At 36.3% G+C, this 53,166-nt stretch carries 51 protein-coding genes and 1 tRNA gene (1 of these 52 cut by a window edge); 21 read left to right on the forward strand and 31 right to left on the reverse strand.

The features are described 5' to 3' along the window. Positions 1-190, forward strand: partial view of a MarR family winged helix-turn-helix transcriptional regulator gene (locus NK356_RS06865; protein WP_034692251.1) — the end only. Its footprint begins 251 nt before the window's first position; the window shows 190 of its 441 coding nt (coding positions 252-441); the start codon falls outside the window, past its left edge; its stop codon occupies positions 188-190. Positions 191-196: 6 nt separating this feature from the next. After that, positions 197-2,614, forward strand: coding sequence for a TonB-dependent receptor (locus NK356_RS06870; protein WP_253316564.1), 2,418 nt, complete (start codon positions 197-199; stop codon positions 2,612-2,614). Positions 2,615-2,930: 316 nt separating this feature from the next. Here the strand turns inward: NK356_RS06870 and NK356_RS06875 are convergent, their stop codons facing one another. After that, a complete protein-coding gene (locus NK356_RS06875) occupies positions 2,931-5,204 on the reverse strand; it encodes a polyribonucleotide nucleotidyltransferase (RefSeq protein WP_034692249.1) in 2,274 nt (757 codons plus the stop codon). A gap of 440 nt (positions 5,205-5,644) precedes the next feature. Here NK356_RS06875 and NK356_RS06880 point away from each other — a divergent pair, with 440 nt between their 5' ends. Continuing rightward, the gene (locus NK356_RS06880) at positions 5,645-7,066 is read left to right on the forward strand and encodes a sugar MFS transporter (RefSeq protein WP_034692248.1); all 1,422 of its coding nucleotides are present in this window, start codon (positions 5,645-5,647) and stop codon (positions 7,064-7,066) included. Positions 7,067-7,190: 124 nt separating this feature from the next. Further along, positions 7,191-7,550: a DUF4260 domain-containing protein gene (locus NK356_RS06885; RefSeq protein ID WP_253316565.1), complete on the forward strand. Its 360-nt coding sequence runs from the start codon at positions 7,191-7,193 to the stop codon at positions 7,548-7,550. A 386-nt stretch (positions 7,551-7,936) separates the two neighbouring features. On the opposite strand, the gene rpsO is transcribed toward NK356_RS06885, so the two are convergent. Next, positions 7,937-8,206, reverse strand: a complete 270-nt coding sequence (rpsO, locus tag NK356_RS06890; protein WP_034692246.1) for a 30S ribosomal protein S15 — start codon at positions 8,204-8,206, stop codon at positions 7,937-7,939. Between the two features lie 173 nt (positions 8,207-8,379). On the opposite strand from rpsO, the gene NK356_RS06895 reads away from it, so the two are divergent. The 8 genes from NK356_RS06895 to NK356_RS06930 all read left to right on the forward strand — a co-directional run bounded on the left by NK356_RS06895 (position 8,380) and on the right by NK356_RS06930 (position 13,064). Continuing rightward, positions 8,380-8,928, forward strand: coding sequence for a pyruvate decarboxylase (locus tag NK356_RS06895; RefSeq protein WP_253316566.1), 549 nt, complete (start codon positions 8,380-8,382; stop codon positions 8,926-8,928). 233 nt (positions 8,929-9,161) lie between these two features. Next, entirely contained in the window at positions 9,162-9,317 is a 156-nt protein-coding gene (locus tag NK356_RS06900) for a hypothetical protein (protein ID WP_156106372.1), read from the forward strand. A gap of 161 nt (positions 9,318-9,478) precedes the next feature. Beyond that, a complete protein-coding gene (locus NK356_RS06905) occupies positions 9,479-9,619 on the forward strand; it encodes a hypothetical protein (protein WP_156106371.1) in 141 nt (46 codons plus the stop codon). A gap of 33 nt (positions 9,620-9,652) precedes the next feature. Then, positions 9,653-9,799, forward strand: a complete 147-nt coding sequence (locus NK356_RS06910) for a hypothetical protein (protein WP_156106370.1) — start codon at positions 9,653-9,655, stop codon at positions 9,797-9,799. A 152-nt stretch (positions 9,800-9,951) separates the two neighbouring features. Continuing rightward, the gene (locus tag NK356_RS06915) at positions 9,952-10,101 is read left to right on the forward strand and encodes a hypothetical protein (RefSeq protein ID WP_156106369.1); all 150 of its coding nucleotides are present in this window, start codon (positions 9,952-9,954) and stop codon (positions 10,099-10,101) included. 346 nt (positions 10,102-10,447) lie between these two features. Further along, a complete protein-coding gene (mgtE, locus tag NK356_RS06920; protein WP_034692244.1) occupies positions 10,448-11,770 on the forward strand; it encodes a magnesium transporter in 1,323 nt (440 codons plus the stop codon). Positions 11,771-11,796: 26 nt separating this feature from the next. Next, positions 11,797-12,537 (forward strand): ABC transporter substrate-binding protein, encoded by a 741-nt coding sequence (locus NK356_RS06925; protein WP_034692243.1) that lies wholly within the window; start codon positions 11,797-11,799, stop codon positions 12,535-12,537. Positions 12,538-12,596: 59 nt separating this feature from the next. Then, positions 12,597-13,064, forward strand: coding sequence for a cupin domain-containing protein (locus NK356_RS06930; RefSeq protein ID WP_051934202.1), 468 nt, complete (start codon positions 12,597-12,599; stop codon positions 13,062-13,064). A 53-nt stretch (positions 13,065-13,117) separates the two neighbouring features. Here NK356_RS06930 and NK356_RS06935 read toward each other — a convergent pair whose 3' ends face one another. Together NK356_RS06935 and NK356_RS06940 are read right to left on the reverse strand one after the other, a co-directional pair. Continuing rightward, positions 13,118-13,567 carry a GAF domain-containing protein gene (locus tag NK356_RS06935; RefSeq protein WP_034692242.1) on the reverse strand — a complete coding sequence of 150 codons (450 nt, stop codon included), beginning with the start codon at positions 13,565-13,567 and terminating at the stop codon, positions 13,118-13,120. A gap of 12 nt (positions 13,568-13,579) precedes the next feature. Further along, a complete protein-coding gene (locus NK356_RS06940) occupies positions 13,580-15,007 on the reverse strand; it encodes a hypothetical protein (RefSeq protein WP_034692241.1) in 1,428 nt (475 codons plus the stop codon). Positions 15,008-15,061: 54 nt separating this feature from the next. Between NK356_RS06940 and NK356_RS06945 the strand changes: the two genes are divergently transcribed. After that, positions 15,062-15,829 carry an MBL fold metallo-hydrolase gene (locus NK356_RS06945; RefSeq protein WP_034692370.1) on the forward strand — a complete coding sequence of 256 codons (768 nt, stop codon included), beginning with the start codon at positions 15,062-15,064 and terminating at the stop codon, positions 15,827-15,829. A 93-nt stretch (positions 15,830-15,922) separates the two neighbouring features. Further along, a tRNA-Leu gene (locus NK356_RS06950) sits at positions 15,923-16,002 on the forward strand. Positions 16,003-16,038: 36 nt separating this feature from the next. Here NK356_RS06950 and NK356_RS06955 read toward each other — a convergent pair. Continuing rightward, positions 16,039-17,754 (reverse strand): S41 family peptidase, encoded by a 1,716-nt coding sequence (locus NK356_RS06955; RefSeq protein WP_253316567.1) that lies wholly within the window; start codon positions 17,752-17,754, stop codon positions 16,039-16,041. 241 nt (positions 17,755-17,995) lie between these two features. On the opposite strand from NK356_RS06955, the gene NK356_RS24245 reads away from it, so the two are divergent. Continuing rightward, positions 17,996-18,337 (forward strand): acyltransferase family protein, encoded by a 342-nt coding sequence (locus NK356_RS24245; protein ID WP_367399298.1) that lies wholly within the window; start codon positions 17,996-17,998, stop codon positions 18,335-18,337. A gap of 143 nt (positions 18,338-18,480) precedes the next feature. Here NK356_RS24245 and NK356_RS06960 read toward each other — a convergent pair whose 3' ends face one another. The 5 genes from NK356_RS06960 to NK356_RS06980 all read right to left on the reverse strand — a co-directional run bounded on the left by NK356_RS06960 (position 18,481) and on the right by NK356_RS06980 (position 23,841). After that, positions 18,481-19,176, reverse strand: a complete 696-nt coding sequence (locus NK356_RS06960) for a VIT family protein (protein WP_034692141.1) — start codon at positions 19,174-19,176, stop codon at positions 18,481-18,483. Positions 19,177-19,256: 80 nt separating this feature from the next. After that, complete coding sequence (locus NK356_RS06965) at positions 19,257-20,177, reverse strand: carbohydrate kinase (RefSeq protein ID WP_034692140.1); 921 nt, start codon at positions 20,175-20,177, stop codon at positions 19,257-19,259. A gap of 61 nt (positions 20,178-20,238) precedes the next feature. After that, a complete protein-coding gene (locus NK356_RS06970) occupies positions 20,239-20,964 on the reverse strand; it encodes a hypothetical protein (protein WP_034692139.1) in 726 nt (241 codons plus the stop codon). An 86-nt stretch (positions 20,965-21,050) separates the two neighbouring features. Beyond that, entirely contained in the window at positions 21,051-22,397 is a 1,347-nt protein-coding gene (locus NK356_RS06975) for an MFS transporter (RefSeq protein WP_034692138.1), read from the reverse strand. A gap of 7 nt (positions 22,398-22,404) precedes the next feature. Then, positions 22,405-23,841, reverse strand: coding sequence for a mannitol dehydrogenase family protein (locus NK356_RS06980; protein ID WP_253316568.1), 1,437 nt, complete (start codon positions 23,839-23,841; stop codon positions 22,405-22,407). Between the two features lie 163 nt (positions 23,842-24,004). Here NK356_RS06980 and NK356_RS06985 point away from each other — a divergent pair, with 163 nt between their 5' ends. Continuing rightward, entirely contained in the window at positions 24,005-25,009 is a 1,005-nt protein-coding gene (locus NK356_RS06985; RefSeq protein WP_034692137.1) for a LacI family DNA-binding transcriptional regulator, read from the forward strand. 144 nt (positions 25,010-25,153) lie between these two features. Next, the gene (gene lgt / locus NK356_RS06990) at positions 25,154-25,990 is read left to right on the forward strand and encodes a prolipoprotein diacylglyceryl transferase (protein ID WP_253316569.1); all 837 of its coding nucleotides are present in this window, start codon (positions 25,154-25,156) and stop codon (positions 25,988-25,990) included. Between the two features lie 79 nt (positions 25,991-26,069). Here lgt and NK356_RS06995 read toward each other — a convergent pair whose 3' ends face one another. Then, positions 26,070-26,825 carry an SDR family oxidoreductase gene (locus tag NK356_RS06995; protein WP_076597636.1) on the reverse strand — a complete coding sequence of 252 codons (756 nt, stop codon included), beginning with the start codon at positions 26,823-26,825 and terminating at the stop codon, positions 26,070-26,072. A 687-nt stretch (positions 26,826-27,512) separates the two neighbouring features. Here NK356_RS06995 and NK356_RS07000 point away from each other — a divergent pair. Next, positions 27,513-27,935, forward strand: coding sequence for a cold shock domain-containing protein (locus NK356_RS07000; protein ID WP_034692134.1), 423 nt, complete (start codon positions 27,513-27,515; stop codon positions 27,933-27,935). 249 nt (positions 27,936-28,184) lie between these two features. On the opposite strand, the gene NK356_RS07005 is transcribed toward NK356_RS07000, so the two are convergent. From NK356_RS07005 to queG, 8 genes are all read right to left on the reverse strand, one after another. Then, positions 28,185-29,636 (reverse strand): TolC family protein, encoded by a 1,452-nt coding sequence (locus NK356_RS07005; RefSeq protein ID WP_253316570.1) that lies wholly within the window; start codon positions 29,634-29,636, stop codon positions 28,185-28,187. Beyond that, a complete protein-coding gene (locus NK356_RS07010) occupies positions 29,617-32,739 on the reverse strand; it encodes an efflux RND transporter permease subunit (RefSeq protein ID WP_253316571.1) in 3,123 nt (1,040 codons plus the stop codon). Before NK356_RS07010 ends, NK356_RS07005 begins: the two co-directional genes overlap by 20 nt. A 28-nt stretch (positions 32,740-32,767) precedes the next feature. Further along, positions 32,768-33,856, reverse strand: coding sequence for an efflux RND transporter periplasmic adaptor subunit (locus NK356_RS07015; RefSeq protein WP_253316572.1), 1,089 nt, complete (start codon positions 33,854-33,856; stop codon positions 32,768-32,770). A gap of 60 nt (positions 33,857-33,916) precedes the next feature. Next, positions 33,917-34,249: a hypothetical protein gene (locus NK356_RS07020; protein WP_253316573.1), complete on the reverse strand. Its 333-nt coding sequence runs from the start codon at positions 34,247-34,249 to the stop codon at positions 33,917-33,919. A 305-nt stretch (positions 34,250-34,554) separates the two neighbouring features. Further along, complete coding sequence (locus NK356_RS07025; protein ID WP_253316574.1) at positions 34,555-35,007, reverse strand: SRPBCC family protein; 453 nt, start codon at positions 35,005-35,007, stop codon at positions 34,555-34,557. Positions 35,008-35,058: 51 nt separating this feature from the next. After that, positions 35,059-35,706, reverse strand: coding sequence for a murein L,D-transpeptidase catalytic domain-containing protein (locus NK356_RS07030; protein ID WP_253316575.1), 648 nt, complete (start codon positions 35,704-35,706; stop codon positions 35,059-35,061). 3 nt (positions 35,707-35,709) lie between these two features. After that, positions 35,710-36,393, reverse strand: a complete 684-nt coding sequence (locus NK356_RS07035) for a TIGR02117 family protein (protein WP_051934192.1) — start codon at positions 36,391-36,393, stop codon at positions 35,710-35,712. Between the two features lie 360 nt (positions 36,394-36,753). Then, the gene (gene queG / locus NK356_RS07040; protein ID WP_034692126.1) at positions 36,754-37,692 is read right to left on the reverse strand and encodes a tRNA epoxyqueuosine(34) reductase QueG; all 939 of its coding nucleotides are present in this window, start codon (positions 37,690-37,692) and stop codon (positions 36,754-36,756) included. Between the two features lie 164 nt (positions 37,693-37,856). On the opposite strand from queG, the gene NK356_RS07045 reads away from it, so the two are divergent. Together NK356_RS07045 and NK356_RS07050 are read left to right on the forward strand one after the other, a co-directional pair. Then, positions 37,857-38,156, forward strand: coding sequence for a rhodanese-like domain-containing protein (locus tag NK356_RS07045; protein ID WP_034692125.1), 300 nt, complete (start codon positions 37,857-37,859; stop codon positions 38,154-38,156). A gap of 28 nt (positions 38,157-38,184) precedes the next feature. Then, the gene (locus tag NK356_RS07050; protein ID WP_081906369.1) at positions 38,185-38,802 is read left to right on the forward strand and encodes a hypothetical protein; all 618 of its coding nucleotides are present in this window, start codon (positions 38,185-38,187) and stop codon (positions 38,800-38,802) included. Positions 38,803-38,888: 86 nt separating this feature from the next. On the opposite strand, the gene NK356_RS07055 is transcribed toward NK356_RS07050, so the two are convergent. The 12 genes from NK356_RS07055 to NK356_RS07110 all read right to left on the reverse strand — a co-directional run bounded on the left by NK356_RS07055 (position 38,889) and on the right by NK356_RS07110 (position 51,669). Continuing rightward, positions 38,889-39,659, reverse strand: coding sequence for an alpha/beta fold hydrolase (locus NK356_RS07055; RefSeq protein WP_034692123.1), 771 nt, complete (start codon positions 39,657-39,659; stop codon positions 38,889-38,891). 15 nt (positions 39,660-39,674) lie between these two features. Then, positions 39,675-40,664: a nitronate monooxygenase family protein gene (locus NK356_RS07060; RefSeq protein WP_253316576.1), complete on the reverse strand. Its 990-nt coding sequence runs from the start codon at positions 40,662-40,664 to the stop codon at positions 39,675-39,677. Between the two features lie 72 nt (positions 40,665-40,736). After that, positions 40,737-41,234: a hypothetical protein gene (locus NK356_RS07065; protein WP_253316577.1), complete on the reverse strand. Its 498-nt coding sequence runs from the start codon at positions 41,232-41,234 to the stop codon at positions 40,737-40,739. 62 nt (positions 41,235-41,296) lie between these two features. Next, the gene (locus tag NK356_RS07070) at positions 41,297-42,664 is read right to left on the reverse strand and encodes a peptidylprolyl isomerase (RefSeq protein ID WP_034692121.1); all 1,368 of its coding nucleotides are present in this window, start codon (positions 42,662-42,664) and stop codon (positions 41,297-41,299) included. An 86-nt stretch (positions 42,665-42,750) separates the two neighbouring features. Beyond that, positions 42,751-43,674, reverse strand: coding sequence for a PfkB family carbohydrate kinase (locus NK356_RS07075; RefSeq protein ID WP_034692120.1), 924 nt, complete (start codon positions 43,672-43,674; stop codon positions 42,751-42,753). Positions 43,675-43,701: 27 nt separating this feature from the next. Beyond that, on the reverse strand, positions 43,702-44,259 hold the full coding sequence (gene gldD / locus NK356_RS07080) for a gliding motility lipoprotein GldD (RefSeq protein ID WP_034692119.1): 558 nt from the start codon (positions 44,257-44,259) through the stop codon (positions 43,702-43,704). Between the two features lie 44 nt (positions 44,260-44,303). Further along, positions 44,304-45,338 (reverse strand): A/G-specific adenine glycosylase, encoded by a 1,035-nt coding sequence (gene mutY, locus NK356_RS07085; protein ID WP_253316578.1) that lies wholly within the window; start codon positions 45,336-45,338, stop codon positions 44,304-44,306. Positions 45,339-45,550: 212 nt separating this feature from the next. Next, the gene (locus tag NK356_RS07090; protein WP_034692116.1) at positions 45,551-46,549 is read right to left on the reverse strand and encodes a hypothetical protein; all 999 of its coding nucleotides are present in this window, start codon (positions 46,547-46,549) and stop codon (positions 45,551-45,553) included. After that, the gene (locus NK356_RS07095; RefSeq protein ID WP_253316579.1) at positions 46,536-49,100 is read right to left on the reverse strand and encodes a M23 family metallopeptidase; all 2,565 of its coding nucleotides are present in this window, start codon (positions 49,098-49,100) and stop codon (positions 46,536-46,538) included. Before NK356_RS07095 ends, NK356_RS07090 begins: the two co-directional genes overlap by 14 nt. A 203-nt stretch (positions 49,101-49,303) precedes the next feature. Continuing rightward, entirely contained in the window at positions 49,304-49,762 is a 459-nt protein-coding gene (locus NK356_RS07100; RefSeq protein ID WP_253316580.1) for a hypothetical protein, read from the reverse strand. Positions 49,763-49,840: 78 nt separating this feature from the next. Then, positions 49,841-51,202: a DUF5458 family protein gene (locus NK356_RS07105; RefSeq protein ID WP_034692114.1), complete on the reverse strand. Its 1,362-nt coding sequence runs from the start codon at positions 51,200-51,202 to the stop codon at positions 49,841-49,843. A 20-nt stretch (positions 51,203-51,222) separates the two neighbouring features. Beyond that, on the reverse strand, positions 51,223-51,669 hold the full coding sequence (locus NK356_RS07110; RefSeq protein ID WP_034692320.1) for a type VI secretion system contractile sheath small subunit: 447 nt from the start codon (positions 51,667-51,669) through the stop codon (positions 51,223-51,225). A 354-nt stretch (positions 51,670-52,023) separates the two neighbouring features. Here NK356_RS07110 and NK356_RS07115 point away from each other — a divergent pair, with 354 nt between their 5' ends. Then, positions 52,024-53,070 carry a hypothetical protein gene (locus NK356_RS07115; RefSeq protein WP_253316581.1) on the forward strand — a complete coding sequence of 349 codons (1,047 nt, stop codon included), beginning with the start codon at positions 52,024-52,026 and terminating at the stop codon, positions 53,068-53,070. The last annotated feature ends 96 nt before the right edge of the window (positions 53,071-53,166 follow it).

Consider the following 53,166-nt stretch of genomic DNA (forward strand, 5'->3'; position numbering starts at 1 on the left):
TCATCCTGAAGACCGAAGAAAAACCCAGCTGGAAGTGACAGATTCCGGGGTAAAAGTGATTAAAGAGGTTCAGAATATCGTAGAAAAGAACCGAAAAACAGCTTTAAAAGGCATCAGCAACAATGAACTGGAAGTGATGTATTCTGCTTTACTGAAAATTTCAGAAAACTGTCTCAACCCTAAAAAGTAAAACGCTATGACCAGAATATTCTCACTTATTATTGTCTGTATGCTGATGCTATTCAGCAGCAGGGTTTCCGCCCAGCAGACAATGCAAAGTTTGACTTTGTCAGGAAATATAAAATCCGACAAAGCAGAGCAAATGGAGATCAATCTCTTTGATGCCGATCAGAAATTGATCAAAACAGAAATTGCTGATAACAACGGTAAGTTCAATTTTAATGATTTAAAAGAAGGAACTTATCAGGTAAAAATTAATAAAAATGGTACTGAGGTTTATCACTCAGAAAATATTTCATTAACCGAAAATAAGACTCTCAATCCCATTGACCTCAATGTAAAATCCATTGAAGGAGTCACTATTACGAAAACCAAACCTCTCATTGAAAGGCAGGATGGAAAAATGATTATGAACGTTGAAAACAGTATTGCCAGCACCGGAAATTCTGCTTTTGAAGTGTTGGAAAAAGCTCCGGGAGTGAACATTGATAACAATGATAATATCAGTCTTCGTGGAAAAGGAAATCTTCTGATCCAAATCGATGGTAAAAATACACCGATGACGGGAGCTGACCTTGCCAATTACCTGAAGGGCATCCCCTCTTCTACCATTGAAAAGATCGAATTCATCACCAATCCATCTTCAAAATATGATGCGGCAGGCTCTGCAATTATTAATATTAAACTTAAAAAAGAGCAGCGAAGAGGAACCAATGGAAGTATTTCCAGCTCTTTAGGATCGGGGAAATATGTGAAAAACAACAATAGTTTCAGCATCAATCACAGGAATAAAAACATCAATATTTTCGGAAATTACAGCTTTGCCTACAGGGAAGCTTATAATGGATTGGTTCTTGACAGAAATTTTTATGAGGCCAATACCTTCAAAAAGGCTTATATACAGGACAATTATCTGAAATTCAAATTCAACAGCCATGTGGCCAAAGCCGGAATGGATTATTATCTGAACGACAAAAATGTACTAGGATTTTCTGTGGGTCTGGTTTCCAATAAATTCAATGTGAACGGCGATAATTCCAACGTAACACTGGGCAGCAACTATCTTCCGGAAAGTACATTCACAACGGTCAACAGATCGAATGACCGCTGGACCAATGTTTCATTCAATCTTAATCATAAATATATAATAGATTCCCTAGGTTCTGATATTTCTACCGATTTTGATTACATCAACTATGCTAATTCTTCTTTGCAGAGCTTCGATACAAGAACGCATGAAATTGCCAGCAACACAGATAATCTCGACATTATTAAAGGTGATATGGATGGAAAACTTAATATCTATTCATTAAAATCTGATCTTACAAAAAACTTCAGCAACGACTGGAAGCTGGAAAGCGGAGTAAAAACCAGTTTTGTAAAGACAGACAACGATCTGAAGTTCTTCAATGCCAGTTCTGGTGTTCCTGTTCCGGATCTTGGGAAAACCAATCATTTTATTTATGAAGAAAACATCAATGCAGTGTATGGAAATGTTTCCAAAAAATGGGAGAAGTTTAAAGTTACAGGTGGTTTAAGACTTGAGAATACCAATGTAAAAGGAACTCAGATTACCACTAACCAGATCAACAAGAGAAATTATACCCAGCTGTTTCCAAGTGCTGTTTTGAGTTATGATCTGACAGAGAAAAGTAACCTTGAAATTAATTTCAGCAGAAGAATTACAAGACCAAGCTACAACCAGCTCAATCCTTTTAAATTCTATCTTGATCCTACCACTCTGAAAGCAGGAAATCCTGATCTGAACCCGCAAATCACGATGAATTATGAATTAACGTATAGTCTGAGCAATAAATATTTCGCCACATTAAGCTACAGCAGGAATTCTGATAATATCACAGACATCTTAAAACCTGTAACAGAAAACGGACAGATCGTAACTGTACAGACCATTGAAAACCTGAATTCTGCTTCTTATTTTGGATTAAACCTGATTGCTCCTGTGAAAGTGACCAAATGGTGGGATATGAATAACAGCGCCAATTTCTACTATAGTTCATACACAGGAAATGTGTCCGGAACACAGATTAATAACCAGGGAAATTTCACATTCAGCATCAACAGTATCAATTCTTTTAAACTTGGAAATGGCTTCACTGCTGAGCTTACCGGAAATTACAAGGCCAGAGAAGTCTATGCTTATCTGAATATGAGCCCGAACTGGTACCTGAATATCGGAGCACAGAAGAAGTTTAAAAACAACAGTGTTCTGAAACTTTCCTTCACAGATGTTTTCTTTACCAGCAATATTAAAGGACAGACGGTTTATAATGATTATTTAGAGAACTTCGCTGTAAAAAGAGATACCCGTGTGGCAACCATCTCCTATACTTACAATTTTGGTTCTTCCAAAAACGGACAGCCTAGAAAAACAGGAGGTGCTGAGGATCTGAAACAGAGAGTGGGAAGTTAATTGTAAGAAGTTGGAAAACGCGAAGACGCCAAGAAGGAGAAATAAAATACTGTCTTTAAGACGCAAAGATTTTATCTTCGATAAAATTGAGCACCAAATAGCTGTACCTGTATTTTAGTCTCTCACGATTGGGCAGGCAAAGCAAATGCAAAAAATAAAACAATATGCTTGCTGAAAATCTTCGATTTTCTTGCGCCCTAATCAATATAAAATTAAAATTACTTTGCGCCTTTGCGTTTTCCAACTTATAACTTATGGTATACAAAGCAAAAATCCCTCAAATTGAGGGATTTTTTATGTTTAAGAATAAATCTTATTAAGCTTCGTTAGATGGAGTTTGGTTTTCCACTGGTTTTTCGCTTTGTGGCTTTTCACCTTGTGGTTTCTGTCCTTCAGGTCTTCTTTGTCCCTCTGGTCTTCCTTGTCCTTCTGGTCTTCTCTGCCCTTCTGGTCTACCTTGTCCTTCCGGTCTTGGAGGTCTTGGTAAAAGAACTTTACGGGAAAGTTTCATTTTCTTACGGTCATCGTAACCCATGAACTTCACTTCTACTTCATCACCTTCTGCATAAGGAACTTTGTCTAGACGAGCCCACTCAATTTCAGAAATGTGAAGAAGTCCTTCTGTTCCTTTAGCAATCGCTACGAATGCACCAAAGTCCATTACTTTCACCACTTTACCTTTGTAAACTTCACCTATAACCGGTACGAAAGTAATTTCATTGATTCTTGCAATAGCAGCATTGATCTTCTCTCTGTCTGTACCAGAAATTTCGATACGTCCGATTTCTCCCATCTCTTCGATAGCAATAACCGTATCAGTATCTTTCTGTAACTGCTGAATAATTTTTCCACCAGGTCCGATTACCGCACCAATGAAGTCTTTTGGAATCTCCATTACTACCATTTTCGGAGCGTGAGGCTTCACGTCTGCTCTTGGCTGAGAAATCGTTTCCGTGATTTTGTTCAGGATGTGTAATCTTCCGTCTTTAGCCTGCATCAAAGCTTTCTCCATGATATCCATAGAAAGTCCCTGGATTTTGATATCCATCTGACAAGCTGTGATACCGTCTGCAGTACCTGTTACTTTAAAGTCCATATCTCCAAGGTGATCTTCATCTCCTAAGATATCAGAAAGTACAGTAAATTTACCTGATTTTGTATCAGTGATCAGACCCATTGCAATCCCTGAAACAGGTTTTGTGATCTGAACCCCTGCATCCATCAATGCTAATGTACCTGCACAAACTGTTGCCATTGAAGAAGAACCATTAGATTCTAAGATATCGGAAACAATTCTGATTGTATATGGGTTTTCTGCTGGAATTACTGCTGTTAAAGCTCTTTGAGCTAAGTTTCCGTGTCCTACTTCTCTTCTTGAAGTACCTCTTAAAGGTCTTGCTTCACCAGTAGAGAATGGAGGGAAGTTATAGTGTAAGAAGAATCTTTCGTCGTGCTGCGTGATTACGCTGTCGATCATGTTTGCATCTTTTACAGAACCTAAAGTTACCGCTGTTAAAGACTGAGTTTCCCCTCTTGTGAAAACTGCAGAACCGTGAGCTCCCGGAAGATAATCAATTTCTGACCAGATTGGACGGATCGTTTGAGGATCACGACCATCAAGACGGATATTGTCTTCAAGGATCATCTGACGCATTGCTTCTTTCTCTACGTCATGGTAATATACTTTAACGAAAGGAGTTACTCTTGCCAATTCCTCTTCATTTTCAGCATATTGTGCTAAGAAATCTGCAAGAACTGCTTTGAATTTTTCTCCTCTTTCTTCTTTGTTAGATGGAGTTTTTGCTACTTCATATACTTTATCATAGCACTCTTTCCATACTTTTTCACGAATTTCTTCATCGTGATCTTCGTGGCTGTATTCTCTTTTAGGGAAAGATTTTCCTACTTTTTCAGCTAATCTCTCCTGAGCTTCGATCTGTTTTTTGATCTCAGCGTGAGCGAAGTTGATTGCTTCAAGCATTTCCTGCTCAGAAATCTCTTTCATTTCTCCTTCTACCATTACGATGGAGTCTTTAGTAGCTCCCACCATAATGTCGATATCTGATTTTAATAAATTCTCATAACTTGGGTTAACAGCCAATTGTCCGTCAATTCTTACGACTCTTGCTTCAGACATTGGTCCGTTGAAAGGAATATCTGTAATTGCAATAGCTGCAGAAGCTGCCAAACCTGCCAATGCTTCAGGCATTACTTCTTTATCGTAAGAAATTAATGAGATCATCACCTGTACTTCCGCGTGGAAATCTTCAGGGAAAAGAGGACGTAATACTCTGTCCACTAATCTCATTGTAAGCACTTCATCATCAGATGGTTTTGCTTCTCTACGGAAGAAATTTCCAGGAATTCTTCCACCTGCGTAGAATTTTTCTCTGTAATCTACCGTTAATGGTAAAAAGTCTACACCAGGATTGGCTTCTTTATTGGCTACAACAGTTGCTAAAAGCATTGTTCCGCCACATTTCACCACTACAGATCCGTCAGCCTGCTTAGCCAGCTTTCCCGTTTCGATAGTGATTTCCCTGCCGTCTGCAAGGATAATCGTTTCTGTAAACGCTTGAGGTATACTCATAAATTTGCTTCTTTATACTCCGTATTGAGTATGATTAATATTTAAACTCTTTAAATTTTCGTTTGCAAAGGTACTATATAATAATGATATATTAAATTTTTCGATTGCTTAAATAGACGCTTAAAATACAAAAAATTGGCTATCAATTGATGAAAGTTTGAAAATTTATACTAGTAATCTGAACTTATTCATCATTTATTAAAATAAAAAAGCATTTTTTTAAGGATAATGTATTGAAAAATCCTGTCGTTTTTGTATTATTGTCTCAAAAAATGAAAATAATACTTTGAAACGGAAAAAAGTATCTGTTTCATTTTAAAAATGATTAAAATTATTGCAAACCAATAGGCTGATCCCTATATTTGCCCTACTTCACCAATTACAATGCTGTAGGCTAAAAAAAGTTAAGGAACTATCCTTATCCAGATAAATAAATGTTTATGATTAATAAAGAAGTACAATCTCAAAGCAGGAATTATACGGTTCCGTTGATTACCATCACCCTGCTATTTTTTATGTGGGGATTCATCACCTGTATGAATGATATCCTGATCCCGTATCTGAAACAACTTTTCAATCTTACCTTTTTCGAATCCATGCTGGTACAGTTCTGTTTTTTCGGAGCTTACTTTATCGGATCACTGATTTATTTTATGATTTCCATTACGAAAGGAGATCCTATCAATAAGTTAGGCTATAAGAAGGGAATCCTGTTCGGAATTTTTCTGGCAGCATTCGGCTGCGTTCTGTTTTATCCGGCAGCTACGTTTTCATATTATCCGCTGTTTCTGGGAGCTTTGTTTATTTTAGGACTCGGCTTTACAGTACTGCAGATTACAGCCAACGCGTATGTTTCATTGCTGGGAAGTGAAGAATCTGCATCCAGCCGACTGAATATGACTCAGGCATTCAATGCCTTCGGAACCACCATTGCTCCGGTATTGGGAGGTCATCTTATTTTTGAATTTTTCTCATCTCCGGACGGATCATTCAGTGCGGTAGCAACGAGAATTCCTTACCTTATTTTTGCAGGTATCCTTTTACTGGTTGCTTTATTGATTTCCAGAGTTAAACTTCCTTCATTCCAGATGGGAGAAGAAGAGATTGTAAAAGGTTGGGGAGCACTTGAATTCAGCCACCTGAAATTCGGAGTATTCGCCATGTTCTGTTATGTAGGCGGAGAAGTTGCCGTAGGAAGTTTTATCATCAGTTTCCTTGAACAGCCACAGATTATGGGCTTTAATGAGATTATCAGTAAAAATTACCTTTCCTTATATTGGGGCGGAGCGATGATTGGCCGTTTTCTGGGAGCCATTTCTTTAAATCAATCAATAAGCCAAAGCAAAAAGGCTCTATATATGCTGGGAGCGGCGGCAGCTGTTTTCCTTGTGATTTTCAGTATTGTTAATCTGACTTTCAGTCAGATCAGCTTTTTCCTTGTATTTATCGTTCTTAATTTTATTGCCTTTTTCGTGGGTAAAGCAGCTCCGGCAAGAACATTATCTATTTTTGCAGCGATTAATGTTATTCTATTGATTTCTGCAATGGTAAATCATGGTGAGCTGGCGATGTACAGTATTTTAGGAATTGGAATTTTCAACTCTATCATGTTCTCTAATATTTATACACTGGCTATTTCAGGACTGGGTAAATATACAAGCCAGGGATCATCCTTAGTGGTAATGGCTATTCTGGGAGGAGCTATTGTTCCGATATTCCAGGGATATCTTGCAGATCAGTTTGGAGTACAGCATTCATTTATTATTCCTGTATTCTGCTATCTGGTTATTCTGATATTCGGAGCTTACTGTACCAAATATTTAGGTCATGTAGAAACCACAGAAGCCAAATCAGGTCATTAAAATCAAATTCAATCAAAATGTATAAGGCGGAATATCTCAAAGGTATTCCGCTTTCCTTTTCCAACCTAAAAATGTAACTTTTCATCAGAAAAAGGAACTTATCTTACAGACTAACTCAATTATTATGAAAATACAGTTAAAGCTTGAATATGCCGCATTTCTACTGTTAGGTATATATGCTTTTGCACAAACAGGATATTCCTGGTGGTGGTTTGCCGGATTATTTCTTGCACCCGATATTTCCATGTTGGGATATATAGTTAATACAAAAGTTGGGGCTTTTTGTTATAATCTCTTCCACCATTTCGGAGTAGCTGTCATTGTTTATTTTGCCGGAACAGCCTTGTCTCTACCCTATTTGCAGATGATTGGGACTATTTTGTTTTCTCACTCTGCGTTTGACAGAATTCTGGGGTACGGTTTGAAGTATCCGGATAGTTTTCAGAATACGCATTTGGGGAAGATTGGGAAGAAGGCTGAATAATGATGTTGTAAACCACCCCGTCAAAAATTCTTTGAATTTTTGACACCCCTCCGAGAGAGGGGAATTATCGCTCCTTCGGTTGTGATATTAGTCAGGATTGGAGCTGTTGTGATGCTTTTCTTGTTGGTTTAATATGGCTGGATTCCTACGGAATGGCAAACTGTATGGATAAACCATCATTCCAATTATGTCATTCCGTAGGAATCTAAATACTCTTCTATTATCACATGAAAATCAAAGACTTTAAGAAACTTAAGTGTTCTTCTCAACAATCTAGTATTTTCTAAAAAAATTTTGTGGCTTTTGTGGTTAAAAATCACTTGTTATGTAAAAACAAAAAAGCAACTTCTTTCGAAGTTGCTTTTTATTTTGAAAATCTTTATAGATTATTTTCTTAAACCTAGTTCAGCAATAATTGCTCTATATCTTGCGATATCTTTGTTTTTAAGGTAATCTAATAAACTTTTTCTCTTACCTACCAATTTCACTAGAGATCTCTCTGTGTTGAAATCGTGACGGTTAGCCTTTAGGTGTTGAGATAAGTGGTTGATTCTGAAAGTGAAAAGAGCGATTTGTCCTTCAGCACTTCCTGTGTCTTGTGCAGATTTTCCGTGTTTTGCGAAAATTTCCTGCTTTTTGTCTGTTGTTAAGTACATTCCAATATTGTTTAATGATTATTATGTAACGGGTGCAAAATTACGACTATTTTTTGATTCTGCAAACATTATTGATTTCATATATCAATTTTGATAGAAAAAAATGTTAAAAATTTCTTAATGATTTGTATGCAATCCAACGAAAAGGCAGTAATTTTGCATTCGAATTACAAATGAAAAAAATTATATTCTTTACAGCGGTTACTACTTTTTTATTCATCGGACTTACTTCGGTAAATGCCCAGAAAAGTGCTGATGATAAAATAAAAAAAGTTCTTTACTTCAATCCTGAGGTAGAGCCTGATATCGATGAAATAAAAGATCCTACCAACAATGCTTTCTTTGATGCTGTTACCGATAATTTCAGTAACAGAAAAAATAAAATGCTCCGGGCCGAAGTTCAGGTTCCCTTTGATAGTATCGACAAACAAACGATTGCAGATTACTGTCTCAACAATGATGCAGATTTTGCCATTGTTTCCAAAGTGAGATATTTCAAAGTGGGATTTGGAAAGTATGTTTTCTCCAATCAGGTAGTTGTGAGTATGAAACTCTTTGGTGCTGACGGAACTCTTGTCACAGAAACCGATCATGATACTTACCGGAAAAATATGCGTCTGCTGGGTTCTACAACCAACTCTGTTAAAATAGGAACCGAAGGAGCGATAAAAGGAATCATTAAGAAGCTGAGAAAGCTGAAAACAACGGAAGCAGAGCTTTAAGATTTAAAGTTCAAGGTTTAAGGTTGGAATATTCAGCCACTTATCGTTAATGGTCAATTTTGCTTCGCAAGTAAATGGTGAATTTTTTTCATGCGGATCAATCCATATATCAGACTCATTCATAATTCATAATTCATAATTCTTTTATAGACACTATCCTGTAGTGTATCTCTATCCTTATCAATAAGTTGAAATCTTTCATTAGTTTAGTTTTATCTTAAATCTAAATTATTATGAAAAAATTAAATCTTAAAAAACTGAGCAGAGAAAGCCAGAAAGAAATTCTGGGAAGTATCATCCGTCTTCAAAAATGTCAATATCATTTCGAATGTCCTGGTGGATCATGCTGTCACAGAGTATGTGTTGCTTACGCATGTCCTGAATTATAAATATTTTCATGTTAAATAAAGCACTTGTTCACCCTTCCGAACAGGTGCTTTTTTATTTAAAATACACTATAAACAACTGATTAACAATTAAATATTTTCACCAAATGATGATTTATTAAATATTTTTTACTATTTTAGACCAACATTAAAACCAAAATCTCATGAAAAATCTAAAGAAACTCAGCAGAGAAAAAGCAAAACAGATTAATGGAGGATCTATGGAAAGATGCAGCGAAACTAATCCGTGTACCGTTGGATGGTGCTGTTTTGGAATCTGCTCCCCTTTTATCTGCCTTGAATAAAAGATAAAACTAAACCGTATAAAATCAAAATTTATGAAAAATCTAAAAAAACTAAGCAGACAAGTACAAAAGGAAATTAAAGGCAGTGGACCTTTCAAAAGATGTACAGAACATTACGAATGTCCGGGCGGATCATGTTGTCACAACATTTGTGTTGTCAATCCATGTCCTCTGGAATAATATATGATCATTACAGACACCTGCATTAGTAGGTGTTTTTTATTTAAAACATGAATAAAACATTGATTACTAGTAAAATATTTTCACTCACAAATGAATAATATAGAAATATTTACTATTTTAGTCTGACATTAAATCTAAACTATAACGCTATGAAAAATCTAAAAAAACTCAGCAGAGAAGCTGCCAAGCAAATTAATGGCGGTATCGGACCGTTCAGATGCAGCATCACAAGACCTTGCTCTGTGGGATATTGCTGTAATGGAGAATGCCTTGACCATGACTGCATGATAGAGCCTTAATTTAAATACAATCATATAGCATGAAGAATTTAAATCTTAAGAAGCTCAACAGGCTTGAACAAAAAAACATTAAAGGAAGTGGGATAAAAAAATGCGGTGACCACTCAGATTGTGGCCCGTACCAATGCTGTACAAACGCTGTCTGTACATACATTCCCACTTCAGAATGCGAACCAATATAAAGAATATTGGAATTTAAAATTTAATTTTTATACATCCGTTTCGGCGGGTGTTTTTTTTACCCTTATACTGAAGCACTAAACTTTAATTAATCCTTAATTTTGCCACTTTATTGCTCAGTCTTAAAAATTTGAATTATTTTTGCATATCCAAAAAATTTCACGTTTTGAATTCTAGAGACGAACTTATCTTCAACCCTGCCGATATTGCCGAAACTCTCAGCGAACTTCCTGCTGATGAGAGGCTGCTCGCGTTTCTGAAGGTTCCGAAAGAATACAAAGCAGAAGTTTTCTCACACCTTGATCCTGATTTTCAGGAAGATACCATCAGAAGTATCGGAAGCGATGAAGTTTCCGAAATTCTGAATGCCATGACTCCGGATGACAGAACTGCTCTTTTCGAGGATTTTCCGGATGAGCTGATCAAGTATTCCATCAATCACCTTAATCCGCAGGAAAGAAGAATTGCTTTAAAACTTCTTGGATACAACTCAGATTCTATTGCCCGTCTGATGACGCCTTATTATATCCAGATCCGTAAGGAATGGACGGTAAAAAGATGTCTTCAACAGATCAAAAAGGTAGGAAAAAGAGTGGAAACCATGAATTACCTGTATGTGGTGGATGAAAGAAACCGCCTGATTGATGACCTTGCCATCGGAACTTTATTATTAGAAGAAGAAGATACGCTGGTTTCTGATATTACAGATAATCATTTCGTAGCGATTACTACCACTACTTCCAAAGAGGATGCGGTAACGTATTTTGAGAAGTATGACCGTGGCGCTCTTCCTATTATTACGGAAGCAGGTGTTCTGGTAGGAATCGTGACTATTGATGATATTCTCGATCAGATTGAACAACAGAACACGGAAGATATCCAGAAGTTCGGGGGATTGGAAGCATTGGATCTTCCCTACATCCAAACTTCATGGACCGAAATGATCAAAAAAAGGGCGACCTGGCTGATCATTCTATTTGTTTCGGAAATGCTGACTGCTTCTGCGATGGGATATTTTGATAAAGAAATTGAAAAAGCAGTTGTTTTGGCCTTATTTGTTCCATTGATTATTTCCAGTGGAGGAAATTCCGGATCACAGGCAGCAACTTTGATTATCCGTGCGATGGCTCTTCAGGAAATCAGTCTGAAAGATTGGTGGTATGTCATGAAAAAAGAAATTATTTCCGGATTATGTCTTGGAGCAATTTTAGGAGTTATCGGATTTATCAGAATTATGCTTTGGCAGCAGATAGGCCTGTTTGATTACGGCCAATATTGGGTATACGTAGGATTAAGTGTTTCTGTTTCCCTGATTGCCATTGTGTTATGGGGAACATTATCAGGTTCTATGATTCCGTTTGTTTTAAAGAAATTAAACCTTGACCCTGCCACTTCTTCGGCTCCGTTTGTAGCAACATTAGTGGATGTGACCGGACTTATTATCTATTTTACCGTAGCCGGACTTTTCTTAACCGGAAAACTTTTGTAATTTTAGGCATCATCTAACATGCCAATATGAAAATCGTTTCACTTGTACCTTCTATTACTGAGGCTTTATTTGACCTTGGACTGACCGAAAATGAAGTGGTAGGAAGAACAAAATTCTGTATTCATCCTCAGGACAAAATAAAAAATGTAGCCATAATCGGAGGAACTAAGAATATCAATATTGAGAAGATTAAAGCATTACAACCGGATCTTATTCTTGCCAATAAGGAAGAAAATGTAAAAGAACAGGTAGAAGCTTTGATGAATGACTTTAAAGTAACAGTAACCAATATTGATACGATTGAGGATAATTATTATCTGCTTAAAAATCTCGGAAAACTTTTCGGAAAGGAAGACAGAGCACAGCTTTTCAATCTTAAAATTTATGATGTTCTGGATCAGGCAAAACTGGAAGCACCGGTAAAAGCCGCTTATCTTATCTGGAAAAATCCTTATATGACCATTGGTTCAGACACTTTCATTCACAGGATTATGTCAGAAATTGGTTTTGAAAATATTTTCAAGGACAAAACCCGCTATCCTCAGATCACCACTGAAGATCTGGCTGATGCCGATGTCATTATGCTTTCCTCTGAACCTTTTCCGTTTAAAGAAAAACATATTGAAGAGCTACAAGTTTTTTATCCTGATAAAAAGATAATAATCGTAGATGGTGAAGCCTTTTCCTGGTATGGAACCCATATTGCAAAATGCGAGAATTATTTTAAAGAACTTCTCACAGAAATTCAACAGATGCAGCAAAGCTAATTTTTCACGATCAACTTTAAACCCAAAACTTTAAACTTTAAACTTTAAATATTTAATCCATGTCTGGTACAGTTATATTATCTGAAGGAGCAGAATTCGATCATGTCATACAGGAAGTTTCAAAATATATCCACCTGTATGTAATGGCGTTTGAAAAAGAAGAAAGAACCATCACCCGTGTAGATAAACGCGAAAATATGTATGGAGGAAACGGAACAGTCTATATGATACAGATGTTTGATCAGGAAGAACTGGCCAATAACCGCCTTGCCGCCTACATGGTTTTACTGAATAAAGGAGATGAATCCGGATTCCACACACACAATCTAAGAAATGAAGAGGAATTGTACGTTGTAGTGCACGGAACAGGAGAATATAGAGAAAGAACCGGAACAGAAGGGGGAATACGCAAGAAAACGCTTCAAAAAGGTGATATCACAGCCATCAGCTCCATAGGATATCATTCTATTGAAAATACAGGAGAAGAACCTTTAATCATGTTTGTAATTACCACCAATAATCCATAAAAAAACTCCAGCTGAAATAGCTGGAGTTTTTATTTTTTTATAGTAAGTTTCGATTACAAAATCTTAGAAACTTCGTTACAAAGCCATTCTAGCAATTCACGGTCTTCTTTTGTGAAAGGATCGATGGTGTGAGAATCAATATCGATCTGACCGATGTTCTTTCCGTCTTTAAAAATCGGAACTACAATTTCTGCTTTTGTATCAATGGAACAGCTTAAATAATTGCTTTCTTCATGTACGTCAGGAACTACAAATGTTTCATTGGAAACCGCAACCTGACCGCAAATCCCTTTACCGTAAGGAATAATGGTGTGATCTGTCGGCGCTCCTACGTAAGGTCCTAAAATCAACTCATCTTTGTCTCCATTTTTGAAATAGAAACCTGTCCAGTTGAAATAAGGAATCTCCTGATCCAACAAATGACAAACTTTTTCAAGTTTTTCTTCTGTATTATGTTTAGGACTTTCAAGAATTGAGGAAAGTCTTTTCTTTAATTCTGACATTGTATTTATATTTTAAGAGAATTGTTTTAGGGAAAGTTCTTCTTTATATCCGAACATTCCACGCTCTTTAATCATTTCTGCTACGCCTTCCGGAACCTGAGTTTCCCAGCCTTTCACACAACATGCAATTTTTCTCAATATTTCTCTGGAATAGATTTCCAAAAATTCCGGATTATAATTGGTAATATCTACAATACGATTGTTGTGTTTGAAATATTTGTATAATTCTTTCAGGTTTTCCTCTACTTTAAGGTTGGAAGAATCCAACAGCTGATGAGTTTCCGGATCTTTATAAGGATACAGATATACTCTCATTCCATTTCTGAAAAACTTACCGAAGGCTTCAAGAATTCCTCCTGAAAGATTTTTATAATATTTCTCATCGAATACCATCAACATATTATTTACTCCCATTGCTACTCCGATGTCTCCACTTGTGTAAGATGCGAAATAATCAATCAGTCTGTAATATTCAGAGAAGTTTGAAATAATAACGGTATACCCCAGTTTTCCAAGAATGTCTACTCTATCCAGGAAATCTCTTTCATCAATGTCTCCGTCTGCTCTCAGATTGGAAATAGTGATTTCGATAAGAACCTCTGTTTCTTCATGAGTACACGTAGCGTCTTTGAAGAACATATCCATACCGTTTTTAAGCATGTCAATGTTTACCTTCGTTACCGGTCTGAAACTTCCTCTTACCGCGAAAATATTTTTCTTGTACAAAACATCTGCCGGAAGCATATTGTTTCCTTGAGAGTTGAAAATCACAGCATCGGTCATTCCATTCTTTACCAATTGAAGAGACATCAGTCTGTTATCAACATAGGCAAAAGCGGGTCCGCTGAAGTCGATCATATCAATTTCCAGATTATCTTTTGCAATATCATCGTAAAGAGATTCTACTAAAGTTCTTGGATTATCAAAATAATGAAAGGCTCCGAAAATAAGGTTCACCCCCAGATTCCCTAAGGTTTCCTGCTGAAGTGTAGCATCATTTTCTTTGAATTTTACGTGGATAACGATCTCATTATAATCTTCATTTTCTTTGGTTTGAAAACGAATTCCTACCCAGCCGTGGCCTTTTACAGTTTTGTCAAAATTGATAGTAGTTACCGTATTGGCGTAAGAAAAGAATTTTCTATCCGGATTATTATCTCTTGAAATTCTCTCTTCAATCAAAGCTACTTCATATCGAAGCATTTTGCGAAGCCTGTTTTGGGTAACGTACCTGTTTTTTACTTCCTTTCCGTAGATGGCATCACTAAAATCTTTGTCATAAGCAGACATTGCTTTAGCAATCGTACCGGAAGCTCCCCCTGCTCTAAAAAAGTGGCGAACAGTCTCCTGCCCGGCTCCAATTTCTGCGAAAGTACCATAAATAGTAGGATCTAGATTAATTGTTAATGCTTTTTGTTTAGGAGTTAGTTTCTGATACATTAGGACATGAAATTTTTTGTAAATTTACCAAAATTAAACCAACCTCAAAACAAAATGAAGTTGAAATTTTTAGGAACTGGTACTTCTCAAGGTGTACCCGTTATAGGCTGTACATGTGAAGTGTGTACTTCAGAAAATCCCAAAGACAAACGTTTACGTTCTTCCGTGATGATCACTACGGAGGAAAATAAAAAAATACTGATCGACTGCGGTCCGGATTTCAGACAGCAAATGCTTACCAATCATGAACATAACGTAGACATTGCGCTGATTACCCATGAACATAATGACCACGTAATCGGATTGGACGATATGCGGCCCTTGATTTTTAAAAGTGGAAAAGATGTTCCGTTGTACTGCTATTCAAGAGTGGCTCATGAAATAAAAAACAGATTTCCTTACGCTTTTGCAGATGTAAGATATCCCGGTGCACCCGCTTTTGAACTTCACGAAATTGAAAATAAACCTTTTCAGGTACTGGATACGGAAATCACTCCTGTGGAAGTGATTCACTATAAAATTACCGTTTTCGGATATAAGTTTAAAAAACTGGCTTACATTACAGATGCAGGATTTATTTCTGAAACGGAGAAGGAAAAATTGAAGGATCTGGACATTCTGATCTTAAACTGTATCAGAAAATTTGATCCCCATCCAGCCCATTTTATCCTTCCCGATGTCATTAAGTTGTTTGAAGAGCTAAAACCTAAGCAATTATTTTTAACACACATCAGCCATCATTTAGGACTGCATGACATTGAAGATAAGGAGCTTCCATCCGGAATACACCTTGCCTACGATGGTTTGGAACTTAATTTTTAAAAAAAATTATTCAAAAAGCTTTTGAACATTGAAAAAAGTTCCTATATTTGCACACCAATTTGAAACAAACATCACGTTTGAAATCAACATCAAGCCCAGGTGGCGGAATTGGTAGACGCGCTGGTCTCAAACACCAGTTCTTAGGAGTACCGGTTCGATCCCGGTCCTGGGTACAAAAAACCTCTGAAAATTTCAGAGGTTTTTATTTTTTACAGATTCTTCAAAATTCTTTCAAGCTCCAGGTCTCGTTTCTGAATAATATCATCATCAGAATATTCAATAAATTCATTGACTTTCACTCCTACTTTTTGGGTTTGAGAACCATCAAAATAAAAAATACCATTCCCTGTGAATTCAAGATTGTAACCACCGGGAAGTGTTATGGTTCTGATATCACCATCTGCACCAGCTGTTCTCTGCCCAATAGTTCTGGCATTAGGAAAGATATTCTGAAGATTCATTGTATTCCATTCGCTCATGCTTAAAGTTTCAGGATTAACAATCATGAAAACTTTTCCTTTATAAGGATGAACGGTTTTATTTTTAATATCCGGATAATAAGTTCCAAATCCATCATAGCTGATAGGAATATATGTTCCGACATTTTTGGGATTGGGTTTATAGTATTTTCCAAAACGGTTTTCCACGGGAGAAAAATATTTATAAACATAATGAAATACAAAACCACCCCAGTCCGGATATCCTCTCATATCAAATATAATAGCTTTTTTCGAGGAAGCATCCCTAAAAATAGAATCCATATGCTCATCCAGCTTATCATCAGAGATATTATTCGTAAAAGCAAAAACATCATTGATTTTAAAATAGACAATATCTTGATGATCTATCGTATACTGCTGTTTCTGACGGATCTTATTTTGAATATATTTCGAAACAATAGCCCGCTGTCCTTCATTGGTGAAATTAACAAACTCTGTGTCTGCCATATGGGTTTTATTATCCCTGGATTGTATTTTTAAGCTTTTGCGAGCCAGATTATCAGGCCAGATCAGATTCTTCTGAAAGTCCGATATCAGATACAAAAACGTTTCAGGATTGGAAGTAGAAAGCAACTCTTTTTTTTCTTTAATAATCTCACGAACACTTTTACCATTCACCTCTGTTATTTGATCACCAACATGAATATTCGCTTTGGAACAGATTTCGGGTAAAAGAAGTTCGGTAATCAATAGATGATCTTTCACGATCATATAATCAAAAGGCGGAAAATAGAATCTGTGGAAAATCTCATTTTTGAAATTCAATTGATCATAAAACCTGAAAGAATGGGTATCTTCCATCTTAGAAACTACTTTGTTAAGAATAACCTCAAAATCTTTTCTGGAAGAACTGCGAATGACCTGATCTACTAAATCTGAAAAATAAACCTCAGCATTTTTATCCATCAGATATTTGTGAGGATAAAGATAATCGATAGCACCCTGTAATTTGGCCAATGCCAGCAGACGATATGCTAAAGGCAGGTTTTCCTCTTTTTTAAACTCGTTGGTTTTAGAATCAAATGTTTTGTCTTTCTTTTCAGTTTCAGTAACAAATCTATGATTGTAAATATCATTTAACAGTATCTTGTTTTCTGAACTTATCTTTTTATTGTTCTGATACCATCTGAAATCTTGATTTACAGACAATACTTCTTTTGGAGTGTCGATCACCGGAGCACCAGTAAATTTATGATTCAGATTTTTTAAAAGAAGGGTAATAATTGTGTTTTCACTGGTATTTGCATTTACTTTTCCTATTGTTTCCAAAAAAAGACTGTCTGCATCTTTCCTACCATCAGCAAGATCAGGATGGTAATATTTTATGAAATTCCAGGTTTTCATAAAATACATGTAATGGTCTTTTTGAGCATAAGTAGTAGCATGAAAAGCTATCACAAAAAATACAATAAAGATATTCTTCATTTACTTGAATTTGTGATGTAAAATACACTTTTAAAGTTTATAAATAAAATATAACTATTTCTCTTGTCATTCTATTTCGGAATACCACAGTCTTTATACGATATCGCTACAAAATAAGTAGGCCTTCTATTTTCAAAGTATATAATAGGTCACTATCAGGATTAATCAATTATTTTCAAAATAAAAAATCCTCTGAAAATCAATTGATTTCCAGAGGACTCTAAATATAAGCATTATCATCATGGGAAGTTTATTGGTTTTCGCATTGTTAAATATTAATGGTTTTTTAATGGTATTAATAACAGGGATAACTTTTTCGTTTTTGTTATATGCGCTAGTCACTTATAAAAAATCAACAGGAAAATCAATCGCTATTCTTGAAAACAAACCATTAGAATTTTTAGGGAAAATATCTTACAGTCTATATCTTATACACGGGCCGTTCCTTGCAATCATAAACCTTTATTTATTAAAAAACTTTGAGCTTACAAATGATACCCGGCAATGGATTATCTTTATTTTTATCTTTATTTTTATCATCCCTGTAACGACTATTTTTTATAATTTGGTTGAAAAGAGATAAAAGTTTTCATTACCCATCATACAAAACTCTATCATCCCATATATAAAAGAACACCTGAAAAAGCAGGTGTTCTTGTGTATTTTAATGATCAATTTTAATTAATTCAATTTTTAAGATCTTTGAAGTTTCGGATACCACAATCTTTATGCGACATTAACCCCAAAAATATGGCCTACTAATGCAGTAATTCCCATTGCCACAGTTCCCCAGAAGCAGATTCTCAATACAGCTATTTTAATGCTGGAACCACCGGCCCGGGCAGAAACCGCCCCTAAGAGCATCAAAAATATAATTGAAAATCCATATTGGAAATACACCATTTCCTTAAGAGGAGCCAAAAGAGACACCGTAAATGGTAATAGGGCACCCACCGCAAATGAGCCGAATGAAGCTATTGCCGCCTGCAGAGGTTTCGCCTGTGTTATTTCATTGATTCCCAACTCATCACGGGCATGTGCTCCCAATGCATCGTGTTCTGTAAGTTCAATAGCTACCTGCATGGCTGTTTCTTTGGTACAGCCTCTTTTTTCATACACTTTGGCCAGTTCCCTGAGTTCTATTTCGGGCATTTGTTCCAGTTCACGTTGTTCACGGATCAAATCTGCTTTTTCTGTATCCTCCTGAGAGCTTACGGAAACGTACTCACCGGCAGCCATAGACATTGCCCCGGCAATCATACCTGCCAATGCAGCAAGAATAATGATATGTCGCTCCGGCTCTGCAGCTGCAACTCCTATAACAATACTTGTGGTGGATAATAACCCGTCATTAGCGCCTAATACAGCTGCACGAAGCCAGCCTACTCTGTTTACATAATGTTTCTCCAGCTGATGATGCATAACTTTTGTTTTGGTGGTAGGCTAAAGTTACCCAATATTTCATCAAGAATCAATTTAAATTAACATGAGATTCTACCATCTTAGCTTACAACTGATACTGGATGTTCGTTCTTAAATCTGATAAAATCCTCTAATGAATATTCCGGGCATGCTCCTTCCTGTGAGGTGATGAATGCTCCGAGAGACACAGCCTGAGTCATAATTTCATGAACAGTACTTCCTTTTTCCAATCTTTTGGAAAGAAATCCTGCCAGAAAAGAATCTCCGCTCCCTACGGTATCTTTTACAGTAACCGGTATGGTAGGATACAGATAAAAATGATCTTCTGAGGCATACAGAGCTCCTTTGCTTCCTTTGGAAATAATAATTTCTTTAAGATCAAACTGATCCTGCAAATATTTTATCCCATCTTCTTCAGTGGTATATTCTTTTCCTAAAAAATCAAGCATCATTCGCATTTCTGCTTTATTGAATTTAGCGAGATGTGTTTTATGAAGCAGGTCTTTTATCATTCCAACCTCATAATAAGGTTCTCTGAGATTGATATCAAAGACATTATAATGGCTGAGTTCAAGCAACTGGAAGAGCGTATTTCTGGATTTCCCATTTCGGGCTGCCAGCGTTCCGAACACCAACGCATCTGTTGTATTAAGGATTTCCTTATTTTCCGGAGTGGTTTCAATATAATCCCATGCTACCCCTTCCACAATATCATAATGAGCATCATTATTTTCATCTACTGTAGCAATAACCGTACTTGTTGGATACTCTGTATTGATCTGAACATGATCTGCGGGAATATTCCAGTTTTTCATTTTATCCAAAAGATCACGCCCAAGCTGATCATCACCAATACTGCTTATCATATTGACTTCTACGCCCATTTTGGAAAGATGGTAGGCTACATTAAAAGGAGCACCTCCTACTCTTTTCTGCTCTCCCGGAAAAATATCCCAGAGCACCTCTCCAAAACATACTGCTTTATTTTTTTTGTATTCCATTATATAAAAGTAATTAAATGTATTGAGTTTATAAAAAATTTACTCTTTGAAGCTCTTTGCTTCAGAATGAATAAACCTGCACAGAAAACTGAAGAAATGCATTATTATTGACCGGATTCCACATTCCCCAAATTCCCACAGGAATTGTATAGCCTTCAATGGTAAAGCTTTTCGAAACGATAAGGCTTACCTCATTGAAACCAGTATCTTTAGCAAAGAAATTATTCTTTTCTCCATGACTGTCTAAGGCAAAAGCATAGCCCACTCTCCCTCTTATTTCAAGGTTGTCTTTTTTGTATACAGGATATTCTCCCGAAACAAATGAAGAATATTTATTTCCTGTATTTTCACTGTTTCGGTCTCTTCCGAAAACTACAGTATTCCAGCTGATTACTAAAGGAAATTGATCACTTATGGTATAATAAGATCTGAAATCCCAAAAACGACCAGTTTCCTGAGCGGAATAATTAAAAAATTCTTTATTGTTATAGTTTGCTCCAGGAGAAAAGTTATAGATATCCCATAACTCCAGCGTAAGATGCTTATTCTTATATCCTATATAGTTGTTGAATTCTTTATAGGAACCATCAACATTTCCGCCTGCCCAGAATCCTGCATAAAAATTCTTATAGTCAAGATGTAAATCTCCGGTATAAATAAGCCCTGCAGAGACTTCAATTCCGCGCCATAAATGGCTGTTGCGAAGCTGCAGCGCTGAATGCACTTCCTGCGCGCCCATACAATGTCCTATAATCAGGAAACAAGGTAATAAATAGTTTTTTAGCATGATTCAAGTGTTTTTTAAGGCAGTAAGTATCCTGTATCCAGTAATAGTCTACAGGATATTTACATGAATTGAAAGAAACTATATAATTAGTGAATAAAGTCTTTTTCTCTTATACGCGATCCGAACAGCGCATAGGTAAGCATAAGCAGTTCACAGATTACGGTAAGCCACCAAGTCCATCTCCATGAGCCTAAAATATCTGCTAAACCTCCCTGAATAAGCGTAAAGACGGCTCCACCAAATACGGCAGAAATAAAAATACCGGATGCTTTTGAGGTATATTTATTCAAACCTTTAATAGAAAGTGTATAAATACAGCTCCACATGGATGAATGCAGAAGACCGATTGCTACAAGAAACCAAAGATTCTGAGTGATCATGGATATTAAAGCAAGTATTGCTGCAAGTACTGTGGTTGTTATCAATTGCGTTCTTGCGGAAATCTTACTGAAAAAGCTGGACACTGCTCTTCCTACCAGAAAACCTCCCCAATACAATGTGGACAATAATGCATGAATTCCTAAGTCCATTCCTCCGACAATGATATCTGTTTTTCCGAAAAAGGTAATAGGATGCCCTGAATCCATGAGCTCAAAAGCATACAGATTAATATTCGCACCAATGGCCACTTCGGTTCCTACATAAAAAAAGATGGCTAAAACTCCTAATACAAAATGCCTGAATGTCCAAATGCTTCTCTCCAGTTTTTCTTCTCCAACCACTCTTGTATGAGCAAGGTCAGGAAGATGAAGTCTTTTTGTAATGATCATGACGGTAAGAATACAGACAATCAAGATAGAAAGTGGAAACAAAAGCTGTCTGATCTCTATATTTTCAATGGAAATCCCACTGAACATGACTACAGTAACAAAAAAAGGTGCAGAAGTAGTTCCGATAGAGTTAATGGCTGTCAGAATATTCAGACGCTGTACGGGCTGAGTTCCTTTCAGTTCATAGGATGCAGCATAAGGATTTACAACCACCTGAATAATTGCTGCTGCTGTCCCCATTAAATAGGAACCCATGACAAAGACGATAAATCCATAAGGAATAACAGCATCTTTTATATTAAATTTCAAATCAGGATAATGATCACCAACCCATGATGAGCACAGATACATAAAAAGACCTGAAATCATAAAGAAAAGCCCGCGCAGAATTGTATTCTTATATCCGAAGGCGTTCACCCATTTGCTACCCAGTGTTCCGTTCAGAAGATATCCTAAAAAGAAGAAAAAGGAAATCAGGGTAGTAAATGTATTTTTAAGACTGCCTGCATGACTCAAAAAAGTAAATTTCAAGGGTGCTTGCAGCTGTTCATTCACTGTGGTCAGAAAACCTACAATAAAATAGATAAACGTAATGATGGCAAACGGCAGTATAGCATTGTTTGCTTTATTGTCTGAAGAGGTTATCCCTGGATTTATCTGCATGGCTGAGTTATTTTATGATGGATTGTAAAACCGAAGCGGTTCCTGAGCTTTTTATATCTTCTACAAAACGGTTGTATTGTTTGATGAAAGATTCAGAAGTTTTTAGCTGAATACCTTTAAAAGCTGACAACTCCAGGAAGTCCTGTGGATTTTCACTGGCAACAAGCTTCTGATCATTTTCTGTAATCCAGGGTTCTGCTGTCTCGAATATATTACCCTGATCATCTTTTTTATATGTAAGATAATGTCTGTAGGAAGCAATAAGAAAAGCCGGTCTGGTAAGGTCTTTCCCTCCTTTGATCATTTTATCAAGGTTTGGAATGATATACACCGGGAATTTTGAAATCCCATCGAAACACAGACGGCTCACCTGATCACTTACACTGTAATTGGCAAATCTTTCAATCAATGTCTGTTTATATTTTTCCAGATCTGTATTTTCAGGGGCAGGAACAAAAGGTGTAATGTCTGTATCCATAAAATCTTTGATGAATTTCACAAGATTTTCATCTTCCATAGCCTGATCTACTTTACGGTAACCCATTAAGAAAGCCGGATAAGATAAAAGGGTGTGGGAAGCATTCAATAAGCTTAATTTCATATTTTCAAATGCAGTTACATCATTGGTAAACTGTACACCTACTCTTTCCCATGCCGGTCTTCCTGCTATAAAGTTGTCTTCTATCACCCATTGTGTAAAGTCTTCACAATATACAGGAGCACGATCATCCGTTCCATTCAACTTATTTAATCTTTCCACGTCTTCCGGAGTTGTGGCCGGAGTAATACGATCTACCATGCTGTTTGGGAAGGTTACGTTTTCCTTTACCCAAGCTGCCAGCTCTGTATCCTGAGCTTCTATAAATGAGATGAAAGCTCTTTTTGTCGTATTTCCGTTATGCTGAAGGTTATCACATGAAAGTATTGTAACGGGTCCTGCATTTTGAATCTTTCTCTGGCGCAGTCCTTCTGCCACAAAGCCGAAAACAGTATTAGGACTGGAAGGATTTTTCAGGTCATGCTGTATTTTTTCATCTTCCAATATAAATTCTCCCGTTTCTTTATCAAGATTATAACCTCCTTCTGTAATGGTTAAAGTGATGATCTTAACAGTGCTGTCTGCAATTTTTTTCACCACAGCCTCAGGATCTTCTATTCCCCAGATCAACTCTCTCAAAGAGCCTATTTTATACACCTCATCATTCCCGTTTCTTCCACAAACGGTAAGAGAATAGTGAAGATTCTGAGCTCTTAAATTTTTTACGATCTTTTCATCTGAAGGCAGCAGACATACTCCGCAGATTCCCCAATCTTTCTGATCCTTGTCATTAAGCAGCATATTGGTATAAAACTGCTGGTGAGCCCTGTGAAAGTTCCCTACTCCAATATGTAAAATTCCTGTGCGGATTTCCGATGCATCATAGTTGTAATAAATCATACTCATAAACATAAAATTGTTATCATATTAACCGATTCGTTAAAACTATATTAACAAATGGTTAACCGGATAATTTTTTTATAAATTTCAGACTGGGAACGTTCCCAAAAATCAGGGAACGTTCCCAATTGTCTATTTTTTTATTATTTTTAGCCCAAAAACAAGGCTGATGAGACGTATTACGATTAAAGATCTGTCCAAATTTTTGTCATTATCTACCTCTACCATCTCCAGAGCGCTGCTTCATGATAAAAATGTAAATGAAGAAACACGAAAAAGAGTGCTGGATGCAGCAGAGAAATTGGGCTATAAACCGAACCTTACCGCTTTGAATTTACAATCCGGACAATCCAGAACAATTGGCTTTGTAGTACCGGAAATGATTACTCCTTTTTCCTCCACTGTACTGAAAGGAATTCAGAATATTCTTTATCCTCTCGGATACCGTATTATTATTACTCAGTCTGATGAAGATCCTCTTATTGAGAGAAAAAATCTTCAGCTTCTGGAAGAGTTTAATGTAGATGCTATTATTATTAATTTATGTCATGAAACCTCAAATAATGATATTTATCAAAATATTATGGATAGAGGAACTCCTTTAATCTTTTTCGACAGGATTCCTCACAAATCTCTGGATGTATCGAAGGTTATTATTGATGATGCTATTAAAGCTTCATTAATGGTAGAATACTTAATTAAGACCGGAAGAAAAAGAATCGTTCATCTCATGGGACCTTCAACCATCCGAAATGCTGTAGAAAGGGTAAATGGTTATAAGCGCATTCTTATGAAATACAATATTTTTGATGAAAACCTGATCGTACAGACCGATGGAATGACTTTCGAACATGGAAAAAAAGCGGTTAAACAGCTATTGAATAAGAATATAGAGTTCGACAGTATTTTTGCCTTCAGCGATACTCTTGCCATGGGAGCCATGAATTTTCTTCTTGAACAAAAAGTAAGAATTCCGGACGAAGTTTCTATTGCAAGCTTTTCCGGAACGGAATTGTCAACCATGGTGTATCCTCAGCTGACCAGCGTACAACAGCCTTTGGAAAAAATGGGTGAAGCCGCTGCAGAGCTGGCATTGGAAAAGATCAAAAACAATAATCTTCCAAGCAGAGCTGTATTGATGGATGCAGAACTGATTTACAGAGCTTCTACTTAAATGATTCTCAATTTTGATAGTATGACATTTTATAGTCTATTGTAAAATGACAAAAAGTCCGGGTAACAGATTACAGTTCAATACATAACCTCTTCAAAACACACCATTCTGTTCAGAAAATCCTATTTTCTTATCTTTGCAGCAATGAATTTATTATATATCAACTGGGATGTTAATCCCGAAATCGTCAATATCTTAGGACTTCCCATAAAATATTACGGATTACTATTCCTTGCGGGACTTGTTTTATCTCTCAATATTTTAAAAAGAATTTATAAAAAAGAAGGTCTTAGTTCACAGGCACACGAAGCTTTATTCTCCTATGCACTGATAGGAATTCTGGTGGGAGCCCGATTGGGTCACTGTATTTTTTATGATTTTGATTATTATTCACAGCACCCGCTTGAAATATTTTTACCGATTCAGAAAGGACCGGATGGAGTCTACCATTTCACAGGATTTGCAGGTCTTGCCAGTCATGGTGGCGGTATTGGTCTGGTGATTATGCTTCTCATCTATGCAAGAAAGTATTCTATCCCGTTCATGACCGTTCTGGATGCCATAGCGATTGTACTTCCGCTAGGTGGTACTTTTATCAGGCTTGCCAATCTGATGAACTCTGAAATCATAGGAACTCCTACAAATGTTCCATGGGCTTTTATATTCCGTCAGGTAGATGATCTTCCGAGACATCCTGCTCAGCTGTATGAAGCCATCTCTTATTTTATTATCTTCCTTGCGGTATATTTTATTTACAGGAAGAATATTTTTAAGATCGGAAAAGGTTTTTATTTTGGAATCAGTATTCTATTGATCTTCATTATGAGAATTCTGATTGAGTTTATCAAGGTAGATCAGGTAGAATTTGAGCATGGGATGAGCCTTAATATGGGGCAGCTTCTGAGTATTCCGTTTGTTCTTCTTGGATTATTCTTTATCATCAAAAGTATACTGGAGAAAGGAAAGACAAAAACCGTGTAATTTCCTTATTTCTGTTCAAATAAAAAACTCACTGAAAGCTGTTTTCAGTGAGTTTCTTTTTAATGGATTATACTGTATTTTATCTCGTTGTGTATCCACCGTTGGCAAATATGGTCTGCCCGGTAATCCACCAGCCTTCTGTTACCAGAAACTCTACCAGCGGAGCAATATCTTTAATATCTGTCAATCCTCCCAATGCAGATGCAGATTTATGGTAAGCAACGGCATCATCGGTTTCCTGCCCATAGAAGAAAGGAGTATCCATTGGGCCAGGTGCTACCGCTGTTACCGAAATTCCTCTTGCTCCGAATTCTTTGGATGCTGCTCTGGTAAAATGCTCTACCGGTGCTTTTGCTCCTGCATATGTGGAATATAATCCGGTGTAGGCTGCCAATAATGAAGTTACAATGGTACAGATTTTCCCATGATCGTTCAGTTTTTTACCAGCTTCCTGAAGAAAGAAGTAAGCAGATTTTGAATTGACATTGAACATGGTATCATATTCAGCTTCTGTAGTTTCTGAAAATGGCTTTTTAAGTACCATTCCTACGGTATTGATTGCAATATCGATTCCTCCGAAACGGGAAATGGTCTCATCAAAAAACTTCGTGATATGATCTACTTTGGTAAGGTCTCCCTGAAATAAAAATGCTTCAGCTCCTAATGCCTGTACTTCAGCCAGTGTTTTCTCACTTTCAGCTCTTGAGCTTTCGCTGTTATAATGGATGGCCAGCTTTGCCCCTTTGGATGCAAAATCTCTGCTTAATAATCCACCTAAATTTTTACCTCCTCCGGCAATTAAAACAACTTTTCCCTGTACATTTTGTGTTGACATGTTTTTATATTTAAATGTTAATGAGACAAAGATCAATAATAAAACCCGCCTCAACATGGTGAAATTTTCGGAAATTTCTTTTTATTATTTTTAAACCGAAGGAAAAATGTTTATTATTTTATGTAAACAATATTTTTAAATAGAATGTTATTTACCAACCAGATACGCTTTGATACAGGCCTTTTCAATTAAACACTTTTGGATAATTCACAAACTCGCTTCAATTTTAGGCATAACATTTGATACCTTCCTCCCGTATCACGCACCACCACTTCATTTTTAATATATTTTTTTATAATCCTCAGGCTTCTGAGGATTTTTTTATACAATTATTACAACTTCCTTTAGATCTTTCTTACAGAATATAAAGTATCACTTAAAACCATTTCTGATAATCAATCATTTAAAACCGGATTATTCATTTTATTGTTGTATATTTGCATATTATAAACTGAGCCACCACTTTGTTTTCTGTAACGACCCGAATATTTTTTATTCAGTCTTTGCCTTTTGAGCAGCCATATTTTTAACTTTTATTCTTCTATTAAAGAACAATACTTGTCGGAATTTTAAAGCTCTGTATGATTGGGATTATCCAAGACAGAAAACATAGCCAGGCTTTATAGGGGTCTACACAGACCAGATTGAACTCATCAATTTATAGAAACTAAATACTAAAAATAATTTATGGCAGATTCTTTTTCTAAAAAGGAAAATTTCAAGAAAAAAATTCAAAAGCAAAAAGAAAAGGCGCTAAGACGCGAAGAACGTAAAACGAACAACAACAAAGGAGCGGAGGATGTCTTCATGTATGTAGACGAATTCGGAAGATTAACATCTACTCCACCTGAACAAAGACAGGAAGTAAATCTTGATGACATTCAATTGGGTGCAGCACCTATCATTGAAGAAGATCCAAGAAAAACAGGAATTGTTACTTTCCTGAGCGAAAAAGGATATGGTTTCATTACGGAAGATAATTCCAAAGAAAACATCTTCTTCCACAACAACAACTGTGCAGAACCGGTGAAAAAAGGGAATAAGGTATCTTTTGAAAAAGAGAAATCTCCTAAAGGATTTTCTGCTGTTGAAATTCAGATTGTTAAATAATATGTACTTATAAAATGCTTCTGTCTTAAAAGCAGATTCATTTTAAACCATACACAAAGAGACTGCCCGTTAGGACAGTCTCTTTTTTTAGGGACATATAAAAAAAGTTAACTCAACTTTAAAAAGTTAGATTCTAACGCAAGATCCTGGAATTATTTCAATTAGCATTACGGGAATCCGTAGAATCCGGTTAAAACATAAAAGAAGCTGCCTAAAAAGACAGCTCCTTCATCGTAAAAAAAGTAAAAATTAATCCAGTTTCCCTCCCAGTGCTTTAAACAGCAGGACGTTATTTCTGGTATTCTGGTGCTGAAACTGCAGTAAATCCAGCTCAGCAGTTAATTTGCTTTTCTGAGAATTGATCAGTTCAAAATAGTTTGCATAACCTGTCAGATACAGATCGTTGGAAACCTCAACACCACGGTCAAGGAAACCTACTTCTTCTGATTTAAGCTTTAAGACACGCTCATAGATCTTCGTCTGTTTTAAAATAGACTGAAGTTCATTAAAAGCAGTCGTGATACTTTTCTGATAGTTTAAAAAAGCAATTTCCTGCTCTTTGCTCGCTACTTTAAATTCATATTTCAACTGTCCTTTATTGAAAACTGGAACCATTAATCCTCCCAACAACTGCCCGGCCAGTGAACTTGGCTTGAAGAATGTTTCTACAGAAAAAGAATTCAGTCCGAAACCTGCACCCAGATCAATTTTAGGATAAAAAGCAGCTCTTGCAGCTTTCGCATCAGCCTGAGAAGCTTCCAACACATAATAGTTTGCGGCTACATCCGGTCTGGAATGGATCACATTTTCTACATTAATGGTTTTATTCAGGACTTCCATATTGGTAGGCATCAGTATTTTGCCTCGCTTCACATCTCCACCATAACTTCCCGTCAAGGTTGTAATCGCCTGTTCTACCGTAACGATTTCTACTCTGATGTGTTCAATCTCTGCCAGCCAGTTGTTATTCTGAGCTTTGAATTGCTGAACTGCCAACTCCGTGGCTTTTCCCACTTCACGCTGGGCCAGAACAATTTCAAAGGCTCTTTGCTGAAGTTTATAGTTCTTCTGATAAATGGCAAGACGATTATCCAACGCTACCAACTGGTAATACAGATTGGCAATATCTGTGAAAAGTTCTACCTGCAATAATCTTAATCCTTCTGTGGAAGCCAGATATTTCTTCTGAGCCGCAATCTTCTTATTTTTCAGTTTTCCCCAGGCATCAATTTCCCAGCTGCTTCTTGCTCCCAGCCAGTAATTAGGAGTAAAATCTCTGTTGATTTTCTGATTTTCCGTAATATTAGGGGAAAGATTGGTATCATAGTTTCCAACGCCTTCCATGGTATATTTTCCGTAGCGGTCACCGGAAGCCTGTACTCCCACTTCAAGAGATGGCAATAGATCCATCTTCGATCTTTGAAGGAAACTGTTGGCAATTTCCACTCTTTGCCGGGCAATTTGAAAATCCGGATTAGCCTGAACTACTTTATCAAAAAGTTCAAGCAGGTTTGGATCTGTAAAATAAGCTTTCAGATTGATTTGCTGGAATTCATCCGGAGATTTATTTTTGTCAGCTTTAATGATCTCCTCTGGTAATTCCTGGGCTTTTTTCAGCTCTGTTACTTTGGGAACAGCACACGAAACCAGGCTCAGTGACGCTATTCCATACAATATATTTCTATGATTTAATCTTTTCATCTTTCTTCTTATTTTCAAGTTTTGCAAAGAATATATACAGTCCCGGAATCACCACCAGTCCGAAAATGGTTCCGATGAGCATTCCTCCTGCCGCAGCAGTACCAATGGAACGGTTACCGATTGCTCCCGCTCCTGATGCAATACATAAAGGAATAAGCCCTGCTACAAATGCAAACGAAGTCATCAGAATTGGTCTCAGACGTTGTCTTGCGCCTTCAATAGCGGCCGGAATAATATCAAATCCCTGTTTGTTTCTTGCTACTGCAAATTCTACGATCAGGATGGCGTTTTTGGCCAGAAGCCCAATCAGCATGACCAACGCTACCTGTGCATAGATATTATTATCCAATCCCATTAGTACCAATGCGATGTAAGACCCGAAAATTCCTGTTGGAAGGCTTAATAATACAGGCATTGGAAGAAGGAAACTTTCGTATTGAGCAGCTAATAAAAGATACACGAATAAAAGGCAGATCGCGAAGATATAAACGGTTTGGTTTCCTGATAAGATCTCTTCCCTTGTCATACCCGACCATTCAATATCGAATCCTCTTGGCAGGGTTTCTTTAGCTACACGTTCTACGGCTGCAATGGCATCTCCGGAACTGTAACCGTCTGCAGGTTCTCCGTTGATCATCGCAGACATATACATGTTGTATCTTGTCAGTACTTCAGGGCCGTATACCTTTTCAATAGTGATGAAAGTTGAGAAAGGAACCATTTCACCTTTATCATTTTTTAAATATAAATTCAGAATGCTTTCCGGGGTATCTCTGTGCTCCGGACTTGCCTGCACCATCACTTTATACATCTGACTGAAACGGATAAAATTCGTGGCATAATAAGATCCCAGCATAGTCTGTAACGTTGACATGGCGTTGTCTACCGATACTCCTTTCTTCGCTGCCATATCATAATCTACATTGATCATGTATTGCGGGAAAGTGGCATCAAAGCTGGTAAAGTTGTTCTGCAGTTCAGGAGCTTCGTTTAATTTCTTAACAAAATCCTTCGTGATCTTATCTGTATTTTCAATCGTTCCTCCGGTTCTGTCCAGTAAACGCAATTCAAAGCCGCTGGTATTACCGAAACCAGGAACCGTTGGCGGAGCAAAAATTTCAATCTGAGCATCTGCAATGCTTTTTGTTTTGTCTGAAAGTTCTGCGATCAGATCGTTCACTGAAATATTTCTTTCTTTCCAGTCTTTAAGGTTAATCATCGCCATTCCGTAAGAAGAACCTGCAATTTCTGTTACGATGCTGTATCCTGCAAGTGTGGTCACGTTTTCCACTCCTTTGATCTTCTTGGCAATCACTGTAACTTCATCCAGCACCTTTTCTGTTCTTTCTACCGTTGCTCCCTGCGGAGTCGTTACACTTACATATACCATTCCCTGATCTTCCATTGGAATAAACCCAGTTGGAAGGAATTTACTGGTCACAAAAGTAAGTCCGACAAATAAAAATAACAGTCCGAAAGTCACTGTAGTTCTTGTGGCAAATTTTGATAAAATACCTACATAACCATTCGTTAATCTTTCAAATCCTGTATTGAAACTCTGGAAAGCCCTGTCAATAATGGTTTTCTTTTTATTATGGTCATGAGGCTTTAAAATAATCGCACAAAGTGCCGGAGTAAGCGTCAGGGCATTCACCCCAGAAATCACAATACTGATGGCCAGCGTTAATGAAAACTGACGGTAAAAAACGCCTACCGGACCATCCAGAAATGCTACAGGAATAAATACAGCAGACATCACAATGGTAATCGCTACTACAGCTCCCGCAATTTCTTTGGTGGCACTGATGGTGGCATCCATCGCATTCATTCCTTCTTCCATTTTCACGTGAACGGCTTCAACAACGACAATGGCATTATCGACGACAATTCCGATGGCAAGAACCAATGCGAACAATGTTAAAAGGTTAACAGAGAAATCCAGCATATTCATAAAGGCAAAAGTTCCTACCAATGCTACCGGTACAGCCAGTACAGGAATCAATGTGGAACGCCAGTCCTGAAGGAAAATAAACACAACAATTCCTACCAGAATAAAGGCTTCGATAAGGGTTGTCAGTACCGCACTGATAGAAGCATCCAGGAATCGGGAAACATCATAAGCCATGTTATATTCCATTCCGGGAGGGAAAGAAGTAACTTTTAATTCTTCCATTTTTGCCTTTACGCTTTCAATCACTTCAGAAGCATTGGAGCCGGGACGTTGTTTCATCATAATCGATGCAGAAGGCCTTCCGTCTGTTTTGGAAACCATTCCGTAGTTCATCGCTCCGAATTCCACTTTCGCAATATCTTTAAGCTTTAAAATAGTTCCATCCACATCAGATCTGATGGGAACTTCCTCATATTGTTTAGGCTCAAAAAACTTTCCTTTATATTTGATTACATACTGAAGCTGGCTTGAGGTTTTACCAGAGGTTTCACCTACTTTTCCAGGTGCAGCAGAAATATTCTGTTTTTGCAGGGAAGTGATCACTTCATCTGCTGAAATATTATAAGCTGCCATTTTCTGAGGATCCAGCCATACTCTCATGGAATATTCTTTCTGCCCCATGATTTCAGCACGTCCTACTCCATCAATACGTTTCAGTTCCTGAAGGACGTTGATATCTGTAAAGTTATAAATGAACTGTTCATCCTGGCTCGGATCTGCACTGGTGATGTTAAGGTACATCAGCATACTGTTCACCTCTTTTTCAGTAGTTACACCGGCTCTGATTACTTCTTCAGGAAGTTCATCAAGAATAGTCGTTACCCTGTTCTGAACATTTACTGCTGCCACATCAGGATCTGTTCCTACTTCAAAGAAAACCTGAATGAGCGTAAGACCATCATTGGAGGTTACTGTAGACATATAAGTCATTCCCGGAACTCCATTGATCGCACGTTCCAGAGGAAGGGCTACCGCATTGGCAGATACTTCGGCGTTTGCTCCTGTATATTTTGCTGTAACGGTTACTGAAGGCGGTACAATATCGGGAAACTGGGTGATGGGCATTTTAAGCAACGCCATAATTCCCAGCAATACAAATAATATGGAAATAACCAACGAAAGAACCTTTCGTCTTATAAACATTTCTACCATAGTTAGTTGATTTAAAGATTATGAAAGGTTAATACTTCTTTTTGATTTTGATGATATCACCATCTTTCAAAGACTGAGTCCCTTCATAAATGATTAAATCTCCCTTTTTAAGACCGCTTTCTACCATATAAGAATCTCTTAAAGTAGTTCCGATCTTAATATTGGTCATTTTCACTTTATTCTGTTTATCTACTACAAAAACATAGGTCTTATCCTGAATGGAGAAGGTAGATTTTTGTGGAATAAGGATCGCATTATTCTGTTGTTCAGAAATGATAAGCTTCCCGGAAGTACCGTGTTTGATCAAACGGTCCGGATTCGGGAAAAGCACTTTATAACGAATAGAACCTGTGGTTCTGTCGATTTCCCCTTCGGCTGTTTTCAAAGCTCCGTTGAACTGGTAATTAACTCCATTCGGAAGTGTTAGCTCAATCTTCTGATGACTTCCGATCTTATCATTGGCCAAAAGTTCAAAATACAGATTTTCAGGAATGGAGAAATAGGCATATACTTCGTTCAGTTGGGAAAGTGTGGTTAGCAATGTTCCATTTTCTACCAAACTTCCATCTTTATGGGGAATTACATCAATTACCCCATCAAAAGGTGCAGTGATTCTTGTAAAGCTTATTTTCTGAAGAACTATCCTCTTTTCTGCATCAGCAAATGCATGTTTTGCTTTGGCGGAGGACAGTTTTGCTTTCACCATTTCCAATTCATTATTAGCAACAAATTTTTTAGCATGAAGACTCTGAATCTGTTTCAGCTCTACTTCTGCAATCCTAACGTCTGCTTCAGTCTGTTTTAATGTTGCATTGGCTTTCAGAAGTTCCATCTGAAGTTCAGCATCATTGATTTTAAATAAAGCCTGTCCCTGATGCACAAACTGCCCCTCGTTGACATAAATATGCTGTATAATACCTCCAATTCTGGAACGCATTTCAACATTCTTTTTTGCCTGGATATCGGTCACAAACTGGTTGCTTACCAATGTATCTTTTTCTTTGATTTCCAGTACGGGAACTTCTTTATCTTTCTGGTTGTTTTTCTCCTTGTCTTTACTGCATGACACAGCGAATAATGTTGCAAGAATGCAAATTATTACAGTTTTAAAATACATTTTTAAATGTTTAAGTTATAAAATTTCCGTTAAAATGATTTGGTTTTCAAAAACTTAAACCTAGTACAACTGAAGAAGATGGAGAAAGGATTTAACTCCACAAATAATAGAAATTGCAATTTCAGGAAGTGTAACTTTTGGAATAACTTTTAAAATTCCTGAAAAATCTGCAATTGCAGGATCATTTTTTTTAACTGATTGTTTTACAATTTTAGCAGCTGCAGGCAATGCATGCGTATTCATATCTGCTTCTTCGTAAACATCCAGAACATGAATGTTGGTTACAGGCGGAACATGAGGAATATTCTGCAACGATTTTTCTGCCCAATTCGAATTGAAAAGAGAAAAAACCAGTAGGATATAGAATAAGAAAAATGACCTCAGACTTGCCATGTCAACCAGAACACATTAGTTTTTCAGTAAAAAACGATAATCCGGCAAAATTAGTGATTTTTACTGGGAAATCCGGCCATTGAACTGTTAAAAAAACTTAAACAATGGAGGAGTAATTCTACTCATTCGTATTGGGATTTCTACGGAATGACAAATTGAACGTGAAGTCTATTCATGCAGCCTGTCATACCGAAGGAATCCAACTTCTAAAATTCTGAATGAAAAATGGCATTAGGTTTCGGCTAAAGCCAATTGAAATTTTGTTTTTTTATTCAAACGGGCTAAAGCCCGTTTCTATTGAATAATTAGAACAATTTGCTGAGTACTCTGAAGCGGTAATCAAAGATGTGTTCCAGTTTCTTTTTCACAAAAAGACGATGGGCAAATTCTCCTAAAAATCCCATTGGAAGTTCATAATCTATGGTATCTCTCATCAGAACACCTTCTTCATTGGGAATAAATTCATGGTGGTGGTTCCAGAGTTTGTATGGCCCTTTTTTCTGAAAATCAATGAAGCTTTTCTGAAAATCTACGTGGGTGATCTCCGTCTGCCACTTCATTTTGATACCGAATAATGGAGAAACATAATAATCAATGAGCATTCCTTCATAGATTTCATCATCTTCCATTTCCGTTAATACAATGAAGCCCATATCTTTCGGTGTAATTTCTGAAAGATTGTTTGCGGAGGAAAAAAATTTCCAGGCCGTTTCTATATCACAATTGAGCTGTTGTTCACGGAAAAGGGTATGTTTCATAAGGCAAAATCAGTTAACAGGATTGTTATGAAACAAATGTATGACAAAGATTTAATTATAGATCCACATCAGGACAGGTTTTCCTGATTTCTGAATCATCGGATCAATTTCCTTCATGGCATTGTTGGAAACAGTTGGACAACCCCAACCTTCAGGAGATCCGTTAGGGAAAGTTTCAGTATCACTCATCAGATTCCAGGAATGAAAGACAATAAATCTTTTCAAAACATTACTGTTGGTTTCTTCAAGGCCGTGCATCAGATATTTTATATTGATTCCCCAGTCGCTGTAGCCTCTTCCTTCCAGTTTATACTTTCCTAAAGATGAAAGGTGGCTTCCGTCTTCATTGCTGAAACCAGGATTTTCTTTAGAATTATCTTTACTCCAGGAATTGGAACCGCATCCATGCCCTACCAGATATTTTTTCGAAATCTTATTATTTTTAAAATCCCAGACAAAAAAACGGTTAACGCCGGAGTGAAGGCTCATATCAATAAGAATACAGAAATCTTTGCTAAGATTCTTTGAAGTACAAAATTCCAAGGCTTCTTCTGCTTTTAATTTTAATTTAGAAAAATCAGCTTCAGGTTTCTTTTCTTCAACTACTGATGTTTCTACCGTTCTTATTGTATTATTTTTCCTCTCCTGAGAACATGAACAGATCCAAAAGATGGTGAAAAACAAAAAAATACTTTTCATATTTTATTTATAATGCTGAAAGATTCCGAAATCAGAAGGTGTCCATAGTGCTGCTTTCTGTCCTGCTGCTTTCAAAGCATTATTTGACCAGGTGTTGCAAGTATAAAGAAAACTGTAAGTTCCTTTTGCATCGTAAAAGGCATCGTTATCACCGTAAACAGCATTGGTAGGAATCAACATGAAATTTCCATTCTGATCTCTGTCAAACTTATCTTCAACATATTTCACCAGATTTTCATACTGATTTCTGCTGATCATAATCATTTTACAGTCAGCGCCTTCTTTCATCGTATTATAGTAAGTACAATGCATGGCAGAATCACTTAGCCAGAATGCTGCTTTTATAGCTGTTGAAAATTTCAGGTCTGCCCACGTAGGTGTATCAAGATAGAAACCTTTATCTCCCCATCCTATTCCTATATACTGATAGTCTGTTTTTTTTGATTTTGTATTGGCAAAAGGAATTTTCTGGCTCCAGTCCTGCAAGTCGTTTTTCACAGGCATTACAATATCGGTATGCACTCCGTTGGTATAAATATAGATGGGAATGTCTTTCTTTTGTCCGTCATCTTTTGCAGAAACGGGAATATAGGGAATCAACAGCCCAAGGATCACATAAATAATCACAATTCCTAAAATAATTCCTACCACTTTCAGGAGATACATTAATATCGTTTTCACAGTCATGTTTTTTAATAAAATTTAATCTTTAATTTTTAGTAAAAGTATTTGTTTTAATCGAAAAATTAGCTATATTTATTTACGAAATATTCACAAATATGCGTAAAAATACTAAATCCCAAAAAAGGTTTAAAGTAAGAGTAAAAACTGCTCCTAAAAGAATACAAAAAAAACGTTGATTTTCGGTGAGATTTTGATCTCCTGAAAATCAATTTTTCTTTATAGGAAAAGCTTTTTAAGAAACTTATTGATGTAAATCTTCACCTCCTTAAAGCGAAAAATTTAAGGAATGGTCAACCATCAGCTCTGGTTTGGAACTTCAAAAAATTCCAAAAGAGGGATTGTCACCAAAAGTTTAAAGAAAAATCAGTCAGAAGATTTCTGCAAAAACTCAATATTTCTTTTGAGCCCTGCAAATTTGGTTCTTTTCACAGGAGATTTTCTGAAGATTTCCGAGAAAATTTCCTGAGTAAGTTCTTTCCATTCTCCTTTTTTGAAGTTTTTCAACGCTTCATTGGGTTGAAAACGGCTCTGTTTATTAGGTGCTGAGAATCTGTTCCATGGGCAAACATCCTGGCAGATATCACATCCGAACATCCAGTCTTCCATTTTATCTTTAAAATGATCCGGGATTTCATTTTTGAGTTCTATGGTTGCATAAGAAATGCAGCGGCTTCCATCTATAATTTTTTCAGAAACGATGGCATCTGTGGGGCAGGCATCGATACATTTCCTGCAGCTTCCGCAATGATCTGTGGTTGCATGATCAGGAATCAGCTCCAGATCACAGATAATTTCGGCCAGAAAATAAAAGGAACCACTTTGTTTGGTAATAAGGTTGGCATTTTTTCCTACCCAGCCTATTCCCGACTTTTTAGCCCAGGCTCTCTCCATTACCGGTGCAGAATCTACAAAGACCCGGAAACCAAACTCTCCTATTTCTTCCTGCAGCTCAGCTACCATTTCACGAAGAATTTCTTTGATTACCTCATGATAATCTTCTGCATAAGCATATTTTGAGATTTTAAAATTCTCCAGGATAGAGATTTTCTCTTCAGGAAAATAATTGTAAGAAAGTGAAATTACAGATTTTGAACCTTCTACCAGGAGTCTCGGATCAAGCCTTTTGTCGAAATGATTTTCCATATACTTCATTTCGCCGTTATAATTATTCTTCAGCCATTTTTCAAGATGAGGAGCGTCTTCCTCGAGAAAATCAGCTTTGGAAATGCCACAATTCTGGAATCCAAAACTTTTTGCTTTGGACTTGATCAGTTGGGAATATTTTTCGGCACCAGCATTCATTAATTTCACACTGCAAAATTAAGATTATTTTATCAATCTTCTGATTTTGGAGGAAGTTCATACCACAGCTGGTTTCTTTTCTGAAAAATTATGTTTTCATTAGGATTTTTTTCAAAAAAAAATTGCGTAATTTCGTTTGTAATTTAATATTTAAACCAACAACTATGTCTTTAATAGAAGTAATACAATCCGGAAACTATGAATTAATTGACGTTCGTGAGCCAATGGAGCTTGAAATGGACGGTAATATAGACGGTGCTAAGAATATCCCTCTAGGTGAAGTAGAAGACAGACAGGATGAAATTCTATCTGTTGAAAAACCAGTAATCTTATTCTGCAGAAGTGGAAACAGAAGCGGAAAAGCATTGGATTATCTTAACGCTCAAGGGTTAAAGGACGGCTATAACGGCGGAGGCTGGGCTGATCTGAAAGCTGTACTGGAAGCAAATCAGGGAACTTTTTAAAAGTTCCTTTTTTTATATCTTTATTTCTATGAATCTGAAAAATCAATTTGAACAGCTTTGCGCTCCGTTTACAGAAGATCAGCAATTAATCCGTGATCTGTGGAGGGAAATTGAAACCAGATATTCTGAAAAAGGCAGGCATTATCATAATCTTCTTCATCTTGAAAATATGTTTAAAGAGCTTGACGCAGTGAAAATGAATATCTCAGATTTTACAGCTCTTTCTTTTTCTGTATTCTATCATGATGTGATTTATGATGCAGCTTCCAAAGCTAACGAAGAAAAAAGTGCTGCCAAGGCAGAAAAAAGACTTACCGAACTTCATATCAATCAAGATAAAATTTCATTAATTTCTGCACAGATTCTGGCTACAAAATCTCACCAACGCTCTGATGATGAGGATACCAATTATCTTCTGGATGCTGACCTTTCTGTATTGGGCAAAGATTTTAAAACTTATTCAGAATACACTCAGAATATCAGAAAAGAGTATTCCATTTATCCTGACTTCCTTTATAAACCGGGACGAAAAAAAGTGCTTAAGCATTTTCTCGAACTAGAGAGTATCTTTAAAACAGAGTATTTTAAGGAAAAGTATGAAGCTCAGGCAAAAGAAAATATTGCAGCAGAACTTCAATTACTGTAGTTTTAAGTTTTCACATTGGAATTTTAATATAAAAATAAGACACCCTGATTACAAGGTGCCTTATTTCTATATTTTATAAGTTCAGATTAAAAAAATTTACCAATAAATTCCGCAGCTTTCTCCAATACAAGCTCTGGAGATTCTTTATGTGGTGTATGTCCTATTCCGGGAATGATGTATTTTTCCGCACTTCCACTCACCTGGGTAATCGTTTTTTCTACCTGATCCAATGTACCGTATTCATCAGCTTCTCCCTGAACAAATAATAATGGAGCAGTAATATTTTTTAAGAGATATTCAATATTCCAGGTTCTGTAATCTTCACGCGTCCAGGTCTCTGTCCAGGCCTTGAAAAGCATTTCTACTTTATCACCATGATATTTCTGTAAACGTTCAGGAAGATTGGTCGTTTTGTAAGCTTCCCAGGCATCATAAACCCCTTTCAATGTTACCTCTTCCACAAAAATATGACCTGCTTCACAAATGACAGCTTCTACTCTTTCAGGATATTTTGCAGCGGTGATCAAAGCTATTGTTCCCCCATCACTGTGTCCGAACAGAATAGCATTATCAATCTTCATTTCAGTCAATACATCATTCAACAGATCTGCTTCCAGCTCCATGTAATTTACTGGTCTTATATGAGTAGGCATTGGATATGATTTCCCATAACCTAAACGGTCATAAGCCAAAGTATTACAATGGGTGGCTTCGGATAGTTTGGCTGGAAAATCTCTCCAGAGTTGTACTGATCCTAATGAATCATGCAGAAAAACAATCGTAGGTCTGTCTTGAAATTGAGTATTGTGTTCAATATATAATTTTTGTCCCTTTACATCAATTATTCTTTCTTCCATCAAATAAAATTATATTTAAAAAGTTGGCATTTTTGTTTCTTCAAATTCTCTTAAAAGGTGGTTGAAAACAGTTTCCACCGGAAGAATATCATCAATCAGAGCTGAAACCTGGCCTATTTCCAGTTCACCATCTTCCATATCTCCTTCAAACATTCCACGTTTTGCTCTGGCTCGTCCTAATGAAGCAATCAATGCTTCTTTATCTCTTCCGTTTACATAAATATCCTCCAGTTCATTGAAGAATTTATTTTTAACCATTCTTACAGGTGCCAGCTCCTTCAAAGTAAGGTGTGTGTCTCCTTCCTGCAGTTCTGTGATTTTCTTTTTCCAGTTTTCATGGGCACTTGCTTCAGTAGTGGCAGCAAATCGGGAGCCGATCTGTACACCGTCTGCACCGAGAATCATGGCAGCCTTCATCTGTGAACCTAAAGCGATTCCTCCGGCTGCGATTAACGGCTTAGAAATATGTTTCTTTACATTCGGAATAAGGCAGAATGTGGTGGTTTCATCTCTTCCATTATGACCTCCTGCTTCGAAACCTTCTGCAACAATGGCATCTACTCCGGCATCTTCACATTTTACAGCAAATTTGGTGGAAGAAACGACGTGAGCTACTTTTATTCCTTCTTTCTGAAGGGTTTCCGTATAGGTTTTCGGGTTACCGGCTGACGTAAATACAATTTTCACTCCTTCTTCAAGAATAATCTGAATAATTTCATCAATATTAGGATATAACATCGGTACATTTACCCCGAATGGTTTATCTGTTGCCAGTTTACATTTCTGGATATTTTCTCTCAGGATATCAGGATACATACTCCCTGCTCCTATTATTCCTAACCCTCCACAGTTAGATACTGCAGAAGCAAGTCTCCATCCTGAATGCCAGATCATACCTGCCTGGATAATTGGATATTTAATATTAAAAAGGTGTGAAATTCTATTGTGTGTTCCCTCCATCTCATGAAGTTTTTTTGCAGCGTTAAAATCTATAAAATTGCTCATGTGTAAAAATACTAAAAACAACGATTTCCAGAGTCTTCAATTGATTAAAAATATACAGGAAAACAGATATATTTATTTTTTATATTGCTCTAAAACACTGTCAATAATTGAGCTGATATTTAAAAATCTTTGAGCGAGTTCATAGACATCCTTTTCTATATGATCAGGTTTTAAATCCAGCCAGCCTTCCATTAATGTCAACGGGCCATAATTGACCTTTACATTAGGCCAGTCTTTGTGGTATTTTAAAAATTCTTGTCTGAAGTTTTGGGCAAATTCTCTGCTGGATATTTTATAAACTTTCAATGCTCTTAGCTTTAACGCATGAATGTTATAATAGATCTTATTTTCGCGGATAGTCTTATCATTTACCCAGACTGAAAAGAAAATCCTTCCTTCAGCATCTAAAGGCGATTGTGGTTCTCCTGTCCATTCCGGCTTGCAAACTTTAAGGGCTACCGATTCTAAAACAGTATCAACAGATATTTTCAATCCATATTTACTAAGTTTTTCTTCAGGAATTTCAGATGCTGCCTGATGAAATTTTCTGAGGTAAAAAGCATAATCCATACTTTTAATTTTTGTAAATATATCAATAAAAAAAACCTTCAGAAATTCTGAAGGTTTTGATTTTATTTTGTCATGGATTGTTTCTTCCAGTTAGACTTAAAGTTACAGCTGTCGTAACGTCCGTCAATTGAAATAAAAGTTGTCGGCAACTTAGAGTTAACAAACTTTTCAACCATTTCACTTTTCTTTTTATTCAGCGCCATCTGCTTGATTCTGCTGAAATCTGTTTCCAGGGTAATCTGGTGAGAAGGAATCACATCTTCAACTTTGATGATTTTGATTTGTTTTCTCTTGTTTTCTTCGTCTTCAAAAGCAGTAGTGATATCACCTTTGTTTAATCCTGCCAATTCGTAGCTGATTGTTCCAGGGATACTTTCTCTTTCAATTTTATCAGAACCATCTGCTCCAGGAATAATTCCTGCATTGAATTTTGTTCTTTTATCATCTGAGTATTTAAAAGCAGCATCTTTAAACGTCATTTTACCATCAACGATAAGACCTCTGATACTGTCTAATTTTGCTTTTGCAGTTTTAATTTCGTCATCAGTAGGAACAGCTTTCAACAAGATGTGTCTTGCATCATATACTTTACCTGATCTTTTCACTAACTGAATAATATGGAATCCGAATTCAGATTCAATAGGATCTGAAATTTCATTTTCCTGAAGGTTCAATGCCGCAGCTTCGAATGGCTTCACCATCTGCCCTTTATTGATATTTTTATATAATCCTCCGTTAGCAGCAGATCCTTCATCTTCAGAATAAATTCTTGCCTGGCTTTCAAAAGTCTCACCTCCGATAATATCCTGCTTGATTTTTTTCAACCTGTTGATAAGTTCTTGTTTGTGAGCTTCTGTAAGTGACGGGTAGATCATAATCTGAGCTAAAGTAACTTCATCTTTTACCTGTGGCAGCTGTGTTTTATACATGTTGTAAAAATCAGTTACCTCATTAGGAGTTACATCCGCTTTATCAGTTACTCTCTGGTACTTTGCCTGTCCGTAATACTGGTCTGTATCTATTTTTTCAATAGCATTTTTCAGTTCATAAGCATTTCTGAACTTATAGGCTGCAAGCATTGTTTTTTCATCCGGAAATTGAGAAAGCATCTGACGGTATTTTGCATTTGCCTGTTCTTTGATTGCTGCAGAACGATTTTCAATTAAGGTATCTTTTTTTGCTTCGTATACAAGAAGCTTATTGCTGATAAGGTTTTCCAGGAACTCACATTTGTCTGTGTTGGCAGCTCCCTGTTGTTTACCATAATTCATCTGCTCGATTACATCAGATTCCAATACAATCTCATCCCCGATAACAGCTGCAATACCATCCACCAAATCTCCTTGTTTTAGCTGGGCATTCATCATATTTGAAGAGAATATCATGATGAAAATCCCAAGAAGAAAAGTGATTTTTAGTTTATTTGTCATTTTACTATTTTAACAAGTTGCAAATTTAGAATTCTTAACGAATTTCACTCAATTTTTTATTATAAATATTTCTTAAAAAGACTTATTTACTGCAGTTCAACATCAAATGTCGTTAATTCTTTGAATTGTCTCAATCTGCTGAACATATCTGCTTCGTTTACTTCTTCTATTCTTTCTGTCCCGAATTTCTCTACCGTGAAAGAAGCCATTGCAGATCCTACGATAAGGGCAGATTTCATTGTTTCGAAATCAATTTTCCCTTTTTTAGCAAGATAGGCCGCGAAACCTCCTGCAAAAGTGTCTCCAGCTCCTGTCGGATCGAAAACATCTTCTAACGGAAGTGCCGGGATAGCAAATACTTTATTATCATGGAAAAGTAAAGCTCCGTGCTCTCCTTTTTTGATGATTACGTATTCAGGACCCATTGTGTGGATCTTTTTAGCTGCTTTTACTAAAGAATATTCTCCTGAAAGCTGTCTTGCCTCTTCATCATTGATGGTAATAACATCTGTTTTTGCAATCATATCCATTAAGATATCCCATGCAGAATCCATCCAGAAGTTCATGGTATCAAGGATAACCAGTTTAGGACGGTTGTTCATTTTTTCAAGTACAGATAACTGAACTCCAGGGTGTAGGTTTCCAAGTAACAAAATTTCGGCATCCTGCATTGAATCCGGGATTTTTGGATCAAAATTTTCCAGTACATTTACTTCTGTAGCTAAAGTATCTCTTGTATTCAGATCGTTGTGGTATTTTCCAGACCAGAAGAATGTTTTTCCTTCTTTCACGATTTCAATTCCTTCGATGTTTACCTCTCTGTCTGTGAACATATCAAGATGTTCCTGTGGAAAGTCTCCTCCTACTACAGAAACAATTCCGGATTTAACGCCTAAAATTGATGAAGTGATTCCGATATAAGTGGCTGCACCTCCTAAAATTTTGTCCGTTTTACCAAATGGTGTTTCAATTGCATCAAATGCAACACTTCCTACAACTAAAAGTTTCATATATTTTTCAATGTATATTAAAAGTAATTATTTTTTCCATTCAAAGGTGTCCAGCAGGTGTTTCATATCATTTTTGATATAGTTCACTGCAGGCGCAAGAGAGTCCGGTTTCGGTCTCGTATTAAAGTATAAGTAAGCAGTCACGAAGTGTTTCGTACTGTCTGTAATGTAAAACTGAAGGTTGGAAGCGCTCTGCCCTTTCAGTTCATAGAAGTTCCCGTATACTTTCTTTTCAGGGTATTCAAAGGATTTTGTATCTATGGAACTGGCTTTAATAGTATGCTCATATACCATTTTCTCGGCTTCCTTGATATGGTCAGCAAAGTCGTTCTGTATCGGATAATAGGTAACGAAAAGCTTCGCTTTCATTTTCGGATAGTTCAGATAGAACCAGCAAGGTTTTTTGGCTGGTGCAATCGAAGCAAAGTCCGAATATTCAAAGGTATAGGCACAATCGTTTTCAAACTTTTGGTATTTCGGTGCAGGATATTCTAGACGCAATTCTCCATAAGGTTTTGGTGAAGGGTCTTTTCCACATGAAATTAAAAGCAGCGATACAAAAATAAAAATGACTTTTTTAATCATTTTGCAAAAGTACAAATTAGATTTCAGATTTCGGAAGACAAATTTCAGTCTTTCAGAGAGTTTTGAATGTAATTTTCCAGAGGTTTCGGAAACGATTTTTCATGAGAGGCTTCAACGTCCGTAATCAGGTATTGATTTTCAGCGATAAAATCATTCCAGATCTTGTCAGAACTTACCTCAACATTCCAGATTTCAATGCTTAAATTCTTATGGGTCAGCTTATGGGTAACTGTTTTTGAACCTGTAATGAAAGATTCCATCTCAGTAGAAATAGCTGTTGGAAACTCAAATAATTTCTTCCAGATGAAGTCATCGCCTCTCTGACGGATCAGAAATTGTCCGTTTTTGTGAACAAAATAATATGTCAGCGCAAGATCTTCTGCTTTTACTTTTTTGGTTTTAACGGGATAAGCTGAAATTTTCTGCATAGAAAATGCCAGACAGTCTTTATTCACGGGGCATTCTCCACACAATGGATTTTTGGGTTTACAGATTTCAGATCCAATATCCATCATGGCCTGATTAAAGTCTCCAACATTTTCCGGCATGACCAAAGCGGCCAGCTCTGAGAAATAGGTAAATGCTTTTGAATTCGAAATATCAAAGTCATCTGCAAAAAGGCGGCTCAGAACGCGGTAGAAATTCCCGTCAACAGCAGGGATTTTTCCCCCGAAACATATACTTGAGACCGCTGCTGCAGTATATTTCCCTACTCCTTTCAGTTTTAAAATTTCTTCGTATTGATGAGGAAAGGTTCCCTGATAATCATTCATGATCTGCCGGGCAGCTTTATGAATATTGATGGCTCTGGAATAATAGCCCAGTCCTTTCCAATAGAGTAAAACTTCGTTTTCTTCAGCTTCTGCCAACGTTTTTACATCAGGAAATCTTTTAATAAAATTATGGTAGTGATTCAATCCCTGACTGATCCTCGTCTGCTGAAATACAATTTCACAAATCCAGATTTTATAAGGATCTTTTGTCTGTCTGAAAGGCAGATCTCTTGCATTATTTTTATACCATTCAAGAATTTTGCTGCCTAAATGGAGAAAATCTGAGGCACTTTTATTTTTTCCCAAAAACCAATCTTGTTTTAAATCATTGAAGAGTTTATTTTCTCTTCATCCCGAACATTGTTTCAATGTGCAAAGATAGGTTTATTTTATTTTTGTTACCTGTTTTGATTTTTTGAAATAGATTTTTGCACTATAAAATACAAATGAAAGGAATATTAAAGTTAAAATATTTTTCATTATTAGTGTTTATTTCTAAATAAGATAGATTGTAATAATTATTTAAATATTACATTTTTTAATCCATACTTTTTTTCTGTGTATTCACTCTCAAACAGTAATTTACCTTTATCATTTTGAAGAATACCAAAATAAAGTGGTTTATCTGCATCACCAGTATATCCATTAATCACCTCTGAATATTTTAAAAAAAATTTTCCGTCAATAGTCTTAACTTGTTTAAGCAGGTATTGATTATACATTTTCCCCATATTTCCAGATTCTGTATAGATAATAGAATCTTTCTCAATTTTCAATGAAACTCCATAATCATCCAACTTCTCGTTGGTTGCAAAATATTCTCCTGTTGGTATTGAAATCTGTTGTTTTGATGATGAAATACTTTCTGTAATTTTTTGTAAATCAGATTCAATAATTTGGGTATTAAGATCATCTTTTTTTTCTTTCTTCAATACACAGTTTTTTCCCTTTTGATTATTAACTGTTTTAAAAAAAACTTCATGGTTTTGCTCAATAGCTTCGATTTTTTCTTTTGAGAAACTTAAACAATTAGTATCATCAGTACTAATATTTTCAATATAAGTAATTCTATCTTTATCAAAAGCATAAACGTTAAAAACAGGGTATTCTTCTGTATAGCCTGGTAAAAGTAAAAAACCCTTATTTATGCTTGCGTCATATAAAATCTTAATATTTTCTTCTGCATCTTCATAAGAACTATCATAATTGAAATTGTAAGAAATTTGATGCCAATCAGAAATTATTTTATCATCTAATTTATACTGTAAATATGTTCTGTCTTCAACAAATTTTAATGTATAAGTAATATTTTTAAATGTTAAAACTAAACTTTTTAGGTTTGTATTTTGATAATCACTTTTTTTATCAAAAGTAATTTCAGAAAATATGATATTTTCTTTCTTTAAACTTTCAGATAGTTCCTTCTTTTGTTTAGGGGATTCTTTACAACTTGATAATGTAAAGAAAACTAAAAGAAGTATTGTAAACACGTTTAAGATAATGCTATTTTTTGCCATATAAATTTTTAATTCTTGTTTTAGCTGTTTCTTTTTGTAGATTTAATTCATTTTGTGATTGCTCGTTTGGTGCTTTAAAGTGAATATAGAACCCCGGATTACATCTATAATTTAATCCCATACCTACGGCATAAACGGTTGTGAATATTTCAAAATGTAAATGAGGAGCACAAGTTCCTTTTTCCACCCCAGAAACTCCACTTTTTGCAATAATTTTTCCTGCATTTACTTCTGTTCCTTCTTCAACCAGGACTTGTTCCAAATGTGCATAAAATAAAAATACATCTTTTGTTTTATCAAAGTTATTACTTTGATTAATTTCTCCATTGGATGGATAGAGTAGGGAATAATCTCTTCTATGATTAAAAAGAGATTCTTTATCAGTTATTTTTATTGTCATAGTATTACCATAGCCAGCATGCCATTTGACTTTATGTACAATTCCTTTTACACATGCATATACATTGCTTCCTGGTATGGCAAATAAATCTAACCCTTGATGTTTGCTTCCATTTCTGGTATTTCCAAATAACCCCCAATGTTCTCCACTTGTTCCTTTTCCACCACCCCCACTTTGCATGTATAAAGTACATATTGGATTATCAACCGGATCATGCCATTTATTTGTTTTTACTGGTTCAACTTTTGTTTCTTGTACATTTTGACAAGAAAACTTTTGTACCTTATTTTGTTTACCTTTATCATACCATTTTTTTATGTTTTCTGCAATTTCCCAAACATAGGTTTTTCCTTTTTCTTTATCTTCTTTATGAAATGCCGGGTTTGCAGCGTAGCCAACGTTTCTCCAATAATTAAGATTTTTAATAGCTTTTCCATTTTTATAAGAAATGGGTAAACTATTATCAAAAACAATATGATTAGGCTGATTTCCTTTTCCACAATCAACAGGAAATAGTACAGCTAAATAAAAATCTGTTAATGTATTTAGTTTTCCTTTAACTAATGGTAAGTATAAATATTTTTCAATATAATCTAACTGCTTTATCTGATCCATTGCTAATAACTCTGTTCTTGTAATTTTTAAATCAGTAGCAGCATCTTTTCCTATTTGCAATAAACCAACATATCCTTCCGTATCTTCATTTTTTTTCTTTTTAAATGTTCCGCATGTAGGATCGAAAGTTCCTCCTGTTTCATGAGCCATGGCTGCCATAAGATTGTTGGGATCAATGCCTGCTCGTTTGCTTATTTGTACAACTTTCTTCCTAAATTCACAACTTACTTTTCCGCCCCATACTAAGTCTTTATATTGTTCATGACATATACAACTTTCTGGTTTAGCTGGTTTTTGTGTCTTCTGCACCCCCACCACACTCTTCACCTTCTCCACTTCTATCAACCCATCCGAATTTACCCCAAATTTCTGAGATTCCGCAGAAAGATCCCTGGAGATAATTTCTATAAAATAGTTTTGTTTATATGAATCCAGATCACCGATACGAGAGTCTATTCCTTTTTCAAAAATATCTTTAGTAATGATAAATCCTGAAGTGTCATACACATCGGCAGGAATTTTAATCATTCTACTTCGGTAAACTTCATCGTGAAATACCGGGTCAGATTCCCAGATGACATATTGGATGTGTTTTCCCACCATATTTTTGGAGTGAATTCTTACCCTTACTTTATCCCCAACAGCGACTTTGGAAAGTTCTTTTCCTGTATCATCAATGAAAACGGCTTCTATAATATTACCTTTAGGATCTGGCTGCTTGGGAGCTCCTCCTTGTCCGGAAGGAAATTTTGGAGTGTGTTTCTCAGGTTGCGGCTTAGGTTTGGGCTGGTTTTGGGGCTGCCCTTTATAATCCGGATTGGCCACATCTACATTCACCTGGCTTGCTCCCTGGATTTTCCCTGAATATGTTGCCGTAACATAATACTCATGATTAACACCTTCATTTTTATCACCTCTCATCATAAACTGATTGGCCATCTGGCGAAGGATTTTTTCATCAGACATCAAAGGTATTTGTACTTCTGCAATCCCTTTTTCATTAACCCGAGTCTTGTAGCTGCTGGTATGACGGTTGTTTATATTGATAACAGGATCATGACCTTTTCCAGGCGCATCATCCTCCCAAAGATGAAATTCAATTTCTTTATTAAACATCGCAATACAATGAGCCTGCGCAATAAGAGTATCACGGTAGCTGGCTGTATTGAAATCTTTTGCTCCTCTGTTAAAGAGTACTATTTTATCAATCTTCGAAACCTTGTTGCTGATAGGAACAATTGTAAGACTACCTTTCATTTCTCTGGTAGAAGGAAGACCAGGTAAAAGTCCTTTTTTAATCTCATAGACTTTCATTTGAAATTCTATTCCCAGCGCTATTTCTCCAAATTTGTAAGTTACTTTTTCACCGGTTTTTGGTTTTCCGGTGATATCTTTCCAGCTTCCGTTTTTCTGTTTCTTATAAAGATACCATTCATAGTCCTCCTTCAGTACAAATGAAAGTCCTGAAGGCTTTACTTCGTAGGAATATGTTTTTCCTACCTGAGGATTTTGATCCCCGGTAATATTTCCTGTCATGGCTAACAGAATTTATAAATAACTTCCGGCTGGAAACTATTTAGACAGATATTACTTTTATGATCAGATTGCAGGGGAGAATGAAGGAGTATACCCTCATATAGGATTACATTTTTTTTCATTGTGTTTTTGTGTTGTTTCAAAAACAAAAATAAAAAAAATCATAACACAGTGATATAAAAAAATTGAATTAAAATTAAAAGTTATTTATTCTCTACAGAATATACGGGAGCAGCTTTCAGCCACTGATATTTTAGGTTTCTATCTTTGGCTATAAAACGGTATCCTTCAAGCTTTTTTAGATACACATACATGGAATCGGTATTTTTGATTTTTAGTCTGTATTGAGACAAAAACATCATTGGCATTTCTACAGCAGAATCTCTCACTGTTTTCAATACTTTTCCTGATCTTACTTTATAAAGGTAGAATGATTTTCCACGGCCTTTAGAACTGTCTGCCAGTTTTACCTCTGAACTTGCCAGTACAAGTTCACTTCCATCAAAACATTCATCTCTATTCATGATGTATGCTTTTCCTTCCTGACGTTCCTGTGCGAAAAGATCATTTTCATAAGTGCCCGGACTTTGGTATTTTTTTTCACAACTTATCAAAAGGATGATCAGCATAAAGGGTAATCCAATAATAAGTGTTTTATTCATATTCAATTTCATAGGTGTTGGTTGAAAAAAAACCGATGTAATATTGCATCGGTTTTTGTTATATAAAGTACGTTTATGTTACTCCTGAGTGTATTCTGCATCCCATTCGTTACCATCATCTCCTTTGTGTCCGTCCAATTTAATAACGAAACTTTTTGTAGGGAAATAAGGTGTCATACGAATATCCAGCCATACTCTGTCTTTGTTTACTCTATCCTGCTCGAAACGAACAATTTTGAATTTCTCGATCAATTTGTCCGGTCCTTTGATATTGTCAAGGAAGGTTACAATCTGTCTTCTCAAATCGTCTTCGTTCTTGGCATTCCAGTTTTCGAAAGCTCTTCTGTTCAGGAAGTCAAGCAGTACTTTGGTAACATAGTCGAAAACACGAACTACGGAATACGTCTGAAGACCGATATTGTCTCCTGTAAATAAGGTCTTCGCAGAGAAAGCCATAATTTTTCCGTATTCGTTTACCATTGGTACAAGACCCATTTTTTCCAATTGAGAAATTTCACTTTTCTTCAATTCGAATTTTACAGCGTCTACTTCGTTGATATTACCATGCTTTTTACCTGCTGCTACCTGAGACATCAGTGTTTTGTGGATTTTTCCTGCTAATGAAGTGGAAGGTGGAAGTTCTACGTTTTCTTCTTCGCCTACTTCTTCAGCCTTACCACGTCCTACCAGCCAGTTACACGTCATGATAACGTTACTTCTGTGAAGCTCACCACCTGTAAGGTTTGCAGAGTGGAATAAGTCTACCACATCATCCGGCTTATCAAGGTTGGCGAAGTCTGTAACCATCATTACTTTGTTTTCGTTACAGATTTTTGCCCATTTCTCGATGACCTTATTGGATCCTAAATATCCTGGTATTGCAAGGATTGAGTAATTATCTCTAAGGTCAAGACGGTCGTAATAGTTTTTGAATTCTTCTGAGATGGCATCGATGAACAAAGGATTATCCAGATCGGAAACCTGATCAAGGCTTGCATTCACGATACTTACGTTGTCCACTTTATCCAATTCTGTATTTTTGTAGAATTGCGCTACTGTTCTGTAGTTGGTTTCCAACATACGAACGGCATCCAGTGTATTTTTTAAGTTTGTTTTTAAATTCTGATCGGCCTGTTGTGCTTTACTCTTGCACGTATCAGCCATTTTATCTGCAGATTCACTACCTTCTAGAAGGTTTACCCAAAGATTGATCTTCTGAAGAAGTTCTTTTCTTTCGTCGGATTTATTGCTGTCGTTCAGGAAGATTTCTTTTCTTGCCTTTCTTGTTGGGTTCATATTGGCAATACCGTCTACAACGGATTCAACAAAGCCAAATCCTCCCATTTTATTGAGCTCTGCAAGCGGGTTGCCCTTCGGCTGCCCTGCGTGTTGCTGTTGCCCCTGCTGCTGGCTCTCTTGTGCCTGTAATTTGCTATCCATGATTTAATGTAAGTCTTTAATTATTTTTCAAGTTCTTGTGCCACTTCTTTCAATACTTCTATAAACGCTGCTCTTGTCTGATCATTCTCCAGCATGTTGCGTAGAATTTTGTTTGTTTTCAGCTGACGTACGATTTTATTGTACTGCTCCTGTTCCATGCTCAATTGCTGCAGATAATCTGACTTCTGAGTAAGGCTTTTAGGGGTAAAGTCTCCAAGGTTTTGAAAACGGAATTCCTCTTCTACCATTCCACCATCTTCTGTTTCGTGTTGTACCGATACTGAAGGCTGAAAATGTTTGAAAACGTCTTCCACTGTTTTTAATCCTGTTACGATTTCAGGGGTATAAGACTCGTCTGTTGTAAGTTGGCTTACTATCAGTGATTTATTTTCCTGTATTTCCTGAATAGCTTCATTAGCGTCTACTTTTACCTCGTTTCCGCCAACACCATAATTAAACATTGCCATATTATTGTTATTTTGAGATTTACTATTTTGGTTTGGATCTGTCTTTGAATAATTTACCGATGAATCAAATAAATTACCAATCCAATGTTTAAATTTAAAAAAAAACTGTAACATACAAAATTTTACTAAGATTTTTCTTGAATCATCTAAATCTGTTTACATTTATTCAACATAAAATCATCACATTACGATATCACTAAGCTATGAAAAAATAAATAAAGTCTTCCAAGAAAAATAAAATAAAATTTTTGTTCGCTTTACTCTTTTATAAACATGCCTGATGAATGTTAAAATAAGAATTCCTAAGATTTCACAAAAAAATATTCTTTATATTTAAACAAAGTGAACCGTGTCATGAAAGATGTAAAAATAGCGTTCAGAAAACCGATATTTCCCGTTTCAGAAGCATTACAACAATATTTGGAAAAATATAACAGAACTACCAAGATTAAGTTCCTGTATGAAGACCTTTTAAGATTTAATGATAATGTGAGAATTCTGGATAAAGATGGCAAAGATACTTTGTGGCTTGGAGTTCTGTATTCTGAATATGAGTTTAAAGAAATAGAGGCCAATTTAAATAAAATTTATACCCTTCTTCATTCTGATGGAGATACTGCTACTTTACCCTATCTGAAAGTGGATACGATAGACTTTTGTACTTTCGGAAATTCTAAACCTTTCCGGATTCGGGTGAGAAATGTACTGAATGACAATTATACTTATTTCTATATTAAACAGGCCGATGCTTCCCGGATCTTCGGATTAGAGCTTGAAGATCTGCTTTCTCCTAACCGGATTAACTTCCTGGTTTATAAAAATACTTTGATTGAAGAGCATATTTTAGGAATTCCCGGAGATGTTTTTATTCAGAAACATTTATCCAACTGCTCAGAACTTGAAAAGGCACAGATTTCCAAGGAATTTGTGAAATTCAATGAGCGCTGCCTTATCGGGCTTCTTGGTGATATGCGTTCTTATAATTATGTGGTGATTCCCATTCATGATTTTGACCAGGTAATTTACAGAATCCGCCCCATCGATTTTGATCAGCAAACGTATGAGGGAAATCTGAAAGTTTATCTTCCACAGTATTTCAAAGAAAATAATCAAATGGTGACCATGGTATTGGAAAAACTGAAGCCAAGTTCTATAGAACAATACCGTAAGGAGGTGCGTTCACAAATTGTAAAAAGAGTAACTAGCAGTCAAAACAGATTTGATGAACTCATTTCTATTATGAAAAAAGACAATCTTGCACCGGAAGCCAATGTCATAGAACTAAGGACGGCTTTACAAAAACTCACCTACGATGTTAATTTCAAATATTGTAAAACCATGGGAGATATTATAGAAACCGGAATAAAGTTTGTGCTCCGGAATTATAAGAAAGAATATTAAAAAAGAATCCGTCTCATATTGGACTGCACCCAAAAGTTTAGACAAAATTAAACAATATTATTATATGAAAGAGTTCGGTACTGTACCGGACTCTTT

Origin of the sequence: Chryseobacterium sp. S0630, assembly GCF_024158915.1 — a bacterium.
In the GTDB taxonomy this organism is placed as follows: Bacteria; Bacteroidota; Bacteroidia; order Flavobacteriales; family Weeksellaceae; genus Chryseobacterium.

Coding starts and splice junctions, on each gene's coding strand:
- NK356_RS07050 (WP_081906369.1), top strand. CDS start 38,185: ATGAATCTGAAAAATCAATTTGAACAGCTTTGCGCTCCGTTTACAGAA.
- NK356_RS06870 (WP_253316564.1), top strand. CDS start 197: ATGACCAGAATATTCTCACTTATTATTGTCTGTATGCTGATGCTATTC.
- NK356_RS07070 (WP_034692121.1), bottom strand. CDS start 42,664: ATGACAAATAAACTAAAAATCACTTTTCTTCTTGGGATTTTCATCATG.
- NK356_RS07055 (WP_034692123.1), bottom strand. CDS start 39,659: ATGGAAGAAAGAATAATTGATGTAAAGGGACAAAAATTATATATTGAA.
- NK356_RS06900 (WP_156106372.1), top strand. CDS start 9,162: ATGAAAAAATTAAATCTTAAAAAACTGAGCAGAGAAAGCCAGAAAGAA.
- NK356_RS06895 (WP_253316566.1), top strand. CDS start 8,380: ATGAAAAAAATTATATTCTTTACAGCGGTTACTACTTTTTTATTCATC.
- NK356_RS06885 (WP_253316565.1), top strand. CDS start 7,191: ATGAAAATACAGTTAAAGCTTGAATATGCCGCATTTCTACTGTTAGGT.
- NK356_RS06960 (WP_034692141.1), bottom strand. CDS start 19,176: ATGCATCATCAGCTGGAGAAACATTATGTAAACAGAGTAGGCTGGCTT.
- NK356_RS06940 (WP_034692241.1), bottom strand. CDS start 15,007: ATGTATCAGAAACTAACTCCTAAACAAAAAGCATTAACAATTAATCTA.
- NK356_RS06945 (WP_034692370.1), top strand. CDS start 15,062: ATGAAGTTGAAATTTTTAGGAACTGGTACTTCTCAAGGTGTACCCGTT.
- NK356_RS06930 (WP_051934202.1), top strand. CDS start 12,597: ATGTCTGGTACAGTTATATTATCTGAAGGAGCAGAATTCGATCATGTC.
- NK356_RS06965 (WP_034692140.1), bottom strand. CDS start 20,177: ATGGAATACAAAAAAAATAAAGCAGTATGTTTTGGAGAGGTGCTCTGG.
- NK356_RS06875 (WP_034692249.1), bottom strand. CDS start 5,204: ATGAGTATACCTCAAGCGTTTACAGAAACGATTATCCTTGCAGACGGC.
- NK356_RS06995 (WP_076597636.1), bottom strand. CDS start 26,825: ATGTCAACACAAAATGTACAGGGAAAAGTTGTTTTAATTGCCGGAGGA.
- NK356_RS07030 (WP_253316575.1), bottom strand. CDS start 35,706: ATGAAAAGTATTTTTTTGTTTTTCACCATCTTTTGGATCTGTTCATGT.
- NK356_RS07065 (WP_253316577.1), bottom strand. CDS start 41,234: ATGGATTATGCTTTTTACCTCAGAAAATTTCATCAGGCAGCATCTGAA.
- NK356_RS07060 (WP_253316576.1), bottom strand. CDS start 40,664: ATGAGCAATTTTATAGATTTTAACGCTGCAAAAAAACTTCATGAGATG.
- NK356_RS07015 (WP_253316572.1), bottom strand. CDS start 33,856: ATGTATTTTAAAACTGTAATAATTTGCATTCTTGCAACATTATTCGCT.
- NK356_RS07075 (WP_034692120.1), bottom strand. CDS start 43,674: ATGAAACTTTTAGTTGTAGGAAGTGTTGCATTTGATGCAATTGAAACA.
- NK356_RS07090 (WP_034692116.1), bottom strand. CDS start 46,549: ATGGCAAAAAATAGCATTATCTTAAACGTGTTTACAATACTTCTTTTA.
- NK356_RS07025 (WP_253316574.1), bottom strand. CDS start 35,007: ATGAAACATACCCTTTTCCGTGAACAACAGCTCAATTGTGATATAGAA.
- NK356_RS06955 (WP_253316567.1), bottom strand. CDS start 17,754: ATGAAGAATATCTTTATTGTATTTTTTGTGATAGCTTTTCATGCTACT.
- NK356_RS06905 (WP_156106371.1), top strand. CDS start 9,479: ATGAAAAATCTAAAGAAACTCAGCAGAGAAAAAGCAAAACAGATTAAT.
- NK356_RS07035 (WP_051934192.1), bottom strand. CDS start 36,393: ATGACTGTGAAAACGATATTAATGTATCTCCTGAAAGTGGTAGGAATT.
- NK356_RS07100 (WP_253316580.1), bottom strand. CDS start 49,762: ATGAATAAAACACTTATTATTGGATTACCCTTTATGCTGATCATCCTT.
- NK356_RS07115 (WP_253316581.1), top strand. CDS start 52,024: ATGAAAGATGTAAAAATAGCGTTCAGAAAACCGATATTTCCCGTTTCA.
- NK356_RS06975 (WP_034692138.1), bottom strand. CDS start 22,397: ATGCAGATAAATCCAGGGATAACCTCTTCAGACAATAAAGCAAACAAT.
- NK356_RS07000 (WP_034692134.1), top strand. CDS start 27,513: ATGGCAGATTCTTTTTCTAAAAAGGAAAATTTCAAGAAAAAAATTCAA.
- NK356_RS06925 (WP_034692243.1), top strand. CDS start 11,797: ATGAAAATCGTTTCACTTGTACCTTCTATTACTGAGGCTTTATTTGAC.
- NK356_RS06915 (WP_156106369.1), top strand. CDS start 9,952: ATGAAAAATCTAAAAAAACTCAGCAGAGAAGCTGCCAAGCAAATTAAT.
- NK356_RS07045 (WP_034692125.1), top strand. CDS start 37,857: ATGTCTTTAATAGAAGTAATACAATCCGGAAACTATGAATTAATTGAC.
- NK356_RS07020 (WP_253316573.1), bottom strand. CDS start 34,249: ATGGCAAGTCTGAGGTCATTTTTCTTATTCTATATCCTACTGGTTTTT.
- queG (WP_034692126.1), bottom strand. CDS start 37,692: ATGAATGCTGGTGCCGAAAAATATTCCCAACTGATCAAGTCCAAAGCA.
- NK356_RS06935 (WP_034692242.1), bottom strand. CDS start 13,567: ATGTCAGAATTAAAGAAAAGACTTTCCTCAATTCTTGAAAGTCCTAAA.
- NK356_RS07095 (WP_253316579.1), bottom strand. CDS start 49,100: ATGACAGGAAATATTACCGGGGATCAAAATCCTCAGGTAGGAAAAACA.
- NK356_RS07010 (WP_253316571.1), bottom strand. CDS start 32,739: ATGGTAGAAATGTTTATAAGACGAAAGGTTCTTTCGTTGGTTATTTCC.
- NK356_RS06910 (WP_156106370.1), top strand. CDS start 9,653: ATGAAAAATCTAAAAAAACTAAGCAGACAAGTACAAAAGGAAATTAAA.
- NK356_RS24245 (WP_367399298.1), top strand. CDS start 17,996: ATGGGAAGTTTATTGGTTTTCGCATTGTTAAATATTAATGGTTTTTTA.
- NK356_RS07005 (WP_253316570.1), bottom strand. CDS start 29,636: ATGAAAAGATTAAATCATAGAAATATATTGTATGGAATAGCGTCACTG.
- NK356_RS06985 (WP_034692137.1), top strand. CDS start 24,005: ATGAGACGTATTACGATTAAAGATCTGTCCAAATTTTTGTCATTATCT.
- NK356_RS06970 (WP_034692139.1), bottom strand. CDS start 20,964: ATGCTAAAAAACTATTTATTACCTTGTTTCCTGATTATAGGACATTGT.
- gldD (WP_034692119.1), bottom strand. CDS start 44,259: ATGATTAAAAAAGTCATTTTTATTTTTGTATCGCTGCTTTTAATTTCA.
- lgt (WP_253316569.1), top strand. CDS start 25,154: ATGAATTTATTATATATCAACTGGGATGTTAATCCCGAAATCGTCAAT.
- NK356_RS06980 (WP_253316568.1), bottom strand. CDS start 23,841: ATGAGTATGATTTATTACAACTATGATGCATCGGAAATCCGCACAGGA.
- NK356_RS06880 (WP_034692248.1), top strand. CDS start 5,645: ATGATTAATAAAGAAGTACAATCTCAAAGCAGGAATTATACGGTTCCG.
- rpsO (WP_034692246.1), bottom strand. CDS start 8,206: ATGTACTTAACAACAGACAAAAAGCAGGAAATTTTCGCAAAACACGGA.
- NK356_RS07105 (WP_034692114.1), bottom strand. CDS start 51,202: ATGGATAGCAAATTACAGGCACAAGAGAGCCAGCAGCAGGGGCAACAG.
- NK356_RS07110 (WP_034692320.1), bottom strand. CDS start 51,669: ATGGCAATGTTTAATTATGGTGTTGGCGGAAACGAGGTAAAAGTAGAC.